The following is a 56528-nucleotide window of genomic DNA, read 5'->3' as shown; positions in this document are numbered from 1 at the left end:
CGGAAACTGGTGTTGCGCCATGCGGTGTGGGGCGAATCGGGCCGGGCGGGCCGGCGCCCGCCAAGTTCGGTCATGGGAACGTATTCGATCCCCGCCGCCGGAAGGCTGACAGCCAACGACTCTGCCGAGAACTGCGGGTTGCGGCGGGAGCCGGGAAACCGGCGTACATCGGCCAGCCGCGTCACTCCGGCCTCGCGCAGCATCGCGACCAGTTCCTCCAGTGGGCGCGTCGAATGGCCAATACTCCACAAAGTCGACACATCCGGCCCTGCATGCTCACGCTCGTCCATTCATCAATGATCGTCCAATGGGGAGTCAACGGAATGTCCAGCCAAGTGAATCCGGAATCGCACCCACCTGCAGGCGGCATTGCCCGCAAGGCCCAGATCCTTGGTTTCCTGCTCAAGTACCGCAATGCCGGCGTGTTCTCCTTCGAGATGGACGAGTCCGCGCTTGAAATGGAACTGCCGAAAGACTCTTCCGACGACCGCCCGGAGCAGTTCGTCAACGACCTGGAGGCGCTGGGGCCGACCTTTGTCAAGATCGGCCAGTGGTTGTCCACGCGCCCGGACATGGTGCCGCCCGAATACCTGGCGGCCCTGGAGCGGATGCAGGACGACGTGGCTCCCGAATCCTGGCAGGCCATCCATGAAGTGATCGAGCAGGAACTGGGCATGCGTCCGGAGCGCGTGTTCGGCAGCATCGACGAGACCCCGCTGGGCTGCGCCTCCCTGGCCCAGGTGCACCGGGCCACGCTGCGCGACGGCCGTGAGGTGGCGCTGAAGGTGCAGCGGCCCAACATCGAAAAGCTCATCCGCGAGGACCTCGCCCTGCTGGCCGGCCTGGCCGAGCGCGTCGACAAGATGACCGATCTGGGCCGCCGCCTGCACCTCGCCGACTGGGTGGGCGAATTCCGCCGCGCGCTGTTCGCGGAACTGGACTATCGGGTGGAGGCGCAGAACCTCGACCGCTTCGACACCCACTTCGAGAAGTATCCGGAAGTGTTCGTGCCCAAGCCGGTCTGGGACCTCACCCGCCCCCGCCTGCTGACCATGGAGCTGGTGCGCGGAACCAAAGCCACCGATATTTCCGGGCTGCGCCGCACCGAGCAGGACCTGGGTGCGCTGGCCGCGGTGCTGATGCGCGCCTACCTGGACCAGGTCTTCGTGCACGGTGAAATCCATGCCGACCCGCACCCCGGCAACCTGCTGGTGACCGACGACGGCCGCCTGGCCCTGTTCGACCTGGGCATGGTGGCGCACGTGCCGCCGCGCCAGCGCGACCGGCTGCTGAAACTGCTGTTCGCCGCCGTGGATGGTCGCGGCGAGGAAGCGGCCGCCGAGGCCATCGCCATGGGCACCCGCCTGGAGGACTTCGACGAGCCGCGCTACGTGCGCGAGGTGTCCCAGCTGGTGGCCCGCTATGCGGCCGGTTCGCAGGCATCGTCCATGTCGGAGGGCAGACTGGTGCTGGATCTGGTGCGCCTGTCCACGGCCTGCGGGCTGCGCACCCAGCCGGAGCTGAGCCTGCTGGGCAAGGCCCTGCTGCATCTGGAGCAGGTCGCCAAGGCGCTGGACCCGGACCTCGACGTGAAGCAGGTGGTGGAAAGCCACCTGCAAAGCGTGATGAGCGCGCGCCTGCGCAAATCCTTCTCGCCCGCCAACCTCGCCAGCGAGGCCATGGAACTGCAGGCGCTGGTGCGCGAGGCGCCGCGCAAGATCGGCGATGTGCTCTCGCTGCTTGCCGACAACCGCATGCAGGTGCGGGTTGCCGGGCTGGAGGAATCGCACCTGCTGGAAAGCCTGCACAAGATCGCCAATCGCATCACCGCCGGCCTGGTGACGGCCGCGTTGATCGTCGGGGCCGCGCTGATGATGGGCGTGGATGGTGGACCGCGTCTGTTCGGCTATCCCGCCATCGCCTTGGCGCTATTTACGGTGGCCGCGGGGATCGGGCTGGCGATCGTGGTGCGGACCTTGGCCAGCGACCGCAAGCCACGCCCCCGTGAGGAAAGTGCCCCACGCTGAGCCGCTGTGGCCACGCTGTTCCACGATTGGGACAGGGTGGCGCAAGGCTCGGGACGGGATGAACAGGTAGAATAGAGGCCCCCACGCGCTATAAACAGAACGAGCATGAGTTCCGCTTTCGGCACCGAGACCGTGCTGGACGTCCGCCACTGGACCGACGACTACTTCAGCTTCACCACCACCCGCGACGATGGCTTCCGCTTCGATAACGGTCAGTTCGTCATGCTCGGCCTACGCCAGGAAGAAGGCGCCAAGCCGCTCATGCGCGCCTACTCCATCGCCAGCGCGAACTGGGAAGAGCAACTGGAGTTCTTCAGCATCAAGGTGGCGGACGGCCCGCTGACTTCCAGGCTCAAGGACATCGAGCCCGGCGATGAGATCGTGATCAGCCGCAAGCCCACCGGCACCCTGCTGATCCACGATCTGCATCCCGGCCGCAACCTGTACCTGATCGGCACCGGCACGGGCCTGGCTCCATATCTGTCGGTGATCAAGGATCCGGAGACCTACGAGCGCTTCGAGCGCGTGATCCTCTGCCACGGCGCGCGCCATGCCGTTGACCTGGCCTACTCCGAATACATCCGCAACGAGCTGCCCCGCCACGAACTTCTCGGCGAGGTGATCGGCGAGAAGCTGCTTTATTTCCCGGCAGTGACCCGGGAAGAATTCCAGCTCGACGGACACGACCACCGTGGTCGCCTGACCGCGCACATGGACAGCGGCCGGATGATGGAGATCCTCGGCCTCGACGCGCTGGACCCGAAGCATGACCGGGCGATGATCTGCGGCAGCCCGCAGGTGCTGGCCGATGTGCGCAGCCTGCTGGACGCGCGCGGCTTCACTCCGGCTCCGCGCATTGGTACGCCGGGCGAGTATGTGTTCGAGCGCGCTTTCGTGGAAAAGTAAGCTGCGCCGCGACCGCCGGCCGCTATAATCCGCGGCATCCGGCGATGCGCCACTGCCTTAGGGGTTCCCTCAATGAAGATCCTGGTTGCCGTTGACGGCAGCGACATCAGCATGCGCGCGGTGAGGTTCGTGGTTGCCCTCAACCGCGAACTGGCCAAGCCCGCACGGGTGACCCTGATGGCCGTGGATCCGCCGCCCTTCCCGGGCGTGGAAACCCGCCTTGGCAGCCAGGCGGTCCGGCAGATGCAGGAGGAAACCCTGGAGTCGATGCTCAAGGACGCCCGCCGTTCGCTGTCGCGAGCGAAGCTGGAACTCACCGAGCGCGCCGAGATCGGCGAGATTGCCGAAACCATCCTCAAGGTGGCGAAGAAAGACCGCGTGGACCTGATCGTGGTCGGTTCGCACGGCCGCGGTGCGGTCAAGGGCATCCTGCTTGGATCGGTGTCGAGCAAGGTCATCGCCCAGACCGAGATCCCGGTCACCATCGTTCGCTGACCCTTTCCGAAGGCCTCAAAATGCCCGTGCCATAGGTCACGGGGCAGCAGTGCGGCGTCTGCGGTAAAATCAAGGGCTTGTCAACGAGCAGGATCCGCAGCACATGAAGAAGACCGGCCTTACCCTGGCGCTTGCCGCCGCACTCGGAATGGGCGTCAGCGCCTGCAGCACCGACAGTCCCGCTGCCGGCGAAGTCGGCGAGACCAGCGAGCAGGTCATGCCCTTCACCCAGGACAATCCTTTCGCCGCGCCGAGCGAGCTGCCCCTGCAGTTCCCGGCCTTTGACCAGATCAAGGACGAGCACTTCGCCCCGGCATTCGAGGCCGGCATGGCCGAAGCCCTGGCCGAGATCGACGCGATCGCCAACAATTCCGAAGAACCCACCTTCGAGAACACCATCCTGGCGATGGAGCGCTCGGGCGAGACCCTGAGCCGCGCCCTGCGCGTGTTCTACAACCTGGTCGGCACCGACACCAACGACACCCGCCGCAAGCTGCAGGCCGACTATTCGGCCAAGTTCGCCGCACACAGCGACGCGATCTCGCTCAACCCGACCCTGTTCGAGCGCATCGACACGCTGTACAACCAGCGCGATTCGCTGGGCCTGGACGCCGAGGGCGTGCGCCTGATCGAGCGTTACCACACCAGCTTCGTCCGCTCCGGTGCCGCCCTGTCGGAAGAGCAGAAGGCGCGGATGAAGGAAATCAACGCCGAAGCCGCCAACCTGGGCACGCAGTTCAGCCAGAACGTGCTGGCCGAGGTCAATGACTCCGCAGTCATCGTCGACACCCGCGAAGAGCTGGAAGGCCTGACCGAAGCCCAGATCACCGCCGCCGCCGACGCCGCCACCGAGCGCGGCCACGAAGGCAAGTACGTCATCACCCTGCTCAACACCACCGGCCAGCCGCCGCTGCCGCAGCTGGTCAACCGCGAGCTGCGCCAGCGCATCCACGAGGCCTCCGTGATCCGCGGTGCCCGTGGCAACGAGTGGGACAACCGCGAAATCATCTCCCGCGTGGTCAACCTGCGTGACGAGCGCGCCAAGATGCTCGGCTTCGACAGTCACGCCAGCTACGTGCTCGCCGACTCCACCGCCGGCACGCCGGAAGCCGTCAACGAGATGCTCGGCCAGCTGGCCCCCGCCGCGGTTGCCAACGCCAAGCGCGAGGCCGACAAGCTGCAGGCCATGATCGACCAGGAGCAGGCCGCCAAGGGCGAGCCGAGCTTCCAGCTCGAGCCGTGGGACTGGGCCTACTACACCGAGAAGGTGCGCCAGGCCGAGTACGACTTCGACGAGTCGCAGCTCAAGCCCTACCTGGAAATGATGAACGTGCTCGAGAACGGCGTGCTCTACGCTGCCACCGAGCTGTACGGCATCACCTTCAAGGAACGCACCGACCTGCCGAAGTACCACCCGGACACTTGGATCTACGACGTGTTCGACAAGGATGGTTCGCAGCTGGCGATCTTCATCTTCGACCCGTATGCGCGTGCTTCCAAGCGCGGCGGAGCGTGGATGAACTCCTACGTGTCGCAGTCGCACATGATGGCCACCAAGCCGGTGGTGGCCAACCACCAGAACATCACCAAGCCGGCGGGCGGTGAGCCGACCCTGCTGACCTGGGACGAAGTGACCACCATGTTCCACGAGTTCGGCCACGCGCTGCACGGCATGTTCTCGGACGTGGAGTACCCGTACTTCAGCGGCACCGCGGTTCCGCGCGACTTCGTGGAGTTCCCGTCGCAGGTGAACGAGATGTGGGCTGACTGGCCGTCGATCCTGGCCAATTACGCCAAGCATCACGAGACCGGCGAGTCGATGCCGCAGGAGCTGCTGGACAAGGTGGTCGCGACCGCCAAGTTCAACCAGGGCTTCGCCACCACCGAGTACCTGGGCGCCGCCATGCTCGACCAGCGCCTGCACCAGGCGGCCACGGACGACATTCCGTCTGCGGACGAGGTGGTCGAGTTCGAAGCTGCCGCACTGGCTGCCGACGGCATCGACTTCGCTGCCGTGCCGCCGCGCTACAAGCTGCCCTACTTCAGCCACATCATGGGCGGTTACTCGGCGGGCTACTACGCCTACATCTGGTCCGAGGTGCTGGACGCCAACACCGTGAACTGGATCGAGGAAAATGGCGGTCTGACCCGCGAGAACGGCGACCGCTTCCGCGCCACCCTGCTATCGCAGGGCGGAAGCAAGCCGGCGCTGGATCTGTTCCACGCATTCTCCGGTGCCGAGCCTGACATCCAGCCGCTGCTGGAGCGTCGCGGTCTGGTTGATCCGGCGAACTGATCCAAGCTGCTTTGCGTGACACGAACCGCCCGGAGTGATCCGGGCGGTTTTTTTATTTGCGCTGGGCTTGGATTGAGTGCAGGGAGATGGTTCCTTCGCCGGGTTACGGCGTGACCTGATGGGCCCCGCCGGGGGACATTCGCATGCAAGGGCATCGGCACCAGGCCACCCGCGCAGTACCAGTCACCTTTTCGTCGCCCGTAAAGCCTGAGTGGATCGAGCCTGCCCAACGCGGCTTGCCCGGCGTTAGCATTGGCCAATGGCCATCACTTCTAGACTCCCCGCCCAGACAGAAGCCGAATCAGCGCAACTCGCCCAATGGCTCGCACAGCACGAAAAAGTATTCGTGCTCACGGGCGCCGGCTGCAGCACCGGGTCGGGCATCCCCGACTACCGCGATGAGAGCGGGCAATGGAAGCGCCCTGCCCCAGTCACCTGGCAAGCGTTCACCGGCGACCCAGCCGTATATCGCCGCTACTGGGCACGCAGCCACGTCGGCTGGCCGAAATTCGGACTGGCAAAGCCGAACCTCGCCCACCATGCGCTTGCAACGCTTGGCCAAGCCGGCGTCGTCCACACCCTTGTGACCCAGAACGTCGATGGCCTGCATCAGCGGGCCGGAAGTCCTGAGGTCATCGACCTGCACGGCAACCTCGACAGCGTGGTGTGCCTCAGCTGTGGAGCGCGCAGCGATCGCAATGCCCTGCAGGCAGATATGGAAGCCGCCAATCCGGGCTGGGACCCCGGCCCCGCCGCGTATGCCCCCGACGGTGATGCGGACATCGCGGCCGGAGCCGAAGCTACCTACCACCCGCCCCTGTGCAGCATCTGCGGTGGCCTGCTCAAGCCGGACGTGGTGTTCTTCGGCGAGAACGTCCCCCGCGAACGGCTTGGTCGCGCACTGGATGCACTCCAGCAGGCCCAGGCCATGCTCGTGGTTGGCTCCTCGCTGATGGTGTATTCCGGCTTCCGTTTTGCGCGGCTGGCCCACGAGGCCGGCAAGCCCCTGGCGATCCTCAACCGGGGCACCACCCGGGCCGATGCATTGGCCACGCTGCGGCTTTCCGGGGAGCTGGGCGCGACGCTGCGGAACGCCGCAGCGGCCTACCGCGGCTGATCAAGCACGCTGGCGCTCTCACCGCGGCGCGATGTATCCGCCGGGCACCCCCTGGGGCGACAGCACGATCTGCCACAGGTTGAGCCGGCGGGCGCGGAAGCAGGCCATCGAACCCGCGAGGTAGAACCGCCACATGCGCCGGAAGCGCTCGTCATAACGCTCCGGCAGACGCTCCCAGGCGGCTTCGATATTGTCCCGCCAGGCCTGCAGGGTGCGATCGTAATCGGCGCCGAAGTTGTGCCAGTCCTCAATCACGAACCTGCGTTCCAGCGCGCGGGTCGTCTGCGCCGCGGAGGGCACCATCGAGTTGGGAAAAATATACTTGGCGATCCACGGATCGGTCCGGTTGCGCGACACATTGCTGCCAATCGTGTGCAGCAGTAACAGCCCGTCTTCCACCAGATTGCGCCGGGCCACGCGGAAGAACGTGCGGTAGTTGCGCACCCCCACGTGCTCGTACATGCCGATCGACACGATCCGGTCAAAGCGCTCATCGAGGCTGCGGTAGTCCTGCAGCCTGATCTCCACGGGAAGGCCCTCGCACAGCTTTCGCGCGTACTCGGCCTGCTCCCGGGAAATGGTCACTCCCACCGCGGTCACACCGTAGCGTTCGGCGGCGAACTTGAGCATCTCGCCCCAGCCACAGCCGATATCCAGCAGTCGCATGCCGGGCTTCAGCCCCAGCTTGCGGCAACACAGGTCGAGCTTGGCCTCCTGGGCGGCGTCCAGGGTGTCGGCATTCCGCCAATAGCCGGCGCTGTACACCATGCGTGACCCGAGCATGGCCTGGTAGAGGTCATTGCCGAGATCGTAGTGGCGCTTCCCCACTTCATAGCTGCGGCGTCCGCGCTGGCGGTTGGTGAGCCACGCCGCCACGCCGTCCGCCACCTCGGCGGCGCCATACACCCGATTGCCCAGGCCAGCCTGTATCAATCTCAGCAGCATTTCATCCAGCGAGCGGGTATCCCACCAGCCGTCCATATAGGACTCGCCCAGACCCATCGAGCCTGACCCCAGCACCCGCGCATGGAAGCGTGGGTCATGGACCTGAAGATCCCACTCGCGCCCATCCCCCAGGCGCACGTCGGCATCCGCCAGCAACGCCTCGATGCGCTGCCGGTAACGATCGTCGTCTCCCATCTCCACCCCCTCAACGAGCTGTGTCCAGGAAAATCGGTCGTCCCGATACTAGCGCGTCGCGGAAAGCCTAGCCGTGGGCGAACAATTCCTGCCAGGGTTCGGCCACGTGCGGAAGCAGGACCTCGGCCGGCACGACCACCGTCTGTACTCCGTCCGAATAGGGGCCGACCTGGTACGGCGGAAACACGAAGCGCAATGCCTGGATACCACCACGTGCGTCCAGCATCGGCTCGAAGTTGGCGAAGTTCTCCGGATCGGGAGCGGAACCCTCGTCGATCATCCGGGTCGAGGAGCCCAGCATCTGGCGGCGCTCATCCGGCTCGAGAACCTCCGCGTCCATGCGCTGGAGCATCTGCGCATGCAACTGTTCGCGCACATAGTCGGAAACCGTTCCCCAGCCGCTGGCATTGGCCATCAGCTCCCTGGCGGTCAACATCCGCTCCTGCCGGGGCAGCCAGACAAAACGCGCGACCAGCGGGTTTCCATGGGCACCGCCGGTATAGCTGCTGCCGTCAGCCGCCACTGCAACCACGTCGGCGGTCTCCGCCAGCAGGGAGAAATCAAGCACCAGGTCATACGGCGCCGTCGGGCGGCCTTCGCCCAGGCTGGCGACCGCCTCGTCCAGGTCGGCACGCGCCGCATCCGCGAACGCGGCGAGTTCCGCGGCCAGCGCCCGATAGCGGCGGGCCTCGGGGGGAAAGCTGATCCCCACCAGGTAACGGGGATCACGCTCCATCACATCTTCAAGCGCGGGTGGCGATGCAGGAAGCTCTGCGGCCTGGGCAGATTCCCGCCCGTCGCGGACGTCCACGACAGCACCGGCAGGCGCCCGCTCCGCTTCATCACGTCCGCAACCTGCAAGCACCAGCGTCATGGCCAGCGCTATGGCCAAATGCGGCGGCCAGCATCCCGTCTTCATCAGTGCCCTCCCCTTTGTTGCCTATACGTCCTCAGCAGGCAGGATAGGACTGCCCATGTGATGGCACGATGCAGCTTCAGCCCGCCGCGCGGATTGCAGGCAAAAGAAAACCCGGCCGAAGCCGGGTTTTCAGGGATACGCAGTTAAGCTGGAATCAAACCGGCTCGACTTCGTCAGCCTGCAGGCCCTTCTGGCCCTGCACGACCTTGAAGGTCACCTGCTGGCCTTCCTGCAGCGACTTGAAGCCGGTGCCCTGGATCGAACGGAAGTGGACGAAAACGTCCTGGCCGTTTTCCGGGGTGATGAAGCCGAAGCCCTTGGCATCGTTGAACCACTTGACGGTGCCGCTCTGACGCTCTGACATGTTGCTACTCCTTGGTACTACAGTTTGTTGATGTATACACGGCCCGCTACATGCGGTGCCGCGACTGTCTAGCAAGGGGTAACGCGAAAGCGATGGAGCGGATCGTCCCGACTGGCCGGAGCCAACCGTATAACTTCTAGATCTACCGCATCGGAGCCACGATGTACCGTGATCCCGGCTGTGAACAGTGAGCGCACAATACCCTACTTTTTCGCGAAAGTGTGAACAGGATGTGCTGCACCGCCGCATGCCCCGCGGGCCCCATCCGGGGCCCTCCCGGCGACCCGATCACTCCCCGGAATCGTGGCTGTCGCGCTTTCCCTGGGTGATCCGCCCGCGGGTCCCGATACTGCCGTGGATCGCCGGGATACGGGCTTCGGCTGCGTGGAGATCCCCGGCCCGACTTGCCGCAGCGCCGCTCTGGTAGCCGTCCGACGCCACCTGACCCGCATGGCTGCCCGCCTCCTGCCAGGGTTTGGGCTGGCGCGCCGCCTCCTGTTTTGCCTCAAGCACCTTGCGGGTACTGCGCAGTGCCTGCTTGGCAGTGACCTTTTTTCCCGTCGCGCCAGCATCCTTCCGGGCAGCCTTGCTGGCCGTCTTGCGGGCGGCGGTCTTTTTGGCGACTTGGGGGACCGCCTTCTTTGCCACTGTCCTGGCCGGGGACTTTGCGGCCGTCTTCGTGGCTTTCTTCACGGCCTTTCGGGTGGACGTGGCGGTGTCCTTCCCTGACGCGCGGGCGTCCTTCTTTGCCTGGGGCAGCTGCGTCTCGAAGCGCTTGAGGATGTCGGCGAGGATTTCCACCTTGTCCGCGCTGCGCTGGTTAGCCGCTCCGCTGGTGCCGCGCTTGCTGCCGGTGTTCTCGCGCGAGGCCAGTTTCTGTCTGCGGACCAGGTCCCGGGCACGATCCCGGATGCTGCGTGCGCGGGTGATCCGGCTGTCCAGCTGGCTGACGCTGAACTTGCGGACCGGATTATGGCGACTGTCGTCGTAGAGCTGCATTTCCCCTTTGTTGAGCAGGGCGACCGCTTTCGCACGGGTGATCTGCATCATTCCTCCAATGGCTTCTGATTCAGGGCCTGCGTGCAGGCACCTTCTGCAATAACACAGCCATTCTGCAGACGCCGTGATCACCGGCTGCGGCCCATGCCTTCATCCTGGTCCGGCCCCTGCGGTCAGGGATTGAACAAGCGGCTCACAAAGCTGGTTGCCACCTGCGGCTCCAGCATCACCGTAAACAGCATGCCGTAGGCGGCGCCCCACAGATGGGCGCTATGGTTCACGTTGCCACCGCCCTGGCGATCCATCCAGATGCTGTAACCGATATAAAACCCACCGAACACGAAAGCCGGGATGCCGATCGGGATCGGCATGATGTAGATCCGGCTCCACGGCTCCAGCAGGATGAACGCGAACAGCACCGCCGACACCGCGCCCGAGGCTCCCAGACTGCGATAGCTGGCGTCCTTCTGGTGCTTGAGATAGGTGGGCATGATCGCCACCACGATTGCCGACAGGTAAAAGACCAGGTAACCCAACGGCCCGATCCGCATGGAGAAAAACATCTCCATCGCCCTGCCGAAGAACAACAGGGTGAACATGTTGAACAGCAGGTGCATCCAGTCGGCATGGATGAAGCCGTGCGTCACCAGGCGCTCGTACTGGTTGTTGCGCGTGATCGCCGGCGGCCACAGGATCAGCCGCGCAAGCAGCTTGTGGTCACTGAAGGCCCGCCATGAGACGAGGGCGGTGACGCCGATGATGATGTAGGTGACGATCGATTCCATTGGGTTGCCTGCAGCTGCCGCGCTCCTGCGCGAGCAGGGATCGTGCATTGGAACATGTCCACAAGTACAGGGCCGCAAGTACAGCCCCCAAGTACGGGGCCGGAAGGCACCAGCGTCGCGCTGGCTGCTGTGGGGCCGGCACGAAGCAGGCATCATTGCCCATCCCCGTTTCCTGCTCCTACGCTGATGTCCAACTCAAAGCGCCCAAAGCGCCCATTTGTGGCCTGTCTTGCCCTGCTGGTTTCCCTCGGCTCCGCACCGGCTTTCACCAGCCCGCAGCCCGCCCCGCTGACCACCCACGCCGAGCGCTCCGGCTACGTTGAAACCGGGCGCTACGACGAAGTCATTTCCCTGTGCGGGGCATTCGCCGCCACCCATCCGGACACGGTGCGCTGCTTCGATTACGGCACCAGTCCGGAGGGTCGCCCGATGAAGGCGCTGGCGGTGACCCGCACCGGCGCGCTCGATCCCCGCCAGGCCCGTGAGCGCGGCCTGCCGGTGGTGCTCATCCAGGGCGGGATCCATCCCGGCGAAGCCGACGGCAAGGACGCCGGTTTCCTGGCCCTGCGCCAAGTGCTGGCCAACGAAGCGGCATCCGGCAGCCTGGACAACCTTGTCCTGCTGTTCATTCCGGTGTTCAACGTCGACGGCCACGAGCGCTTTGAAGCCTGGAATCGCCCCAACCAGCGCGGACCGCGCGAATCGGGCTGGCGCGCCACGGCGCAGAACCTCAACCTCAACCGCGATTACGCCAAGGCCGACTCGCCGGAGATGCAGGCCATGCTGCGCCTGATCCAGGCTTGGGACCCGCTGGTGCAGGTGGACCTGCACGCCACCAACGGCGCGCAGTTCGAACATGACATCGCGATCCAGGTGGAACCGCTCCACGCCGGTAACGACGCCTTGCGCGACATCGGCCGCATGTTCCGCGACGGCGTCATCGATGACCTGGCCGCCCGGGGGTCGCTGCCGCTGCCGTTCTATCCTTCACTGGCCGAGTACGACAATCCCGCCTCGGGCTTCGTCGCCAACGTCTATCCGCCACGCTTTTCAACCGGCTATTTCTGGCTGCGAAATCGCTTCTCGATGCTGGTGGAAACGCACTCGTGGAAGGAGTATCCGGTGCGTGTGGAGCTGACCCGCAACCTCATCGTTTCGGTACTCGAACACGTCGCCCGGAATGGGCAGGACTGGCTGTTGGCAGCCCATGCCGCCGACGCACGCGCGGCGGCGTTGGGAGGCCAGCCGGTGCCGCTGGAGTACGAGGCCACTGGAACGGCGCGGCTCATTGATTTCCGCGGCTATGCCTGGACCCGCGAGCGCTCCGAAATATCCGGAGCGCTGGCCACCCGCTACGACGAAACCACGCCGCAGGTCTGGCGGGTACCGCTGCGCGACGAACTCGTGCCCGCCCGCACCGTGGATGCACCGCGCGGCGGCTACGTGGTTCCCGCTGCCCACGCCGGCTGGGTGAGCGAGCACTTGAAGCTGCACGGACTGGACTTCACCGAGCTGGAGGAGGCAATGCCCCAGGCGCGGCTGGAAACGTTCCGCGCAGACAGCTGGACACAGTCGCCCGGTTCCATGGAAGGCCGCCAGCGCCTGACCCTGCAGGGCCAGTGGCAGCCCGAGTCGCGTGATGTGCCCGCCGGCAGCCTGTTCGTGCCCATTGCCCAGCCCGGCGCGCGCCTGGTGATGGCGCTGCTGGAGCCACAGGCCGCCGATTCCCACGCCGCCTGGGGACGGTTCAACAACCATTTCGAGCGCAAGGAATACATGGAAGCCTACGTGGCCGAGGAGATCGCACAGCAGATGCTCGCCGCCGATCCTGCCCTGCGTGAGGCGTTTGAACAGCAGCTGCGCGATGACCCGGCGTTCGCCGACAGCCCGCGCGCGCGGCTGGATTATTTCTACCGCCGCCACAGCGCCTGGGACGAACGCCTGGGCCTGTATCCGGTGTATCGGGCCGACTGGGCGCCCTGAGCCAGCGGGCAGCGGCACTCCCGGCCCTGCGGCAGTGCCGGGAGATTGGGTCTATGCTGGATTGGCGCGCCCTCTCGCGCAGTCAATCGAAAAACAAAGGAGTGTTGTCCCATGGCCATGCCAGGTCACGCCCCCTTCCACCGACTGTTGGCACCTGCCGCGCTTGCATTGGCGCTGGGCGCCTGCCAGCCACAGGCCCCCGTGCAAGACACCTCAGCGCCTGAAGCAGCCACCGCGCCAATCGCCGGCGTCACGCCCGGTGAGCGGCTCAACTTCCAGTGCGGTGACCTGGTCGTGGGTGCCACCTTTGATGAGTCCGGCCAGAACGTACGCATGTCCTGGTCGGGCCAGCGCCTGGATCTGGCCAATGTGACAGCGGCCTCCGGCGCACGCTACGCCGATGAGGCCGGCAATGAATTCTGGGCCCGCGGCCTGGACGAGGCCCAGCTGACGCTGACCGGCCAGCAACAGCGCAGCTGTGTCCGCGCCGACCGCAGTTCCCCCTGGGATGTTGCCGAGGACAAGGGCGTGCGCCTGCGCGCCGTTGGCCAGGAGCCGGGCTGGCTGGTGGAAGTCAGCGACGGCCTTGATGGCGAGCCCGCACTTACTGCACACCTGGACTATGGCCAGCGGCTGCTGGAAGCCACCGGCCTGGAGGCCACCCCGGATGGCTACACCGGGCAGGCGGCAGACGGCACTCCGGTGAGCCTGGCCGTCGAGGAGCGCGATTGCAGCGACCCGATGAGCGGCGAGCAATTCCGTGCTGCAGTCAGCCTGACCGTTGGCGGCCAGGAGTACCAGGGTTGCGGCGCGTGGCTGGGCGCTGACTGAGCCGGACCCGGCTCAGTCTGAGACGGCGCTCTCCAGCGCTTCCCAGCGGGCATAGGCTTCATCGAGCTCGGCCTGCGCGGCTGCCACAGCCTCGTTGTGGGCGGTGATCGCGTCGCTGTCCTGGCGGAAGAATTCCGGATCCGACATCGCCGCGGTCAGCGTCGCGACCTGTTTTTCCAGCGCTTCGACCCGGGCGGGCAGCTGTTCCAGTTCCCGGGCGTCTCGATAGCTGAGTTGCCTGCGTGGCTGCGGTGCAGGCGATAGCGCCGCACTGGCAGGTGCCTGCTCTGCGGGTGCCTTCTGCGCGGCACGCCCCGCTGAAGGCTGCCAGCGCAACCACGAAGTATCCCCCTGGCCCAGCCAGTCGCTGTAGCCGCCCACGAACTCACCAACCTGGCCGTCGCCTTCCATCGCCAGGATCGAGGTGACCACGTTGTCCAGGAAGTCGCGGTCGTGGCTGACCAGAAGCATGGTCCCGGCGTAATCGGCCAGCAGCTCCTCCAGCAGTTCCAGCGTCTCCACGTCGAGGTCGTTGGTGGGTTCGTCGAGCACCAGCAGGTTGGACGGCTGGGCAAAGAGCTTGGCCAGCAGCAGGCGGTTGCGCTCGCCGCCCGACAGGCGGGTGATGGGCGCCCGGGCGCGCTCGGGCGTGAACAGGAAATCCTGCAGATAGCCGATCGCATGCTTGCGGGCGCCGTTGACCTCGACGAACTCGCGGCCTTCAGCCACGTTTTCCAGGGCGTTCCAGTCCTCGCGCAGGGTGGCCCGGTACTGGTCGAAATAGGCCACCTGCAGGCGGGTGCCGATGTGCACGCTGCCGCGCTGCGGCTCCAGCTCGCCCAGCAGCAGACGCAGCAAGGTGGTCTTGCCGCTCCCGTTGGGGCCGATCAGGCCAATCCGGTCGCCGCGCATGATGGTGGTGGAAAAGTCATGCACCAGGGGACGCTCGCCGTGGGCGAAGTGCACGTTCTTGAGTTCCACGACCTTCTTGCCCGAAGCCTCGCCCTGGGCCGCCTGCATCCGCACGTTGCCCGATTGCTCGCGGCGGGCGGCGCGCTCGTTCCGCATCGCCTCCAGCCGCCGCACCCGGCCTTCGTCACGGGTGCGCCGGGCCTTGATCCCCTGGCGGATCCAGACTTCTTCCTGGGCGAGGAATTTGTCGAAGCGTGCTGCCTGCTGCGCTTCGGCGTGCAGCCGCTCTTCGCGCCTGCGCAGGTAGTTGTCCCAGTCCCCGGGCCAATCAGTCACCTGGCCGCGATCGATCTCGAGGATGCGGGTCGCCAGCGCGCGCAGGAAGCGCCGGTCATGGGTAATGAATACCAGCGAGCCGGACCAGTTGCGCAGGAACTCCTCGAGCCAATGGATGGCGGCGATGTCCAGGTGGTTGGTCGGCTCGTCGAGCAGCAGCACCTCCGGGTCAGAGACCAGCGCCCGGGCCAGCAGGACGCGGCGCTTGAGGCCGCCCGACAGGCGCGCGAATTGTGCGTCCCCATCCAGCCCCATGCGCTCCAGGGTGGCTGCCACGCGCTGGTCCAGGCTCCAGGCGCCGGCAGCCTCGATCCGCGCTTGCACGACGGCGAGCGCATCGGTATCGACGGGATCGGCATGGGCCAGACGGTAGAACTCGGCAAGCACGCCGCCCAGCTCGCCCAGGCCGTCTGCAACAACGTCGAACACGCTGCCGCCGGCATCTCCGGGCACCTCCTGCTCGAGCCGGGCCACGCGCGCCCCGTCCTGCACGCGCACCTTGCCGTCGTCGGGCAGCAGCTCGCCCGACAGCACCCGCAGCAGGGTGGATTTACCGGCACCATTGCGCCCGATCAGGGCGATTCGCTCGCCTGCGGAAATCGACAGGCCAACCTTTTCAAGCAGCAGCGGACCGCCGACGCTGACGTCGACGCCTTCAAGAGTAATCAAGGACATCCGTACATATTAAGGCTTCTCTAGGGCTTTCCCTAGCTGTGCTTCACGGCCGTCTCTGGTCTCATTGCCCCTGGACACCCATCCTCCGGCATGAGCGGAGGCTCCCAGGACAGGAGCACCAGCATGAACATGGCCGTCTCTCCCATCAATCACACGCCGGCCCAGCTGGCGAATGACGCCGGCGCCCGCACCCACACGGTGCAGTACGGCGACATGCTGTCGGCACTCGCGGTGCAATACGGGATCCCGCTGCAGCAGCTCATCCAGGCGAACCCGCAGATCCTGAATCCCGACCTTATCTATCCCGGGGAGCAGATCCAGCTTCCGACCGCGGACAGTGCTCCTGCGCCATCGGGCCAGACCACGCTTGCTTCCAACCACACGCCGGCCCAGCTTGAACTCAACGGCACCGCCGCTGGTGCCGCGAACGGCGTAAGTGCGGCCCAGCTCATGCAGATCGTGCCCACGCTCAGCGCCGACCAGGCCCCGGCCATCGCGCAAAGCCTGAACGTGGCAATGGCCGAGGCCAACATCAATACCCCGCAGCAGCAGGCCATGTTCATCGCCCAGCTGGCCCACGAGAGCGGCGGATTCCATTACATGGAAGAAATCGCCAGCGGCGCTGCCTACGAAGGCCGCTCGGACCTGGGCAACACCCAGGCCGGCGATGGCGTGCGTTATAAGGGTCGCGGCTACATCCAGGTGACCGGGCGCTACAACTACAGCCAGGCAGGCCAGGCGCTGGGCCTGGACCTGGTCAACAACCCGGGACTGGCGGCAAAGCCGGAAAATGCCGCCCGCATCGCTGCCTGGTACTGGACCAGCCGCGATATCAACGAGACTGCCAACACCGGTGACTTCGTCCAGGTCACGCGCCTGATCAACGGCGGGACGAACGGGCTGGCCGACCGCCAGGCCTATTACGCCCGCGCGCAGGCCGCCCTGGCCTGATCAGCGTGAAGCCCGCCGTCGCCTGCGCCATGGCCCTGCTGTTGGCTGCATGCACAGGCACCACGACCGGACCGCCGGCGCAGCAGCTTGCCGAACCCGCAGCTGCCACACCCACAGCCTCCGCGCCGTCCGCAGCGCCGCCCGCCTGCAACGCCGGCGAGACGGTGGTGTTCGGCTGCGCGACCGGAGCGGATTCGGGCATCGCCCTATGCGGTTCGGCCAATCACACACACCTGCAGTACCGGGAATCCGGTGACCAGGCCGAATCCGGCTGGCCCGCCGATGATGTCCACGCCGCGGAGGTCTTCCGCTCGGGCACCCTGATGTATTCCGGTGGCGGCGGCGCATTCCTGCGTTTTGAACGCGACGGCCTGGCCCACACCCTCTACACCGGCATTGGACGCGGCTGGGAAAAAGCCGGGCTAGTGGTGAAGCAAGGCAACCGGACCGTGCGCGAGGCGGAGTGCGAAGGCGAGGTGGTGTCCATCATCGGACCGGAGTTCTTCGAACAGGCGTCGATCCCCGCCGACGAGTCCGGATTCGAAATTCCCTGAGTACCGGCGCGGCTCAGGAGCTGCAGGAAAGCATTGAACACCCCGCCCGCTCGCGCGCCCATTCCGGGCGTCGTACGGCGTATGCATCCCTGCCCGGCTGCACCTCAGACGGCCGCCGCAGCACCTCCATCAGCTCATGGACGCCGCTGTCATCGCCCTGCTCCGCCCGGTCAATGGCCTGCTGCAGCAGCCAGTTGCGCGGCACATACACGGGATTGGCCGCATCCATGCGCTGGCGGCGCTCATCGGGTGACAACGGATCCAGGACCAATCGGACGGCATAGCGCTGCAGCCACTCGTCAAACCCCACCCGGTTGGCCTCGAGCTTGCCGCGATCATAGAACGCATGCTCCAGGCCTTGCAGGGAACACGCATCCGGCTCAAGCGAGGACAGGGCGCGGAAAAACAGGGTCATGTCGACCTCTGCTTCCGCCATCAACGCGTGCAGCTCCGCGAGCAGCTGATCATCCTGCTCGCCCTGCCACTCCGCAAATCCCAGCTTGTGGGCATTCATCCTGCTGTGCGCGGCGGTGAAAGCTTCCGCATAGCGGTCCAGGCCCGCCTGCAGCGGCGCCACCCCTGCAAACAACGGCGACAGCGCCTGGGCCAGGCGCGACAGATTCCAGTGGGCGATGCGGGGCTGCCAGCCGAACCGGTAGCGCCGGCCCCGGGCGTCAGTGGTGTTTGGGGTCCAGTCCGGATCGAAGTCCTCGACCCAGCCGTACGGGCCGTAATCGATCGTCAGCCCCAGGATCGACATGTTGTCGGTGTTCAGCACGCCATGCACAAAGCCGACGCGCATCCAGTGGGCCACGAGGATGGCGGTGCGCTCGCATACGGTTGTGAACCACTCCCCATACAGCGCTTCCCCCTCGCCCTCCAGCTCCGGGAAGTCGCGCCGGATGCAAACGTCCACCAGCCGTCGCAGCAGTCCGGTCTCGCCACGCGAGTACGGCAGTTCGAAGCTGCCGAAGCGCAGGAATGAAGGTGCGGCCCGACACACCACCGCCCCCGGCTCGTCGCGCGGATTGCCGTCGTAGAACATGTCGCGCTCGATCATCTCGCCCGTGGTCACCAGGCTCAGCGCGCGCGTGGTCGGTACGCCCAGATGGTGCATGGCCTCGCTGCACACAAACTCCCGGAGGGACGAACGCAACACCGCACGCCCGTCACCCATGCGCGAATACGGCGTCTTTCCGGCGCCCTTGAGCTGTAGCTCCCATCGAGCGCCTGCCGCGGTGATCGCTTCGCCCAGCGTGATTGCCCGGCCATCGCCCAGCTGCCCGGCCCAGTGGCCGAACTGGTGCCCACCGTAGTTGGAGGCGAACGGATCCATCCCGGGCAACAGCGCGTTGCCGGCAAACACCGCGGCAAATTCCGGGCTGGCCACATCGGCATCGGATAATCCGAGCGCGGCCGTCATTTCCCGCGAATGCGCCAGCAGTCGCGGCGCCCGGACCGGGGTAGGCTCTACCCGGGACCAGGCGGCCCCAGGCACCTGCCGCAGCCGCGGCCCGGTCTCCGGATCGCCCGGCAGCTCACGCAAAAACACATTGTCGAAACGCAGCTCTCGCATCCGGTGAAGCCTACCAGTCGCGACGCAATCGCCCTGCGAGTGCAAAGCCCGCCTCCCGTTCACCGCAACCAGCGTAAAATAGGCGCGGCCCGAACGGCCCCCAACGGCGCCGATGCATCTGACGCCGATGAGCGCTGATTCTCCAAAACCCCTGTTTTCCGATTTTTCGCTGCCCGAACCGCTGCTGCGCGCCCTGACGGACGTCGGCTACGAGTCCCCTTCCCCGATCCAGGCGGCCACCATTCCGCCCCTGCTGGAAGGCCGTGACGTGCTGGGCCAGGCCCAGACCGGTACCGGCAAGACCGCCGCATTCGCCCTGCCGATCCTGGCCCAGGTGGATGCGCGGGCCAAGAAGCCGCAGGCACTGGTGCTGGCCCCCACCCGGGAGCTTGCCATCCAGGTGGCTGAAGCCTTCCAGACCTATGCCCGCCACCTGCCCGGCTTCCAGGTGCTGCCGGTGTACGGCGGCCAGGGTTACGGTCCGCAGCTGGCCGCCCTGCGGCGCGGCGTGCACGTGGTCGTGGGCACTCCCGGACGGGTGATCGACCACCTGGAGCGCGGCACCCTGGACCTGTCCGAGCTGCGCTGCCTGGTGCTCGACGAAGCCGATGAGATGCTGCGCATGGGCTTCATCGACGATGTGGAGACGGTGCTCAAGAAGACCCCGGACAATCGCCAGGTGGCGCTGTTTTCGGCCACCATGCCGCAGCAGATCAGGCGCATCGCCCAGACCTACCTGAAGGATCCGGTCGAGATCGCGATCAAGGCGACCACCTCCACCGCCATCAACATCCGCCAGCGTTACTGGATGGTCAGCGGCGTGCACAAGCTCGATGCGCTGACCCGGATCCTGGAGGCGGAACCGTTCGACGGGATGATCGTGTTTGCCCGCACCAAGGTTGCCACCGAAGAGCTGGCCGGAAAGCTCGCCGCCCGGGGATTGGCCGCCGCGGCGATCAACGGCGACATCGAACAGAAGCAGCGCGAGCGCATCATCGCCCAGCTCAAGGACGGGCGTATTGACGTGCTGGTGGCCACCGACGTGGCCGCGCGCGGGCTGGACGTGGACCGCATCAGCCACGTGCTCAACTACGACATTCCCTACGACACTGAAAGCTACGTGCACCGGATCGGCCGCACCGGCCGCGCCGGGCGCAGCGGTGAGGCGATCCTGTTCGTCACCCCGCGCGAGCGCGGGATGCTGCGCGCGATCGAGCGCGCCACGCGCCAGCCGATCGAGCAGATGGAGCTGCCCAGCGTCGAGGCGGTCAACGAGCGTCGGGTGGAAAAGTTCATGGACCGCATCGGCACGGGGCTGCAGGCCGACGATCTGGGCCAGTTCCGCGAGCTGATCGAGCGCTACGAGCGCGAGCACGACGTGCCGGCGATCGAGATCGCCGCGGCCCTGGCCAAACAGGTGCAGGGCGATACCCCCCTTCTGCTGGATCCGCCGCGCGAGCGGCCGAAGCCGCCCAGACAGATGGACTATCAGGCCAGCGCCCCGGCTTCCGGTGACAGCCGGCCACCGCGCGCGCCTCGACCACGGGAAATCGGTACACGACCGGCTGAAGTCGGCATGGAGTCGTTCCGCCTCGAGGTGGGCCACGCCCACGGCGTGAAGCCGGCCAACATCGTCGGCGCGATTGCCAACGAAGCCGATCTGGAAAGCCGCTATATCGGCCGCATCGACATCCGTGACGACTACAGCCTGGTGGATCTTCCCGAAGGCATGCCGCGCGAAATCATGGATCACCTCAAGCGCGTCCGCGTCGCCGGCCAGCAGCTGCAGATGCGCCGGGCCACGGCGGAAGACCAGAGCGAGGCGCGTCAGCCGGCGCGGCGCGGCTTCGCCCCCCGTCCTCACGGCAAGCCTCCGCACCAGCGCGGCCCCGGAGGCAAACCCCGCGGCTGAGCCAGCCGACCGCACGCCCGTTCACCCATTGCCGACCCGCCCGGGCCACACTGGGCGGCCACCGGCAAGGGAGGCAGCGTGCGGCTTTCCATCATCATTCCCGCCCATGACGAGGCGCCGCTGATCGGCGCCACGCTGGACTCCCTTGCCCGGTCCACTGACTGGCTCGGAGACGGGGTCGAGATCATCGTGGTGGATGATGCTTCAAGCGACGGCACCGGCGCGATCGCGCGGGCACGCGGTGCACGCGTGCTGCGGGTGGAAGCGCGGCAGATTGCAGCCGCCCGCAATGCCGGCGCCGCCGTTGCCCGCGGGGAAAGGCTGCTGTTCGTGGATGCAGACACCCTGGCCAACCCCGAGGTGGTGACCGCGCTGATGGCCGCCATGGACCGCGGCGCGGCCGGCGGTGGAGTGGCCGTGCGGTTCATGCGTCCGCTGCCGCTGCACATGCGGATCTTCGAATCGGTGTCGATCCTGCTGTTCCGCCTGGCCGGGGTGACTCCCGGCTGCTTCCTGTTCTGCACCCGTCGGGCGTTCGACACCGTAGGTGGTTTCGACGAGGGCCTGTACGTGACCGAGGATGTCCGCTTCGGCCGTGCCCTGCGGCGGGCCGGCCGGGTAGTGATCCTGCGCGAGCAGGTCTGCAGTTCGGCGCGCAAGATGCGGACCTACTCCCTCGGCGAGAAGCTCCGCTTCATGCTGGGTTTCATGCTTGCACCAAGGCGGGTGTCACGCGATCGGGAACGGCTGGAACTCTGGTACGGACCTCGGCGTCATGAAGACCCGGAGCCCGGGAAACCGCGCAAGACAGACTGATGCAGCCAGCGCCGGGCAGAATCGGACGGGCCTGTCCCCGGCTTACATTTCGGTCCGGTTGATCGAATCGCGCTCTTCCGGCGCGACCATGGGATCCACTCCGGCTTCGGAAGGAGAGCCTGCGCCTTCTGCCGGCTCACCCGGCAGCGGCTCGGGCAACGGTTCGGGCAGGGGCTGCGGCAGGCTGGTATCGGCGGGCGCCGGATCCTGTCCCTGCAGCCGCTCCATCACGCCTTCCACCACCCCGTCCACCACCCGCTCTCCGAGCACATCGGTCACGCGCGCAGGGGTGAAGACGTCCTCGATACGCTGGCCGCCGAGGTCGGGGCCGAACACGTACACCAGGTCCGACAGCGTCGGCCAGCCCAACAGCGGCGCCGTGAACCAGTACGCGCCCACCAGCACCACCAGCCACATCAGCAGCCGCAGTGCCGCTCCGATCAGCTTGAATGCCAGGTACACGCCCAGTACCACCAGCACCAGGCCGATCCAGTTGAGCTCCACCTCAGCCGCGCCTCATGCCCGCACCGGCGCCGTGTCGGCGGGGACATCCCCCTCCACCCGTGGCTGCAGCGCAGGATCCAGCGCCACCCGGTCGTCGAACACGAAGCACTCCCCTTCGTAACCAAGACCGCCCACGTGCTCGAAATAGCCGAGGATGCCGCCGTCGAGCTGCAGCACGTTGTCCATGCCCTGGGCACGCATCCACAGCACCGCTTTCTCGCAGCGGATGCCGCCAGTACAGAAGCCCACCACCGTGGATTCTTCCAACGCGGGGCGGTGCGGCGCCAATGCATCGGGAAGCTCGGTGAAATTGTCGATGGGCAGGGTCAGCGCGCCGGCGAAGGTGCCGTAGTCCACTTCCTCCCGGTTGCGGGTATCCAGCAGCACCACGGGACGGCCGCTGTCATCGGCCCCCTGCCCGATCCAGCGGGCGAGGTCGGCCGGCGCCACCGCGGGCGCGCGGCCCAGCAGCGGATCCGCCTGCGGCCCCTTGCGGAAGCTGATGATCTCGCGCTTCACCTTGACCTTCAGCCGCCCGAAAGGCTGCGCGGCGCTGCGGCTGTATTTGGCCTGCAGCCCCGCAAGGGCCGGAATGGCACGCAGCTGGCCGAGAAAAGCCTCGATCGCGTCGTCCGCGCCGGCCAGGAAGATGTTCACGCCTTCCGGTGCAACCAGAACCGTGCCGCGCAATGCGCCGGTTTCGGCCCAGTCCCGGATGTGGCCGGCGAGCGTCCCGGGGTCGTCGATGACAGCGAAATGATAGGCGGCGATATTGGTCAGCATGCGCCGATTGTACGACCGGGCGCGCCGCTCTCGCGACGCACCCGGTCAGAAGCAGCCGGCCACAGCCGGCTGGGATCAGTTTGCGGGGGCCTGGTTTTCGTGGTTCTGGCGCACGTATTCATCAAACAGGCGCACGCCGAATGCGGTGGCACCCGCCGGAGAGGTCGGCTTGCCGCCGGACTCGATCCAGGCCATGCCGGCAATATCCAGGTGTGCCCACGGGCGATCCTTGTCCACCCATTCACCGACGAAATGCGCGGCCGTGCCGGCGCCGGGGCCGCCGCCGCCGTTGCGCATGTCGGCGATCGGCGAGCTCAGACGGCTTCCGTATTCGGGCAGCATCGGCATGCGCCACACCCGATCACCCGAGGATTCCCCGGCCGCTTCCAGCTGGGCGGCAAGGTCGTCGTGGCGGCTGAACAGACCCGCGTAGTCAGCACCAAGCGCGCCGACGATGGAACCGGTCAGCGTGGCGATGTCGATGACCACTGCCGGGTCGTCACGGTCCTGCACGTACCAGAGTGCATCCACCAGCACCATGCGCCCTTCCGCGTCGGTGCTCATGATTTCGTACGTCTTGCCGGCGGCGGTACGGATCACGTCGCCCGGGCGCGCCGCGGTGCCGGAAGGCATGTTCTCGGCCAGTGCTGCCACTGCGACCGCATTCACCGGGGCGCGGCGGCCCGCCAGGGCCTTGATCGCGCCCACCGACACCGAGGCGCCGGTCATGTCGTACTTCATGCGCCACATGCCGCTGGATCCCTTGATCGAGATGCCGCCGGTATCAAACGTGATGCCCTTGCCTACGAATGCCACCGGCGCGTCGCCGGCGTTGCCGCCGTTGTAGCGCACCACCATCATGCGCGGCGGGCGCTGGCTGCCCTGGCCGACGGCCAGGATGCTGCCCATGCCCAGGCGCTCCATGGCTTTCTCGTCCAGCACCTCGATGGTCACGTTGGGCAGGCCGTCCAGCGCTTCACGAGCGCGTTCGACAAAGGTCTCGGGCCAGATCACGTTGCCCGGCTCGGTCACCAGGTCGCGCGAGAAGGCGACCGCTTCGGCCACCGGCTTCCACTGCGACTCATAGTCCGCTGCCGCGGCGGCGCCGGCGGGGGTGCGGATGACCAGTTCGCCCTGTCCGGCGCGCGACGAGCCATCACCCTCGTCGGACTTGCTGCGGTACTTGTCGAAACGGTACTGGCCCAGCGCTGCACCAAAGGCGATGCGTGACGCCACGCCGGCTTCCTCGCCCCGCCACAGCACGTCGATACGCGGGGCGGTGCTGCGCGCGCCGTCCTGTCCCAGCAGGCCGCCGAAATCCTCCAGCACCCGCGGGGTCACTTCGTCCTTGCCCACGCCGATCAGCAGCACGCGGTCAAAGTTGCCGATACCCGGCAGATCCAGCTTGCTCTCGCTGCGGCCCTTGAAGCCGGATGCATCCACCGCACGCTGCAGCGCGCCACCGGTGGCGGCGTCCAGATCGGCGAAGGCACCGCTGGCCACGTTGCCTTCGCGCACCGGAATCGCCACGGTGCCGGTTTCCGGCACGGAGTAGGCGTCAAAACGGATGTCGCGCTGGGCCGCCGCAGGCAATGCAACGCTGGCGATCAGGAAAGTGATTGAAGCAACAAAAGCGAAGCGACGTCGGGACATGAAAACTCCGGCAGGCGAAACAGGGCGACCACGGCGCGGATGCCAGCGGTCACCATCGGGGATGATTGGCTTGTTGAAACCTTATAACAACGCGACCCTGGCCGTGCCGTGCCGTTGGTCATGCGGCGACACGGCGCCCTAGCGGGAAAGCAGGTAAGCCGGCAGCCCCATCAGGGCGAGCAGCAGCAGGATGCCAAGGACCCGCGCCAGCACCCAGCCAGGCCGCTCGCGCATCATCGTGGCGAAGGTTTCGGCGGTTCCGTCACGCATGGCGGCCTCGTGCTCAGCACGCATCTTTTCCTGGCGTCCAGTCTGGTAGGTGGCCATCAGCCGCTTGGCCTCCTGGATGTCGGAGTCGTGCTTGACCCAGATCGCACCGAGCGAAATCCCGAACAGTCCGGGCCGGGTCTCGTACCAGGCAATGCGATTGGCATCCAGCATGGCCCGGACCTCATCGGCCTCATCGTCCGGCACGTGGCGCAGGTTGAGCAGCAGCTTGGCCATCAGGATTCCCCCTCGGCCGGCAGCTGGTAGTCAATCCCATACGGTGCCGGCTCACCGCCGGGTCCGTTGAGGTAGTGCTCCATCCAGCGCATCAGGCGCAGTGAGTAGTCCCAACGCGACGCCGCGCGCGCGTTGCCGTGGCCCTCACCCGGATACAGCACCAGCCGCACCGGCGCCTGGCCAGCCAGCTGCAGATAGCGGTACATCATGTACGACTGTCCGACCGGCACCCGCGGGTCGTCCTCACCGTGCAGGATCAGCGTGGGCGTACGCGACTTGTGCGCGTGGGTGATCGGGCTGGCCTGGCGGAACGCCTCCGGATCCTCCCAGGGCCACTTGCCCATGTGCACCAGGTGCTGCTCATAAGGGATATCCCCGCTGGTCACCAGGCTGGCCTGGTCGGAAATGCCCACGAACATCACCGCAGCCGCAAACCGCTCGCTGTAGTACGTCGCGCCCCAGGCGCTGGCATAGCCGCCGTAGGAGCCACCGGTGATCCCCACCCGATCCCCATCCACGAGCCCGGTTGCGATCAGATGATCGACGCCATCCACCAGGTCATCAAACTGCTCCATGCCCGGGCGGCCCCGATCCAGCTTGGAAAACTCCACGCCGCGCCCGGTGCTGGCCCGGTAGTTGGGGAAGAAGCTGGCGAAACCCCGGGCTGCGGCATACTGCGCAGGCTGCGAGTAGCCGGTCAGCCAGCCGTTGGAATAATGCGATTCCGGCCCGCCATGGACCACCAGGATCAACGGCACCCGCTCATTACCGAGCCGATCAAGCGGATGCACCAGTACGCCCGCGATCTCCAGGCCGTCGCGGGCGGCGTAGCGCACCACTTCGTGCCGGGCTAGGCGCACGTCAGCCAGCCAGGGGTTGCTGTCGGTCAGCCGCCGCGCCTGCTGCCCGCCCGTCGCGACCTCGGCCGCCGCAACCTCGCCCGCAGCGATATGGAAGACTTCGGCCGGATGTTCCGGTGATTGCCCCACCAGGGCGAGGTCACCGCCGGCGGATGCGCTCAGCGCACCCCAGATCGGCCCGCCTGCGACCAGTACGGTGCGGTCCCCGCCACCATCCACGCCAATTTCGCCAAGCCGGGTATCCACCCCCTCGTGGCTCACGTAGACCAGCGTTTCCGCATCGCGCCAGGCTACGCTCCATACATGGCCTTCCAGCCCCGGCAGCAGATCACGCTGGGCTCCGCCGGTATTTCCGACCACGGTCAGGCGGCCTTCGCGGGGATCGTTCTCATCGGCAGCGGAAATGATCGCGAGGTGCGAGCCATCCGGGCTCCAGGCCAGCTGGCCGAGCTTGCCGGGATTGTCCACGCGCCCCAGTTCCCTTCCCTGCAGGTCGATAATGCGGACCCGCGCAAATACCAGGGTGTCGTCCGTCAGCTGCCGCGGCGTCACCACCAGCGCCATGCGGTCGCCCGCCGGGCTCCAATGCACCGACTGCACGCTGCCCTCCAATTCGATCAGGCGCGGCTCGGCATCCGGCGCGTCCAGCTCGGCGGTCCACAGTTCGATCGGGCGCCAGTCCTCTTCGTACACCTTCTGGGTGAAACCCTTGCGGCGCAGTGCCTTGAGCTCATCGCTTTCCGGCTGCTGGGCCAGCAATGCTGCGCGACGGCCGTCCGCCGACAAGCTGAAACCGGTGATGTTGCGGTCAAGCTGCGCCACCCGGATCGCCTCGCCGCCCTGCAGCGGGATCCGGTACAGGGCGCGGCCGTCGTCACCATCGCGGCGCGCCAGGAACCCGATGTGCCGTCCGTCCGGGAACCACTCGACCGCACCCACGCTGGATTCGCCGGTGATGAACCCGCGGCTGTTGCCGCTGCGATCCACCACGTGCAGTTGGGTCCAGACGCGACCGTCCACTTCCACGCCGGGGCGACGGGGCACGCTCAGCACGTAGGCAACTTCAGAGCCGTCCGGGCTGATCGCCGCGCGCGTGACCGACCTGGTCTGGGCAATCTGCTCCAGGCTCATGCCGTCGCGGGCCTGCGCCGCCAGGGACAGCGGGATAAAAGCCAGACAAGCCAGCAACAGCAAGCGCCATCGAGCCATGGTGCGGATTCCGTATTCAGGGCCCAGCACTTTGCCACAGCCGCCCTGCGGCGATAAACCGGAGCCCCCTGGAACACCGGTGCGGGTTGCACATCCGCGGCGGGATCTCTAGCCTGCGGGCCGTATTACTTCTTTTGCTGCCGTGTGTTCTCCGGCATATCCCCTTTTTCTTTCCCTTCCATCCAAGGAGCTGCTCCATGGAGATCGCTTCCAATCGCGTCGCCAGCATTCACTACACCCTCACCAATGACGAAGGCCAGGTCATCGACCGCTCGCCCGAAGAACAGCCGCTGAGCTACCTGCACGGTGCCGGCAACATCGTTCCGGGCCTGGAGCGCGCGCTGGAAGGCAAAAGCACGGGCGACACGTTCAAGGTGGATGTCAGCCCCAACGAGGGCTACGGCCAGCGGAATGACGCGCTGGTCCAGACCGTTCCGCGCGAAGCTTTCCAGGGCGTGGAGAGCATTGAGCCGGGCATGCAGTTCCGTGCCCAGACCGACAACGGCCCACTCGTAGTGACCGTGGCCGAAGTGGACGACGAACAGGTGAAGATCGACGGCAACCACCCGCTGGCCGGCCAGACCCTGCACTTTGCAATCGAAGTGGCCAACGTGCGCGAGGCTTCCGAGCAGGAGAAGCAGGTAGGCCACGTTGGTCAGCCTCAGGACGCCGCGGACTGATCCGCAGCTTTTGACCCATCTTCCAGCGGATGCCGGCCCCGCAAGGCCGGCATCCGGGAACGCCTGATCCGCGCCGCCGTCAGTTGGGGGCGACACCCTGCAATACCCGGCGCAGGTTGGCGCGGGCAGCGGAATCGTAACGCTGGTGGAACAGGTCGCTGAGGAAGATCCTCGGCCACTCCAGCAAGGCTTTCAGGAAGCGACGGCGGTTGAGCCGGAACAGCCAGCCCGGCACGTGTCCGCGATACTCCGCGGCAATCGCCAGGTTGTAGGCATCGAACAGGTCCGGCTCCGCGCCGAGGATTGCCATGTCGCAATCGAGGAAATGGCGGACATCATCCGCATCCGCCCCGCTGCCGAAATCCTCCGGCAGGTGCTGTCCGTGGCGGGCGGTCAATTCGATGAGCCACGAAACCCTTGCCGCATCCAGCCCCGCTTCCGGCAGCCAGCGCTGGATGTGCTCTGCCGCCAGCCGCGCGGAACGGACCTCGTTGTCACGGCGCTTCGCCTCATAGATGGCATCGTGGTACAGCACCGCCAGCCAGGTTTCCGCCGGCCTCGCCCAGCCCGGGCCAGCGGTCACATCGGCATAGTGCCCAAGCACTTCGGCCACGTGGTTGAAGTTGTGATAATCCCGCGGCGGGCTGCGGTATGCCGCCTGGATGGCCTCTGTCTGCGCAGCAGGCAGCGCCAGCGGGCCACTCGCAAAAATGTCTCCGTGCATGCTCAGCCCACCTGCCCCGGGCGCAGCACCAGCACGGCACCCGCGGCCACCAACAGCGCGCCTAGCACCCGCCAGGTATCCACGGGACGCACCGGTCCCAATACGCCGAAGTGATCAAAGAGCAGGGAGCCGACCAGCTGGCCGCCCACCACCAGGCAGATCAGCCCCGCGGCGCCCAGCTTGGGCACCAGTACCGTGGCACACAGTACGAACAGCGCGCCGATCAACCCGCCCGCCCAGACCCAGGCCGGCAAAGCCGCCAGGGTCCGCAAGCCGGGCATCGGCGTACGCGTGGCCAGCAGCGCCAACGCCAGAACCATGGTGCCCACGAGGAACGAGGCAAACGACGCAAACAGCGCGCCTTCCGTCGCCTGCCCCAAGCGCGCGTTGATCAGGGCCTGCAGCGGCAACAGCACACCCACGGCCGCCGCCAAAGCGATCCCACCGGCCATCCATCCGTTCATGCACGACTCCCGTTGCAAGCACCTCGACAGTCTAAGGCCCTGCGTGCGGGAGACGGCATGAAGCCGGTGGGCGCCGCGCCCCGCCCGGACTCAGGCGGTAATGCGCTCCAGGCGGAGCGCCGGGTTCTCGGTGCAGTGCAGCTGGAAATTGCGGCCCGCCATGGACACGGTGATCTCGCGCACGTTGTTGACGATGCGCCGGTCACCGCTGCGCATCCGGGTGCCGTCATGGATACGCCAGGCAAACCGTGACATCAGGACTGCAAGGTTGCGCGCGTCGCCACGGGCTTCCGGAGCCGCCTGGTCCAGCAGGTCCACCACGTGTTCCGGCCTGACCCGGTTCCAGGCGCAGACCCCCTCGGTGGAACGCTTGCGGCCGAGCGCGAAGCTGTCGCAGTTGTCGATCGCCTGGTCAACATCCAATCCATAGAAATCCATGCTGTTCTCCTTTGCTTCCTGGTTGCGCCGGGTCGCCTCATGCCACCCGGTATTCGAAACTTCCCTTGTCATCCGCGGTCACGTCGATACGCGTGATACTGCCACCTTCGGCCATGCTGGCCAGCACGTTGCCGGCGATCTCCGGCAGCAAGGTGCCGTTGAGGATGTGATCGACGTTGCGCGCGCCCGAGTCCACCTCGGTGCAGCGCGCCAACACCGCCTCCACCAGCTCGCCGTTCCAGTCGAACACTGCCTTGTGATTGGCCGCCACCCGGTCGCGGATGCGCCCGAGCTTGAGTTCGATGATGCGGGCCAGCACGTCGTCGCTGATGGGGTAGTACGGCACCACTTTCAGCCGGCCGAGGAACGCCGGCTTGAAGTGCTTCATCAGCACCGGCCTCAGGCTCTCGGCCAGGGCGTCCGCATTCGGGATGTCCTGATCCTCCTTGTTCAGGCAGGCCTGCATGATCTGCGCCGAGCCGACGTTGGAGGTGAGGATGATCAGCGTGTTGCGGAAGTCGATCTCACGCCCTTCGGCATCGTCCATCACGCCCTTGTCGAACACCTGGAAGAACGTTTCCAGCACGTCCGGATGGGCCTTCTCCACCTCGTCCAGCAACACCACGCTGTAGGGGTTGCGGCGCACCGCCTCGGTCAGGACGCCACCTTCGCCGTAACCGACGTAGCCCGGAGGAGAGCCCTTCAGGCCGGACACGCTGTGGGCCTCCTGGTACTCACTCATGTTGATGGTGATGAGCTTGCGCTCGCCACCATAGAGAATGTCGGCCAGGGCCAGCGCGGTTTCGGTCTTGCCGACGCCCGATGGGCCGACGAACATGAAGACTCCCCGCGGCTTGTTCGGGTCCTCCAGCTTGGCGGTGGCCGTGCGCACGCGCTGGGCGATGGCCTCCAGCGCATGGTCCTGGCCGATCACCCGCTCGGCCAGCAACCCGCCGAGGTTGCGCACGGTGCGGATCTCGTCCTTGACCATGCGCCCGAGCGGGATGCCGGTCCAGGCCGAAACAATCTCCGCCACCACGGTCCCATCCACCTGCAGGGGGACCATGGGGCTTTCGCCCTGGAGTTCGCGCAGTTCGGCCATCAGGGCGTCGAGTTCGGCCTGCTCGGGCGACACCGCCGCTTCCACGTTGGCTGCCTTCTTCGCTGCCTTACGCGTCTTTTTCTTTGCGGGAGCGGGCGCGGGCTGTGGTTCACCAGCGCCGGCGCCATCGGCGACATCCCCGGCAGCTGCAGGCTGCTCACCCGTCAGGGGCTCCTCCATCCGGGTCCGCAGTTCGCGGACCTTTCCGGCGAGGGCCGTCTCCTGCTCCAGCCGGGCCTGGCTTTCCGCCAGCACCTTGCGTGACTCCTCTTGTTGTCCGCGCAGCTCGACCAGGCGCTCTCCGTGTTCTCGCGCTCCACCGGCGACCTCGCGCTCCAGGGCGGTAATTTCCGCCTCAAGCCGCTCCAGGTGCCTGGTGGTGTCCTCGATGATCGCGGGCGTGGCGCTCTGCCCCAGCGCCACTTTGGCGCAAGCGGTATCAAGCACGCCGACCGCCTTGTCCGGCAGCTGGCGCCTGCTGATGTAGCGGTGTGAAAGCCGGACTGCCTCGGTGATGGCTTCATCCAGCACGCGGATGCCGAAGTGCTTTTCCATCAGCGGCACGATGCCGCGAAGCATCGCGGCGGCCAGCGGCTCGGAGGGCTCCTCCACCTTCACCACCTGGAAGCGACGGGCCAGCGCGGCATCCTTCTCGAAGTACTTTTTGTATTCGGCCCAGGTGGTGGCCGCGATGGTCCGCAGCTCTCCGCGCGCCAGGGCCGGCTTGAGCAGGTTGGCGGCGTCGTTCTGGCCGGCAGCTCCGCCGGCGCCAATCATGGTGTGGGCTTCGTCGATGAACAGGATGATCGGGTGCGGGCTTCTCTTGACTTCGTCGATCACGCCCTTGAGCCGGTTCTCGAATTCACCCTTCACACTGGCCCCGGCCTGCAGCAACCCCATATCCAGCACCTGCAACTCCACTCCCTGCAGCACCTGGGGTACGTCCTGGCCGGCGATGCGAAGGGCCAGGCCTTCCACCACCGCCGTCTTGCCCACGCCGGCCTCGCCGGTGAGGATCGGGTTGTTCTGGCGGCGACGCAGCAGGATGTCCACCAGCTGGCGAATCTCCGGATCACGACCGATCACCGGATCGATGTGCCCATCACGCGCCCGCTGGGTAAGGTTGGTGGTGAACTGGTCCAGTGCCGGCGTTTTTGAAAGTCCGCCCTCCCCGGGCTGCTGCACTTCTGCGCCCCCACCTTCAACCCCACCTTCAGTCCCTGAAGCGGCATCGGCGAACCCCACCGCCTGCCCGCCTTCCTGGGAGCCTTCGGTCAGCGCGCTGAAGTTGTGCTTGAGCTCCTCGCGCTTGATCCGGGCGAACTGCTTTGATCCCCGGTAGGCCAGCTGCGACAGGTCCGGCTGGGTCAGCAGTGCCAGCAGCAGGTGGCCGCTGCGGATGCGGGTCGTGCCTGAATCCAGCGATGCCAGCAGCCAGGCGTGTTCAAACAGGGTGGGCAGGTGCGGCGAGAACACCGGGGTGCGCGTATTGCCATTGCGGAATTTCGCGATCTCGGCCGCCAGATCCTTTTCCAGGGCGCCCGCGGGAATCCCGCTCCGCCGCGCGATCAGGGAGAAGTCGCACTGCGGCTGCTCCAGCAGCGCGAGGAACAGGTGCTCAAGATCCACCTCGTAGTTGCCGCGCGCCATGCACAGGCTGGCGGCCCGCTCGGCCGCTTGGCGGCAGCTGTCGTTGAGCTTGCCAATCAGTGTCTTGAGATTGATGTTCATGCTTGAAAACAACGCTCCATGTCATTCATTGCAGGGTGTGGATTCCATATCCGGCATCAGCCCTGGCCTGCTGCGAGGGCCGCGTGCACACATAACTATCCCAGCCCAGCCGCGCACCGTGGCCACCACCGATGCCCGCGCCGCGGACATCCTCGGCCCTGAGCAGCAACCGGATTTCGTACTCCAGGCACGACCCCGTGAGCAACGTCAGCCACTTTTCCAGCGCGGCGGCAGCGGTGCCTCCAGGCAGGAAGTCGTCGAAGCGCTCGCGCTGCAAGGGGCCGATCACCAACCGCATCCGCAGGTCCCGCTGCCACACCCGGTTACCGGCAAGCGCGGTAGTCCCCAACCCCGCGTTGGCCACGCCCAGCCTGGTGGCCTGATGCTCCGGCACCTGGTACCAGGCACCCACGAACTGTTCGACCTCGACGCCCGCCTGGAAATAATCGGCGAGCACCTGCTGCAGCAGGCGTGCCGATACAGGGCGCTGGCGCACCGCGCCGGCGTAATGGGCAATGGCCTGGTCGAATACCCCACCCTCGCCCTCGGCCAGGCGGTCGCGCAGTCCGGTCATCCCCACGCCGGCCAGCGACAGCACAAGCGGCAGGAATTTCTCCTTGCGGTCCAGCTCGTACTGCATTGCCAGGCGATACTTCTTCCACGCGGCGTAATGCAGCGCCACCGCGCGGTTGGTAAACATATCCAGGAAGGCCCGCGCCGCGCGATCACGCTGGTAGGTTTCGCGCTCCTGCAGGAACTCGGTGTAATGCGTCGGCAAGGCTCCGACCGTGCCCAGCAGCCCCATGAAGGCGGGCGTGAGCGTGATGTCGCCGATGTTCCCGCTTGCTGCGGCTTCCTCGATTTCCTCCGGCAGCGCAAGCGGCCCGCCTTCCGTCGTCCGGGCCTGGGCGCTTTCAATCTCGGCGGCGGGAAACGCCAGCGACAACGTGTTGCGAAAGCGCACGCGCAGCGCCACCGCATCCTTGCCACCCCCGCCCTGGCGCAAGTACAGCTGTTCGATCAGCCGCATCGCCTGGAAGAAACCGAAGCGGTGCGGCTGATCGAGCAGCTGCTGGATCAGGCCAGGATCGATTCGCCGCTTCGCGGGTCGCATCGGACCAGCTCCTCGCCGTTGCGGGCAGACAAAAGGACGAATCGGGTAAAGCTGTTGGCATGGACGTAAAGGGCGAAGAAGCGGTCCATCACGTGCACGAACGCTGCGATGCCCGTGCCCACGAAGCCGGCCTCGTCGATCGTCATCCGGATCTCGATCCCCCGCACTACCGAGCCGAAGTGCTCGCCTGCCAGCCAGGTGGTGCTGGAACTGTGCTCCAGCCCGACGATGCCCTCGATCTGGCGGCTGGACACGCTGCTGGACGACAGGTCGTAAAGGCGAAGCATCTCCTTCACCGCCGGCAGCCCGCTCTGGGTCAGCGACAGGTGATTCAGCGACAGGTGCGAGATCAGCCGCCAATGCGCGCTGTGTCCGCGCGCGAAGCGCAGCGGCGATGTGGGCTTGCGCAGCAGCTCGATGCTGCGGGCCGGGCTGCCGCCCTCGATGACCAGATCGCCACCGGGCACGCCGTAGGCCAGCCGGGTTGGCAGGTCACGGTTGCTGCAGGTCAATTCCACCCCGACCACGTCGGTCCTGGGCACGACCGGATTGAAATCCAGGTCCACGAACGAGAGCTCGGTTTCATAGCCCGGGCTCTGGCGGGCCACCATTTCGTCCCGTCGCGACAGCCAGTAGTGTCCGCTGCGGTCCGGATCCTCACCATGGTGCAGCGAATAGAACGGCCGGAACTCCTGCACCTGCTCACCCTGCGGCGTCTGCCGGATCCGGCGCACCGCATCGATTGAGTGGACCTCATAGGCGAACGCGCGGCGAGCATCGGCCACCACGGGATAAGTGGCGGCCCGGTGGGTGACCCGGATCGGCTCCCCGCGCTGCTGGAACAGGTTGACCACCGGGGTGCAACCGAGCAGCACGTTGTCGGCACCCATCCCTTCCAGCAGGCGGCTGCCTGCGTCCTCACCGCGATTTCCGCGCAGGACCAGGTGCACGCTGAAGCGGCGACTGGCACCGGCCACCACCGGCGCCAGATCAAGATCAAAGAAGCCGAATTTCTCCGGGAAGGCGAAGAGCTCCGTGAGCAGCCGGTAAGCCGGATGCGAGCGCGCCGGGAAATCGACCAGCGCTTCGTCTTCGGTAAAACCGACCGGCGCAAGCGGGGATTTTTCCAGCCTGCGCCAGCGCCCGTCCCCGTCCGCTTCCACGTAGGCGGCCATCACCTGCAGCGCGAGTGCATCCCGCAGCGCAGCGCAGAACGACGGCTCGCCATTGACGAACAGGCGCAGTGCGTGCACCCCCAGGCCGGCGAAGGACACCTGGTCGGAGAGCAGCTCGAATTCGAGGGTGATCCTGCCGCCCGCTCCGGGTGGCACCGTGGTGGCCATCGGCGCATCGGCAACCGCCCGGTATCCGGCTTTCACCAGTGCCAGTGGCAGCAGGTCAACGTTGTAGGCGGTGCGGAACCGGCATTGCACGCCCTTGACCGGGCGCGATTGCAGCTGGGTTCCACGCGCGACCCGAACCGGCGCGCCCAGCTTGGCTGCCGCCGGACCCATGTCAAAGCGCGCAATCGAGCAGGACGGGAACGGCCGCAGATAATGCGGGTACATCACCTCCAGCAATGCGTCGGTGAACTCGGGGTAATCGTCTTCCAGCTTCTTCGATACTCGGGCGCTGAGCAGCGCGAAGGACTCGATCAGCCGCTCGACGTGCGGATCCTGGCTGCCGTCGGCGGACACCAGCAGGCGGCCGGCGATCTTCGGATAGCGCTCGGCAAACTCGCGCCCGTAGCGGCGCAGGAATGCCAGTTCCCTTTCGTAATGCGGAAGGAGGTCCTGCATCGGTCAGGCCGCCTGCCGGCGCATCCGGCTGACCGAGTATTGCAGCGTGTTCGCCTGCAGCAGCGCATCAAAGCTGACCGGCTCGCGTGCCGGCTGCAGGTCCAGCAGGGCCTGGATGGTGAAGTGCAGGCCCCCACCGAGGCGCGGGCTGGCATCCAGGCTCACCTGCACGTTGGTCAGGCGCGGCTCATGGCGGGCAACCGCCTGCTCCAGCGAACGGCAGATTTCCGCGCGGTCATAGGCGTTGGCCAGGCTCATGGAGGAGAAGTCGCACAGCCCGTAGGTCATCAGCGACTGTCGGCAATTGGGATAGTCGGCCAGGTCCAGTTCGGAGAAGGCGGAACGGCTGTTGAGCAGCCCTTCCAGGTCACGCGCCACCGATTCCTTGTACTGCTCAACAGAAATCGATTTGAATACGCCGCCCCCGGTACTTCCAGGCGCGTCATCAAGAAGTTTTTCAATCAGGCTCGGCTCGAATCCATTCATTGACCGTCGTCCCAGGTTGTTCGGCGGCGGCCGCAACAGCGGTGGCGCCGAAGCGCCACCGCCAAGGTGGATCAGGTCAGGTAGTTCGGGACGTTCTTGGTATTGCTCCACTGGGCAACCGTCTTGCCGCCCACGCCGCCTTCCGGCTTCTGCTGGTTGTAGGTCCAGCGGATGGCGCCGAAGCTCAGCTGCACCACTTCCTGCGGCATGCCCTCGTCATCCACCGTAGTGGTTACGCGGTGCACGAGCACATTGAGCAGTTCAATGGAGTAGTAGTTGATGGCATTGCCGTCCTTGTCGGCGCGCATGAACTCGATGCGGGCCTTGGGGAACGTGGTGCCGTTGGCCGTCGCCTGGTTCAGCGCGGTGGTGGCCAGGTCGATCTCCTTGACGATCTCGACCGGCGACATGTTGACGCGTGCCGCGGTCTGGCCGCCCGAGGTCGAAGCAGTTGCCGAGCGCGGCTGCAGGAGGTCCTGCGAGAACGACTTGATCTCGATCCAGTCCCGGTGCTTGTCGTCGCGGGACTCACCCTTGATGGTGTCGATGCTGAGGAATGCGTGCTGCATGATCTGGTTTCCTTTGTTCCGTTCTTCCGTGAGATAGGCGGGCTGGACATGCATCCAGCCCTGTTTGCCACCGTCCGCTCAGGACGGCCGCGTCAGTACTACCCAGGGGTCTCCGCCCCTTGACGCTGCAAAAACGCTACGACTTCTTGGCACCGGCCGGCAGTTCGGCCACCAGTCGCAACGAAACAGACAGCTCATCGAGCTGGAAATGCGGCCTGATGAAGGCCACCGCGCGGTAGACGCCGGGCTTGCCCGGCACCTCCGAAACCTGGACGGATGCCTCGCGCAACGGGTACTGCGCCTTGGCTTCCTGGGTTGCGTTGTCGTCAAGCAACACGTACTGGGCGATCCAGCGGTTGAGGAAATCCTCCACGTTGCCCACCGAGGCAAAGCTGCCGATCTTCTCGCGCATCATTGCCTTCAGGTAATGCGCGATCCGCGACACCGCGAAGATGTACTGCAGCTGCGCCGAGAGAATGGCGTTGGCATTGGCCGCGTCGGAGTTGTACTTCTTCGGCTTCTGCGCCGATTGGGCGCCGAAGAACGCTGCGTAATCGGTGTTCTTGCAGTGCACCAGCGGGATGAAGCCCAGATCACTCAGCTCCTTCTCGCGGCGGTCGGTGATGGCAAGCTCGGTCGGGCACTTGAGCGCCACTTCGCCATCATCGGTGCGGAAGGTATGGGTAGGCAGATCTTCCACCAGGCCACCGCCCTCCACGCCGCGGATCGCCGCGCACCAGCCGTACTCCTCGAACGCCTTGGTCAGGCGCGCGCCCATGGCGTAGGCGGTGTTGCACCACAGGTACTTGTCGTGATTGCTCGCTTCCACTTCCTCCACGAAGTTGAAGCCTTCCACGGTGATGCCGTCCTTGGGGTTGTAAGGCAGGCGGCCGAGGAAGCGCGGCAGGGTCAGGCCCACGTAGCGGCTGTCCTCGCCATCGCGGAACGACTTCCACTTCGCGTACTCGACCGTGTCGAACACCTTGGCCAGATCACGCGGCTTGCCCAGGTCGGCAAAACTCTCCAGCCCGAACATGTCCTCGGACGCGGCGCTGATGAACGGGGCATGCGCGGCGGCGGCCACGTGCGACATCTGCTCGATGAAGTACATGTCCTCCGGCTGGCGGCCGATGTAGTAATCGCCGATCAGGGCGCCAAACGGCGCACCACCGAAGGTGCCGAACTCTTCTTCGTACACCTTCTTGAACAGCGCGCTCTGGTCGAAATCGATCGCCGACTTGAAGTCACGCACCAGGTCCTTCTTTGGCGCGTTCAGCACCTTGACCTTGAGCAGCTGCCCGGTCGAGGTCTGCTGGCACAGGTAGTGAAGTCCGCGCCAGCTGCTTTCCAGCTGCTGGAACTCGGGCGCATGCATGACCGCGCTGACCTGTTCGGAAATGATCCTGTCCAGTTCCGCGACGCGCGCGTCCAGGGTCAGGCTCAGGTTGTCGGACACAACCACCGTGCCATCGAGAACTTCCCTGGCCAGCTCCGAAATAATGTCCTTGGCGCGGCGGTGCTCGGCATCCGACCTGGCAACCTTGCTCTGCTCGACAATCTGGTCGAGCAGCCCGGCTTCGGCGACGGTGGCGACGGCTTCGTTGGCGGTCGTGGCTTGTGCGGACATGCGTTACTCCTGGTTCCCGTCGCCGCCCAGCTGCTTGAGCTGCTCGGTGTTGTTGAGGACGTCGTTGAGCAGGTCCTCGAGCTTCTCGTTGCCGGCGAGCTTGTTGCGCAGGTCGGCGAGTTTCGCGCGTGACTCCATGAGCCTGCGCAGCGGCTCCACCTGCTGGACCACCGACTCCGGGCGGAAGTCGTCGATCGAATTGAATTTCAGCTCGACCCCGAACTCGCCGCCTTCATCGCTGATCCTGTTTTCCACGCGGTAGGTCGCGCGCGGCGTCATGCCTTCCATCACTTCATCGAAGTTGTCGAGATCGACGTTGACGAACTTGCGGTCCTTGACCCGCGGCAGCGGCTGCTCGGGATTGCCGCTGAAATCGCCCATCACGCCCATCACGAAAGGCAGCTCCTTTTCCTCGATCGCGTCGCCCTTCTCCACGTCGTACGTCAACTGCACGCGCGGCGGACGCACCTTCTGCAGGCGCTTCTGCACGCTATCCTTCTTGGACATCCTGTCGTCTCCTTGACGATGTGTGTTGTGGCCGTCAGCTCAGTTGCCGCCGATCCTCTCGAACGGATTGGAAGAAGCAGGGGCGCTGGGTTGCGCGGCTGGCGCCGCCGTATCGGCGGGCTGGGCCGGCGTGGCAGCCGCCGATTGAGCGCGACGGGCCGGTGCGCGGCGGCGCGGAGTTGGCGCCGGCGCCGACTGATCGGCAAAGATTTCCGCGCCCATGGTGTTGCGCAACGTGCCGGCCAACACCTCGGCTTCACGACGGGCGGTGGCCGAAGCCAGCGCGCCACGCCCCTGCAGCCGCTGCAGCGAACCGGTCGCAATGCGGAAGCCGCTCACCGTGAGGATGCCGTCGGCCACCAGGTCGTCGGGGTCGCGCTGCAGCACTTCCTCGGCGGCAACGATCGCGTGGGCGTAGTTGGTACGGTCGAATTCGAGCTGCGCCGTGCGCACCCAGGGTTCCTTGCGGATGGGATCGGCGCGGGCGGCGTTTGAGAGTGCGCCCACGGCATGATCGACCTGCCCGGCCTCGATGGCCGCTTCGGCCTGGGCCATCAGCCCGGCATAGTCGGGCGTACCTGTCTGTGAGGTGGTGGCGCAGGCGCCCAGCATGGACAGCAGCGCCAATCCGGCCAGGAGGCGAACGCTCCCGTCGATACGACCACGCAATCCCTGCATCTTCCCTGTCAAACGCATCCCTGTTGCACTCCCTTCGGTCATCAATGACCCCTTCAATCAATCCTGATTGGTTCCTTTACACGCAGCATGTCCCCGCTGCGCACGCTTGGGATCCGCAGCGCCAAAGCGCGTTGAATCCCGTTCCCTGCTGTATTCCGGTCTGGGTATAGTAGCCTTTCTCCGTCACGTCAAGACCGACGTTTCACGAAGACGCAAGCGACTCTGGATTGTGTCGTTTGCCCCCGTTGTCCAGAAGCCAGCCGAATCCGGCCGGCGCGGACATTAAAAACCAGCGCACCAGGCGATTCAAGTATGGACACTCATTTCGCACGCTATTCCTGCGTTTTCCTGCTGTTTACCGCGCTGTTGCTGTCTGGCTGCGCGAGCAGCGGTGGCGTTGGCAAAGCCGTCAATCGCACCCTGGAATCAGTGGGCCTGCGCGAAGCCGATGCCGATGCAGCGGCCGGGATCAGGACCATCCCGCTGCGGCTGTACGCCGGGGACAACCTCAACGCCGGCAATGGCCCGCGCGGCCTGGCCACCGTGGTCCGGATCTATTACCTGCGCGGCATCCAGCGCTTCGAACAGGTGCCCTTCGACGCACTGATGGACGAGGGCCGCGAGCGCGCCGAACTCGGCAACGACCTGATCGAAGTGCGCGAGCTGGTGCTGACCCCGGGCATCCGTCGCGAGTTGGAGGAGCGGCTGCCGGCGGAAGCCACGCACCTGGGCGTGGTGGCGCTGTTCCGCGCGCCAGCCAATGGCCGCTGGCGCTACGCCTTTGATGCACGCCACCGTGATGTCCAGTCCCAGGGGATCACTATCGGCCTGCATGCCTGCGCCTTGACCACCAGCAGCGAAGCCCTGGCATCGGCCGTCCCGGGCGATCCGGGCAGTCTGGTCTCGGCACGCTGCGGCCCCTGATCCGGAAAATCAGCCCCATGCCCGTTGCCTGATCCAACCATGCATGGGTAAGCTGCACTCCCGCGCCAAGGCAGGCCCGGCAACAAGCAAAAGGATTGCAATGTGTCGCATGTAAGTCGGATGTCGAAGGTGTTCTGGGGCGAAGGACTGTTCCTTCGACCACAGCATTTCCAGCGCCAGGACGCCTATCACGAAGCCCGCCTGCACGACCTGGCCCGAAGCATGCATCCCTGTGCCTGGGGGATAAGACGCCTTCGCGTTGATACCCAGAGCCTGGCAACCGGGACCCTGCGCCTGCTGGAAGCCTCCGCGATATTCCCCGACGGGGAGAGCTACGACGCGCCCTCACACGATGCGCTTCCAGACGCTCTTGCTCTGTCTTCCCTGCCCGAGGGCGTGCAGTCCAGCACGGTTTATCTCGCATTCCCGCTGCTGCGCGAGCACGGCGGCAACTGCGGCAAAGGCGCCGAAGAGGGCCGGGCCGCGCGCTTCACCCAGCGCAACCTGCCCACGCCCGACCTGTTCAGCGATGCCGCCGAAGCAGACCTCGCTTACCTGAGCAAGACCGTGCGCCTGCTGACGGAGGACAAGCCGCGCGACGCCTATGTCAGCATTCCCGTTGCCAGGGTGCGCCGCACCTCCACCGGCGGGTTTGAGCTGGATGACAGTTTCATCGCGCCAGTCCTCCATATCGATGGCAGTGCCCGGCTGCATAACCAGCTGCGGGCGCTGCTGGATGCGTTGCAGGCCAAGGTGGATGCGCTCTACGGCGTGCACCGCCAACCTTCCGAGCACATCATCGAATTCCGCTCCGGGGACATCGCCTCCTTCTGGCTGCTGCACACCGCCACGTCGTCGTTCGCCACGCTCTCGCACCTGTTCCACCAGGCCGGGCTGCACCCCGAACGGCTGCATCAGGAGCTGCTGCGCCTGGCCGGCAGCCTGCTCACCTTCTCCCGCAGCTATGCGCTTGCGGACCTGCCGCGCTATGACCATGAGGCGCCGGAGGCCGGCTTCGAGCAGCTGTTCACGATGATCCGCGAGTTGCTGGACACGGTGATCTCGGCCCGCTATTTCCAGATCACGCTGCAGGAAGCCAAGCCCTCGTTCCATGTCGGCCGGATCGATTCGCAGCGCATCGACGACAACTCCGTCTTCTACCTGGGCGTTGCCGCCGACATGCCCGCCCAGGAGCTGATCCAGACCGTGCCGATCCGCTTCAAGGTCGGCGCACCGGACGACGTGGAGAAGTGCGTGCTCTCCGCCCTGCCCGGGGTGAAGCTGGTGCACGCCGCGCAGGTACCGGCGGCGATCCCCGTGCGTCCCGGCAGCCACTACTTCTCGGTCGAGCCGCGCGGACCGCTGTACGAGCGCATGCTCAAGGCGCAGTCGCTGATGATCTACGTGCCCGGCGGAGTGCGCGAACTCAAACTTGAACTGATCGCGGTAGCGCCATGAACACCAACCTGCCTCCCGTCCCGGGCTCGATGCCCTCGTTGACCCCCCAGCTGGCGGCATCGCCGGTGGCCGGCGCGCCGACACCGCGCACGCTGGCCGACCTGATGTCCGACGGCTTCTACCTGCTGCTGCTGGTCAAGCGCGGCCAGCTGCCCAGCGACGGGGAAGCTTTCGTCCAGTCGGTGCAGCAGTTCCTGGACCGGGTGGAGCGCGGGGCGATCAAGATGGGCATCGCCTCTGAAGACGTATACGCCGCCAAGTACGCGTTCTGTGCGGCGATGGACGAAGCCATCCTGACCCAGCCTTCTTCGCTGCGCGATACGTGGGAACTGCAGCCGCTGCAGCTGCGCCTGTTCGGCGACCACCTGGCCGGTGAGAACTTCTTCGAACGTCTGGAAGAACTGCGCGCGCAGGGGGCGCCGCGCCTGCCCTCACTGGAGGTCTACCACTATTGCCTGCTGCTCGGCTTCGAAGGCAAATACCGTCTGGAAGGGCCTGAGAAGCTTGGCTATCTCACCGCGCGCCTGGGCGATGAGATCGTCTACCTCAAGGGCAAGCGCACCGGCTTCGCCCCGCACTGGCCGCCGCCGGACAACGTGAAGCACACCCTGCGCCGCGTGCTGCCGCTGTGGCTCCCCGCCGTGCTGGTGGCCGGATTTGGGCTGCTCGGCTACCTGGGCCTCAATGCCTGGTTTGGGCACCAGACAGACCAGACCCTGGCCGCCTACAACAACGTGGTGCAGATGCCCGAGCGCACGGCGCACATCACCATTACCCTGCCGTGAGACGAGGGGGTCTACCCCCTTGACGGTTAGCGCTCCGCTGGCCACGCTTCCGCGGATGACCACCACCCTCCTCCGCAACGCGGACGTTTTTGCACCCGAACCCCTCGGCCGCCAGGATTTGCTCCTGGGCGGCGGGAAGATCCTGTGGATGGGTCGCGATGCGCCCGGGCTTGCGGACGTGTTCGGCACGCAAACCATTGACCTGCAAGGCCGGCGGCTGGTGCCGGGGCTGATCGACGGCCACGTGCATGTCACCGGCGGCGGCGGCGAAGCCGGATTCGCCAGCCGGGTGCCGGCGCCGATGCTCTCGCGATATACCCGCAGTGGGGTCACCACGGTGGTCGGGCTGCTGGGTACGGACGATGTGGCGCGCGGCACCCGCGAGCTGGTGGCGCACGTCAATGCGCTGCGCGAGGAGGGTCTGTCCGCTTACGGACTGGTGGGCGGCTATCACCTGCCGCCGGCCACGCTGACCGGCAGCGTGCGCGCGGACCTGGCTTTCATCGACTGCCTGATCGGCGTGGGCGAGCTGGCGATCAGCGACCATCGCTCCAGCCAGCCGACGCTTGAAGAACTGCTGCGGATCGCCTCGGAGGCGCACGTGGCCGGGCTGATGACCGGCAAAGCCGGGATCGTGCATCTGCACCTGGGCGACGGGGCGCGCGGGCTGGACCTGGTGCGGCGTGCGTTGGACGCGTCGGAACTGCCGCCGCGGGTGTTCAACCCCACCCACGTGAACCGCCGCAAGGCGCTGTTCGACGAGGCCATCGAACTGGCCCGGCGCGGCTGCACGATCGATATCACAGCCTTTCCGGTGGCCGAGGACGAGGATGCCTGGAGCGCGGCCGATGCCCTGATCCGCTATCTGGACAGCGGCGCGCCGCGTGACCGGGTCACGATCAGCTCCGACGCCGGCGGCTGCCTGCCCTGCTTCGACGCCGAAGGCCGCGTGAGCAGCATGGATGTCGGCCACTCCGGCGCACTGGTCGAAACCCTGGCCGAGCTGCTGGCGCGCGGCGTCGCGCTGGAGGAGGCGCTGCCGGCCTTCACCAGCAACGTCGCGGCGCTGCTGCGCCTGCCTGGCAAGGGGCGGATCGGGGCGGGCGCAGACGCGGACCTGGTCACGCTCGACGACAACGGCGCCGTCGCCGATGTGTTCGCCTGCGGCCGCCAGCATGTCAGTGCAGGCGACGTCATACTGCGTGGTATGTTCGAAAAATCGGGCGGCTAGATGCCCGCGACAGGGGGCGGTGCCGGCGGTATCCGGCGCGGGCTGAGGCCGGCGCCGTGCGGACCCAGGCGCCGGCCAGGACAATCAACAGGAGCAATTGATGCCTAGCAAACCCCTCAACGGGGAGAAACGCGGCTGGATCATCCCGATCGGCGGTGCAGAAGACAAAGACACCAACCCGCGCATCCTGGAGCGGTTCGTCGAACTCAGCGGCGGCGACCAGGCCGATATCGTGGTCATTCCGACCGCCAGCCGCCTGAAGGAAACCGGCACGCGCTACGAAGAACTGTTCAAGGCGATGGGCGTGGCCAGCGTCGAAGTGATGGATTTCGACACCCGCCGAGACTGCCAGGAGCCGGGCCGGATCGAACGGCTGGCCCGGGCAAGCGGCATCTTCTTCACCGGTGGCAACCAGCTGCGCCTGTCGACGATCCTCGGCGGCACCGACGTGGCGCGTACCGTCCGGCAGCGCAACGCCCAGGGCGTGACCGTCGCCGGCACCAGCGCCGGCGCGGGTTTCTTGAGCGAGCACATGGTGGCGTTCGGAAAAGAAGGATCCTCGCCGCGCGCCAGCAGCGTGCGGCTTGCCCCCGGACTGGGGCTGACCAACCGCTTCATCATCGATCAGCACTTCCGCGAACGCGACCGGCTCGGCCGGCTCAGCGCGGCGCTGGCCTACAACCCGTTCGCGATCGGGATCGGGCTGGATGAGGACACTGCGGCCTTCCTGGCTCCGGATGACACCTTGGAAGTCGAAGGCAGCGGCAGTGTCACCGTGATCGACGCGCACGACCTGCAATTCTCATCCATCGCCCATGCCGATGAAGATGACCCGGTATGCATGTTGGGCCTGGGCGTGCATATATTGATCGCTGGCGCCACCTTCAACCTGCACACGCGACGGGCCTCGGCCGGACGCCTGGCCACCCGCAAAACCTGACTGGAAAACCACCATGCGCATCCTTGAACGCTCCGTTTACGTTGGTCCGTCCCTGCATGCGCATTTCCCCGTCATCCGGCTGCTCATGGACCTGGGCGAGCTGGAGCAGTGGCCCACCGTCCGTCTGGGGCCGGAGTTCATCGAGGGCCTGATAGCCGCCGTGCCGGACCTGGCCGAACACGGCTGCTCCTACCGCGAGCCCGGCGGCTTCCTGCGCCGCATGCGCGAGGATGAAGGCACCTGGCTGGGGCACGTGTTCGAACACGTGGCGATCGAACTGCAAAACGTCGCCGGCGGCGACGTCACCTTTGGCAAGACCCGCAGCGTCGACGGGCGTCCCGGGGTGTATACGGTCATCTACGAATATGGCCAGCGCGAGGAAGGCATCGCCGCCGGCGAGCTGGCAATGCGCCTGATCTGCTCGCTGCTGCCTGAAAACCTGCACCCGGAGCGCAGCGTGCCGGAAGACTGGAACTGGGAAGCAGCCCGCGACGACTTCATCCGCTACGCCCAGCGGCGCGCACTCGGGCCTTCTACCGCCTCTCTGGTACGCGCGGCCGAGGAGCGCGGCATTCCCTGGCTGCGTCTCAACGAACATTCACTGGTGCAGTTCGGACACGGCCGCTACCAGCAGCGCATCCAGGCCACCATCACCGGACGCACGCCCTATATCGCGGTGGGGATGGCCGGCGACAAGGAAGAAACCAACAATATCCTCGCCGCGCTCGGGCTGCCGGTGCCCCGGCAGATGCTCGTTTCGAGCCAGACCGATGCGCTCAAGGCCGCCCGCAGGCTGGGCGGTCCCGTGGTGCTCAAGCCGTACAACGGCAACCACGGCCGCGGTATCACCATCAACATCACCGACGACGACGAGATCCGCGCCGCCTTCGTGGCAGCGCAGGAACACTCGCGTTCGGTGATCGTGGAAACCTTCCAGCCCGGCGACGACCACCGCCTGCTGGTGATCAATGGCGAACTGGTCGCGGCCACCCGGCGTACCCCGGGGCATGTCGTGGGCGACGGCCGCAGCACGATCGCGGAGCTGGTGGACCAGGTGAACCACGACCCCCGCCGCGGCGTCGGGCACGAGAAGGTATTGACGCGGCTTGAACTGGACCGCGAAGCGCAGCTGATGATGGAGCGCGCCGGCTACGGCGCCGACTCGGTGCCCAAGGCCGATGAAGTCGTGTTCCTGCGCTCCACCGCCAACCTGTCCACCGGCGGCACCGCCACCGATGTCACCGACATCATCCATCCGGACAACCGCGAAATGGCGGTGCGCGCGGTGCGTGCGATCGGTCTGGATGTTGGCGGCGTGGACTTCATCAGCACCAATATCAGCGAAAGCCATCGCGGCATCGGCGGCGCGATCTGCGAGGTCAACGCCGCGCCCGGATTCCGCATGCACGTGGCGCCCAGCGAAGGCTCGCCACGCGACGCCGCCGGCCCGGTGATCGACATGCTGTTCCCGCCGGGTTCGCCCTCACGCGTACCGATCGCCGCGGTCACCGGCACCAACGGCAAGACCACCACGGCGCGCATGCTGTCCCATATCGCCAAGATGGCCGGACACACGCCCGGCCTGACCACCACGGAGGGTGTGTACATCGACGGCCAGCGCACGGTGGAGGGCGACATGACCGGACCGGTCTCCGCACGCATGGTGCTGCGCGACCCCACCATCGACCTGGCGGTGCTGGAGACCGCGCGCGGCGGGCTGCTGCGCGCCGGCATGGGCGTGCCGTCGGTGGACGTGGGCGCGGTGATCAACGTGCAGGCCGACCACCTGGGAATCAAGGGCATCGACACCGTCGAGCAGCTCGCCGAGGTCAAGCGCATCGTGGTGGAGGTGGCCACGGAGTGCGCGGTGCTCAACGCCGACGATCCCAACGTGCTGCGCATGTCCGGCTACACCAGTGCCCGCACCATCTGCTACGTGACCATGAACCCCGGCCACCGCCTGGTGCGCGAACACGTGCGCGCCGGCGGCCGCGCCTGCGCGCTGGAAGAAGGGGTGAACGGCCACATGATCACCCTGTACGACAAGGGCAGCCACATCCCGCTGCTGTGGACCCACCTGGTTCCGGCCACGCTGGAGGGCCGCGCCCTGCACAACGTGCAGAATGCGATGTTCGCCGCGGCCATGGCGTTCGCGCTCGGGTTCAAGCTCGATGACATCCGCCACGGCCTGCGCACCTTCGACACCACTTTCTTCCAGGCGCCCGGCCGGACGAACGTATTCAACGAACACCCGTTCAAGGTGCTGTTCGATTACGCCCACAATGCCCACGCGGTCGGGATGATGGCCGACCTGGCCCAGCGGCTTGAGGTGGAGGGACGGCGCATCGTGGTGGTCGCCGGGCCCGGTGACCGCCGCGACGAGGACCTGGTGGCGATCGCGCAGTCAGTCGCGGGACGCTTCGACCACTACATCTGTCGCCGCGACGACAACCTGCGCGGGCGCGGCAGCGACGAGGTGCCCGACATCATTGCCCACGCCCTGCGAGAGGCGGGCGTGGCCGAGGACGCCATCTCGATCATTCCCGACGAGCAGCAGGCCGTCGACGCCGCGCTGCGCATGGGCCAGCCCGGTGACCTGCTGTTGGTGTTTGCCGACGCGCTGGCCCGCTCCTGGAAGCAGATCACCAAGTTCGGTCCCGGCGGCGCCGAAGCGGCGGCTCCGGCCAAAGCGGTCGATCCGCCGCGGCTGCCCACAGGAAGCACCGGCGAATCCGACTTCGATCTGGAGGGCCTGGTGCGCGAAGAGCGTGGCCTGGTATTCGTGCCAGACGAGGACAGTGACTGACCGCGCCATGAGCCCTGACGCCTTGCCGCTGTTCGACGACTCGCGCCGGCTGACCGGCCCCAACCTGTATTTCTCCCAGGCCGGCGCGGTGCTGGAAACCGGGGTGGGCGCGCCGGTGCCGGAAACGCTGCTCGAAGGCTGGAAGCAGCGGATCCAGCGCGCGCGCGCCGCCCTGCACTGGCCCGATGGGCCGATCGTTATCCGCAAGCACGCCAGCGGCGCCAGCCTCGCCTTCTCCGCGCCGTCCGACCAGCTCTACACCGCCACCGAAATCAACGAGTGGGCCTGGCTGGCCACCCTCGCGAAAGCGGGCATCAGCGCCGGCGAGCCCATGCACCAGCCCGGCCACGCTCCCGTCGCGGACGAGGCGCAGGCCATGCGCCTGCTGCGCGCCGCCGCCGTGGCCGAAAGCCTGCCCCGCCTGACCGCCCTGCGCGCCGCCGCTCAGGCGCATGGCCTGCCGCTGCTGCTCGACGACGAACAGCTCTCGATCGGCACCGGCACCGGCAGCCTCACCTGGGACAACCACGCGCTGCCCCGGCCCGACGAGGTGCCGTGGACGGAGCTGCACGCCATCCCCGTGGCCCTGGTCACCGGCTCCAACGGCAAGACCACCACCGTGCGCCTGCTCACAGCGATCGCCATCGCCCACGGCTGGCACACCGCCAACAGCTGCACCGACGGGCTGTATCTGGACGGCACGCTGATCGAGGACGGGGACTGGTCCGGCCCGGGAGGCGCCCGCAGCCTGCTGCGCAACCGCCAGGCGCAGGCGGCGATCCTGGAAACCGCGCGCGGCGGGCTGTTGCGCCGCGGCCTTGGCGTGGAGCGCGCCGACGTGGCCGTGGTGACCAATGTCAGCCCGGACCATTTCGGCGAATACGGCATCCACGACCTGGACGGCCTGGCGCAGGTAAAGCTGACCGTGGCACGTGCCGTCGACAGCCACGGCACGCTGGTGCTCAACGCAGACAACGAGCTCCTGCGACGCGGCGCCGCCGGCCTCGACGCGCCGCTGGCCTGGTTCTCCGTTGACGACGGACACCCCTTGTTGCAGCAGGCACGCGCCGACGGTCGTCGCAGCTGCGGCGTGCGCGATGGTCGGCTGCTGCTGTTCGACGGTGCGCGTACACATGACCTGGGCGCGATCGCCGGGATGCCGCTCACCCTCGGCGGGCTGGCCGCGCACAACGTGCAGAACGCCGCCGCCGCCGCGCTCGCTGCCGCCTGCCTGGGGATCGGGCCGGACACCATCCGCGCCGTGCTTGGCCACTTTGGCAGCGCCCACGACGACAATCCCGGTCGGCTGCAGCGGTGGACGCTTGGCGGCCCGGTACAGGTCTACGTGGACTATGCGCACAACCCGGACGGCCTGGGCCACCTGCTCACCCTCGTCCGCCAGGCACACCATCCCGGCGGGCGCCTGCACCTGTTGCTGGGCCAGGCCGGCAACCGCAGCGACGAGGCCATCGCCGACCTGGCCGCCACCGCCGCCGCGCACGCTCCCGACCGGGTCGTGCTCAAGGATATGGACGGCTACCTGCGCGGCCGCGAAAGCGGGGCCGTGGCCCGCCTGCTGCGCGACGCCCTGACCCGGCACGGCGTGGCCGATGAAGCCATCCTCGAATGCCTGGACGAAACCGAAGCTGCGCGCATGATCCTGGCCAGCGCCCGTCCCGGCGACAGTCTGGTGCTGCCCGTGCACGGCGCTGCCGGCCGCGCCAGGGTCACGGCCCTGCTGGACGGACTGCAGCTGCAGGGATGGACTGCGGGCAGCCCGGTCCCTTCGACACGGGACGAGCGCCAGGACGCCGGATAGCATCGACCGGCCATGGTGGGCCAGGCCCGCCCTACCCCGTCACGATTCCCCGGAGGATTCCTTGTCCAGGCACCGCATACTTCCCGCCGCCCTGCTCACCGCAGCCGCCATGCTCGGCGCATGCGCGCCCGCACCGTCCGGCCAGGCGGACCCGACCGCGCAGTCCCAGACCACCGCAGATTCGCCCGCCGCCGACAGCGTCAGCGCCTTCTTCGAGGCCTTCACCGACGAGTGGATGCTGCGCCAGCCGTCTTCCGCCACCGGCAGCCGCTACTTCAACGATGAGCGGCAGCAGGAGATGGACCGGAAGCTGACGCCGATGACGGAGGAGTTCCGCAGGGAAACGGTGGAACTTGCGCGTCGCGGGCTGGAGCAGCTGGGGCGGTTCGATCTGGAGGCGATGTCCGATACCGAACGCGTCTCCGCCGAGCTGATGGCCTGGCAACTGGAGACGATCGTTGGCGGCGAAGAGTTCAGCCACCTGCAGTTTCCCCTGAACCAGTTCAGCGGAGCGAACGTGGGGTTGCCCAACCTGATGACGGTGGTGCACCCGGTTTCCAGCGCCCAGGATGCAGACAACTACCTGGCCAGGCTGCGGCTGATCGAAGCGCGCATGGGCGAAGCGCGCGGGCGCGCGGCGGAGCTGGCCGAACGCGGGATCCTGCCGCCCAGCTTCATTCTTCAGGCCACCATCAACCAGATGCGGCAGTTCATCTCGCCCGCTTCCGCGGACAATCCGCTGGTCACTTCGCTGCAGACGCGCCTGGAAAGCGTGGATGACCTTGATGCCGCCCAGCGCCGCTCGCTGGTCGGTGAGGCGGCCGCCATCGTCGCCGACAGCGTCTATCCGGCCTGGCGCGAAACCATTGCCGTGCTGGAGTCACAGCTGCCGCACGCCACCGCTGATGCCGGCCTGTGGCGCTTCGAGGGCGGCGCGGAAGCTTACGCCTATCAGCTGCGCCGCTTCACCTCCACCGGTCTGGATGCGGAACAGATCCACGTCCTGGGGCTGTCGGAAGTGGAGCGCATCGAAGGCGAAATGGACACCATCCTGCACTCGCTGGGGCGCACCGAAGGCAGCGTCAACGGGCGCGTGGCCCAGCTGCGCCAGGACCTGGCCTATCCAGACGATGACGATGGCCGCGCGCAGCTCATGTCCGATATCGACACCATGATGCGCGACGCGGAGCGACGCGCGGATGGACTGTTCGACATCCGCCCCGGCACTCCGGTGATCGCCCAGCCGTATCCCGAGTACCGCTGGGAGAGCGCCGCGGCCAGCTACACCGCGCCGCCGCTGGATGGTTCGCGTCCCGGGGTTTTCCAGATGCCGCTGCGCACCAACCGGCTGACCAATTTCGGCCTGCGCACCCTGACTTACCACGAGGCCGTTCCCGGCCACCACTTCCAGATCGCGCTGTCGGTGGAGAACAGCGAATTGCCGAAGTTCCGCCAGACCCGTGCCCTGGGCGGAATTTCCGCCTTCAGCGAAGGCTGGGCCCTGTACGCCGAACGCCTGGCCGCCGAGGAAGGCTGGTACGAAGGCGATGCCGAGGGCCTGCTGGGCCAGCTGGATGCCGAGCTGTTCCGCGCCCGCCGCCTGGTGGTCGACACCGGCCTGCACGCCAAGGGCTGGACCCGCCAGCAGGCGGTCGACTACGGCATCGCCCCCTCGGAAGTGGACCGCTATGTGGTCATGCCCGGCCAGGCCACCTCCTACAAGGTCGGCCAGCTGGAGATGATCCGCCTGCGCGACAAGGCCCGCGACGCGCTGGGTGAAGCCTTCGATCCACGCGGGTTCCACAACCGCGTGCTGCTCACCGGCACCGTGCCGCTGAACCTGCTCGAGCGCGAAGTGGACGGGTACATCCGCGAAGCGAGGTAGGTCGGCCCTACGCGGCCGACGCCGGGGGGCTTGAACCCTCGAAACAGAAAGGGCGGCCACTGGCCGCCCTTTCCTTTTCAGCGAATGGTGCGAGGGATCACCAGATCCGCACGCGATCCTCCGGTGCGATGTACAGCGCATCGCCTTCGGTGACGTTGAAAGCGTCGTACCACGCATCGATGTTGCGCAGCGGCGCGAACGCACGGATGTGGCCCGGCGAGTGGGTGCCGTTGACCAGCTGCTGGCGCAGCGCATCGTCACGCCACAGGATCCGCCACACCTGGGACCAGCCCATGAAGAAGCGCTGTTCGCCGGTGAAGCCGTCGAGCACCGGGGCTTCCTGGCCATCCAGCGAACGGCGGTAGGCTTCCAGCGCGATCGTCAGACCGCCCAGGTCGCCGATGTTCTCGCCCATCGCGGTGCGGCTGTTGATGTGCATGCCAGGCAGCTGCGGGAACTCGTACGACTCGTACTGGGCGCCCAGCTTGGCGGCCTGTGCTTCGAACTCGGCTGCGTCCTCTGCGGTCCACCAGTCACGCAGCAGGCCCTCGCCGTCGGACTTGCGGCCCTGGTCATCAAAGCCGTGGATGATCTCGTGCCCGATCACGCCGCCGATGGCGCCGTAGTTCACCGCCGGGTCTGCTTCCGGATCGAAGAACGGCGGCTGCAGGATCGCGGCCGGGAACACGATCTCGTTCTTGACCGAGTTGTAGTAGGCGTTCACGGTCTGCGGGGTCATGCCCCACTCGGCCTTGTCCACCGGCTGGCCGATGCGTGCGCGACGGTAGTCCCACTCGAACCGGGCCGCACGCGCAGCGTTGCCGAAGGTGTCGCCGTTCACCACTTCCAGGCCGCTGTAATCGCGCCACTCGTCGGGATGGCCGATCTTCAGGCCGAAGTTCTGCAGCTTGGCATGGGCCTCTGCCTTGGTGTCCTCGCCCATCCACTCCAGCGCATCCAGGCGCGCGCCCATGGCCGCCTTCACGTTGGCGACCAGCTCATCCATCTTGGCCTTGGCGTCGGCCGGGAAGTACAGCTGCACGTAGTCACGGCCGATGGCTTCGCCCATCACCGATTCGGCAAACGACACGCCGCGCTTCCAGCGCTCACGCAGCTCCGGCTGGCCGGACAGGAACTTCTCGCGGAACTCGAACTGGGCGTTGACGAAGTCACTGGAAAGCAGCGACGCAGCGCGATCTACGGTGTGGAATGCCTGCCACGCCTTGAGGGTGTCCAGATCGGTGTCGGCGAAGATCGCCGCCATCTTCGGGATTGCGGTGTTCTGGCGCACCACCGCCTGCGGGGCGTGGCTGACACCGGCCGCGGTGAAGAAGCGCTGCCACGGGAAACCCGGAGCCTGTGCTTCGAATTCGCCCAGCGCCACCGGGTTGTAGGTCTTGTCGCGATCGCGGCTCTCGGCACGGGTCCAGTGCGCCTCGGCGATGCGGGTCTCCATCTCCATGATGGCATCAGCGCTTGCCCGTGCATTGTCCCAACCGGCCAGCTCCAGCAGCTGGGCGATATAGGCCACGTAACGCTCGCGCTGCGGCTCGAAGTTGTCGCGCAGGTACATCTCGCGATCACCCAGGCCCAGCCCGGACTGGCTCATGTACAGGGTGTAGTAATCGGGGTTCAGCTGGTCATCCGACACGCCCACGCTGAAAAAACTGCGGGTGAAGCCGCCGTTCTGCGCGCCCATCAGGTGCGCCATCTCTTCCTTGTCGGACACGCTGCGGACCGCATCCAGGTACGGCTGCAGCGGCTGCACGCCAAGCGCCTCAATCGACGCTTCGTCCATGAAACCGTGATACAGGGCGGCAACCTTGGCAGCGTCACCGTCGGTGGCCGGATCACCCAGCTCGTAGCTCTCCACCAGCTGGTGCACCCGCGACTCGGACAGGTCACGCAAGGCCAGGAACGAACCATAGCTGGAGCGGTCAGACGGGATTTCGGTGTTTTCCGCCCACTTGCCACTCACATAGGCGAAGAAGTCCTCGCCGGGTGACACGCTGGTGTCCATGCCGTCGGTATCGATGCCCCAGGTGCCCATGCGCGGCGCGGCAATCGACTCGGCAGCATTTGCTGCGCCCTGCTCGCCGTCGTCCAGGAACCGGACTTGTACGTGGCAGGACTCGTCCAGGCAGGAGTGCGCATCATGCGCAGCAACCGGCGCGGCCAGCGACAGCGCCAGGGTAGTGGCGGCAAACAGCAGGGTCTTCTTCAAAGTTGATTCTCCGGATGGATAACTGGGTCCCCCACAGACTCGGCGGGGCGACAGCCGCCAAGAATACCTGCTGCCCGCCCGGGAAACAGCGCGCCATTGGTCATGGATTCACCTTTCCCGTCGGGCGGTACCGGGACACTGTGGGATCAGCGGCACTCTTCGCGCCGTGATTCCCAGACCACGGGTTCCCACCAGTCGTTATTGCGGACGCTGTCCCGGTCCAACCGATCGGGCAGCAGCTGGGCACCAATCGAATAGCGGGTATCCGGCTCCACATCGATCACCAGCGTCTTGTAGATACGCCCCTGTTTCCTGCGCTGCATGCGTTCGATCCTCAGAAGGTCGGCGCTCGGGATCCTGTGGCGGTCAATCTCCTCACGCACTACCAGTACCTGTCGGCCGACGGGAACTTCGTGCCGATTCTGCGCAACCAGCGGCGTGCTGCGCCCGTTGATCTGGGTGATCTCCGCACTGTAAATATTCCTGGTCACACGCGGTGGCGCCCCCAACGTGCTCACGTAGCCACACCCTTCCATCAAAACGCTGGCCGTGCCGATGGCATCGCCGGCCTTGCCCGAAAGCGCCAGGCGTTCGCCGTCACGCACCAGGTCCAGCCTCACCTCACCCCCGTCCGTCAGGACTTCACCGATCAGGGCATTTGGCGCCATCACCCCTACCAGTGTCCGGCCATTGATCGACAGCAGCCTGTCGCCCGGCATGAGCCCCATCTGTTCGCCGGCCCCGCCGGGCGAGACCGCCAACACCTGGACGCCTTCTTCGCCCGTCCGTCGGCCGTCCACCACGATGCCAAGTCCGGCGTGCGCCGCAGACGCCAGCGCGGGCACGGTGCTCACCGCCGAAGCCGGCAGCGAGGGCGCTGCATGCGCCACGGGTGAACACAGTGCAGCCAGTGCAGCCAGGACAAACGTGCCTGTCATCGTCTTCATGGTCATCTCCTAGCCATTCTTGCGTACCGCGGCTGCGGCCTGCATCAGGTCCTGGCGCGCCTCCCACAGGGGCGCCACCTCTTCATCCGTGGCCTGGCGGTCGTAGGCCACCTGCAGGGCTCGGTCGATCGCCTGCACGGAGCGATAGATCTCTTTTTCATCGACAATCGCTGCCGGCGATACGTCGGCCGGGGCCTCAACAGCAAGCCCGGGGGACAGCGTTTCCTGCCGAAGCATGCCTTCGGGCTGCACCAGGGCGAACGCGAATGCAGCCACCGCAACACTGCAGGAAGCTGCCACTCCGAGCCGCGCGGCCAGCCGCCGCCTGCGGGCAGCTGCAACGCGCACCCAGAGATCATCCGGAAGCGGCGCGTCTTCGAGCCCTGCCAGATAGTCTTTCATCCGCCGCCCTGTCTCATCCATCACTCGTCCACCTCGATCATTTCCCGCATTCGCGCCAGCGTGCGGGCCACTACGGACTTCGACCAGCTCTCGCTGCGCCCGAACCGTTTACCCAGCTCGCGGTGGGTCCAGCCTTCCACCACCTGCAGCCACACCACGGTACGTACCAGCGGGGGGAACCGTTGCAGCAACCCCAGTGATTCATGATCCTGGCCCGGTCCGGCACCGGGCTCTGCCAGCGCGATTTCCACATCGCCCAGATCGACCAGGCGTTGCTCCCGCCGCAGCCGGTCGATGGCGGCATTGGCTGCCACCCGCTTGAGCCAGGGCCGCAGCGGCCGGTCAGGCGCCATCCGCCCCAGGAACCGGAGCAGCTGCATGAAGGTGTCCTGGGTAACGTCTTGCGCAGATGCCGCGTTGCCGGTCAGGCGCAGGGCAAGTGCGTGGATCGCGCCCGCATGGCGGTGGTACAGGGTTTCAAATGCCTTGCGGTCGCCCCAGCGCGCCCGGCGCACCAGGCGTGCTTCCTCGGCAATATCCACGCGTTGCAGGTCGTCCATGGCATCGGTACGGATGGGACCTGCGGATCGTTGCACATACCGGACGACTGCGGGAAACCTGCAGAACCAGTGGTTTTCAGTGGAACCCACCGCAAAACCAAACATAATTTGCGGGAAAATGCTAGGATAGCGGGCTGGCAGCGGCAGAAAGGACTCCGCCGTCCAGTCAGACCCCCGTCGGCCGGTGGATTTACCCGGACGACTGATCCAAGCAACCCGGCCCCGCTGCCGCACCTATGCGACGGCGGCACGCTGCGCACGCAATACGCGTGGTGCCAGCCCGGCCTCACCGAACCATGCGTTCGCGCATGTTCCGACAGGAGACGCAATGTCCACAGATGCCAAGCCCCAGACCCAAAAGCCCGCCGCCAGGACCCGCACGCGCACCTCGGGCAGGAAAAACGACCGTGGGTCTTCGCTGACCAGCGAACGCATTGCAGATGATCTCGCCGCCTTCCGCAAGGACGGGGGCAAGATCGAAGTGCTCGGCACCACCACCAATTTCAAGAACACCAGCCCGATGCGCTCCGCCTCCAAGACCGCACGGACCAAGAAGGCTCCTGCCAAGGCCGCCAAGAAACGCGCCTGAGTCAGCCGCCGCAGCCTCCACAACACACGGAAGCCTGCTGAACGACACGACCGGGCCGAACTTCCCAGCCGGCCCGGTTCAATACCTCCACCAGCTGTCCCGCTTCAATCCAGGTTGCCAGGCGGAGTACCTCCCCGCCCGCGTCAATATCCACCATTGCCGCCGGATCCAGATCCTGCAGCGCAGCCTCGATCAGTCCGACATCCGGCATGCCCGGGTCACGGGTGATATGGAATTCCATGCAGCCCTCGCTCTTTTCCGTTTCTGGCGGCCCTGGGCCGGGCGTTCGCCTTGCCAGCTCCATCCTCGCCCTGTCACGGCCGACGCGCCCTGACCTGGGTCAACCGCCCCATCTGTCCGCTACCTGATCCAGGTCAGTGTCCGCTGCCCGCGGCCGGAGCACACTGAACGTCCACCCGGCGACAGATGCAGGAGCAATGCCCAATCCCATGATCGAAATCAGCGGCGCGCTGGTTGCCGGCGAGCTCGGCCTGGAGCTGGAGGAGTTCCGTCGGCTGATGGAAATCCGCAAGATCAAGATGCTCTGCGAGCGCGGCACGGGCGAAGACGAAGGGCTTTACCGCGCCACCTTCTATCACGGCGACCGCCGCGCCCGCTTCATCGTGGATCGCCACGGTCGCCCGGTGGAGTGAAATCACTCCGCAGAGCCGTGCTCCATCAGGCGCCCCAGGTCCACGTCCTTTTCCTCCCACAGGCCGTTCAGCCACTGCTGGAAACGGGCACGGAAGGCGCGGTCCTGCTGATAATTGCCGACCATGAAGGCTTCGGGGATGGGCCGCTCGCGGACCAGCACGCGCACCTCGGGCACGCGCCCGGCCATCAGGTCGACCATGGTGGGTCGGCCACCGGGGTAGGCAATTGAGACGTCCAGGATCGCGTGCAGCCCCTCGCCCATCGCATCGAGCACGAAA

52 protein-coding genes (2 of these 52 cut by a window edge) are annotated in these 56528 nt (G+C 66.5%); 22 read left to right on the top strand and 30 right to left on the bottom strand.

Annotated features, from left to right (window positions below):
- Positions 1-290: the 5' portion of a DUF488 domain-containing protein gene (locus ACW7G2_RS01330; RefSeq protein ID WP_456971932.1), read on the bottom strand. It extends 286 nt beyond the left edge of the window; only the first 290 of its 576 coding nucleotides appear in the window; its start codon is at positions 288-290; the stop codon falls past the left edge of the window.
- Between the two features lie 33 nt (positions 291-323).
- Between ACW7G2_RS01330 and ACW7G2_RS01325 the strand changes: the two genes are divergently transcribed.
- The 5 genes from ACW7G2_RS01325 to ACW7G2_RS01305 all read left to right on the top strand — a co-directional run bounded on the left by ACW7G2_RS01325 (position 324) and on the right by ACW7G2_RS01305 (position 6841).
- Positions 324-2027 (top strand): ABC1 kinase family protein, encoded by a 1704-nt coding sequence (locus ACW7G2_RS01325; protein WP_456971930.1) that lies wholly within the window; start codon positions 324-326, stop codon positions 2025-2027.
- A 105-nt stretch (positions 2028-2132) separates the two neighbouring features.
- The gene (locus ACW7G2_RS01320; protein WP_456971928.1) at positions 2133-2933 is read left to right on the top strand and encodes a ferredoxin--NADP reductase; all 801 of its coding nucleotides are present in this window, start codon (positions 2133-2135) and stop codon (positions 2931-2933) included.
- Positions 2934-3005: 72 nt separating this feature from the next.
- The gene (locus tag ACW7G2_RS01315) at positions 3006-3428 is read left to right on the top strand and encodes a universal stress protein (protein WP_456971926.1); all 423 of its coding nucleotides are present in this window, start codon (positions 3006-3008) and stop codon (positions 3426-3428) included.
- Positions 3429-3531: 103 nt separating this feature from the next.
- A complete protein-coding gene (locus ACW7G2_RS01310) occupies positions 3532-5724 on the top strand; it encodes a M3 family metallopeptidase (protein WP_456971924.1) in 2193 nt (730 codons plus the stop codon).
- Between the two features lie 259 nt (positions 5725-5983).
- Positions 5984-6841: an NAD-dependent protein deacetylase gene (locus tag ACW7G2_RS01305; RefSeq protein ID WP_456971922.1), complete on the top strand. Its 858-nt coding sequence runs from the start codon at positions 5984-5986 to the stop codon at positions 6839-6841.
- A gap of 18 nt (positions 6842-6859) precedes the next feature.
- Here ACW7G2_RS01305 and cfa read toward each other — a convergent pair whose 3' ends face one another.
- The 5 genes from cfa to ACW7G2_RS01280 form a co-directional block, all read right to left on the bottom strand.
- Entirely contained in the window at positions 6860-7981 is a 1122-nt protein-coding gene (gene cfa, locus ACW7G2_RS01300) for a cyclopropane fatty acyl phospholipid synthase (protein WP_456971920.1), read from the bottom strand.
- A gap of 67 nt (positions 7982-8048) precedes the next feature.
- Complete coding sequence (locus tag ACW7G2_RS01295; RefSeq protein ID WP_456971918.1) at positions 8049-8900, bottom strand: DUF3298 domain-containing protein; 852 nt, start codon at positions 8898-8900, stop codon at positions 8049-8051.
- A 154-nt stretch (positions 8901-9054) separates the two neighbouring features.
- Positions 9055-9264: a cold-shock protein gene (locus tag ACW7G2_RS01290; protein WP_343258790.1), complete on the bottom strand. Its 210-nt coding sequence runs from the start codon at positions 9262-9264 to the stop codon at positions 9055-9057.
- Positions 9265-9552: 288 nt separating this feature from the next.
- Positions 9553-10314 carry a hypothetical protein gene (locus ACW7G2_RS01285; RefSeq protein ID WP_456971915.1) on the bottom strand — a complete coding sequence of 254 codons (762 nt, stop codon included), beginning with the start codon at positions 10312-10314 and terminating at the stop codon, positions 9553-9555.
- 122 nt (positions 10315-10436) lie between these two features.
- Positions 10437-11048, bottom strand: a complete 612-nt coding sequence (locus ACW7G2_RS01280) for a rhomboid family intramembrane serine protease (protein ID WP_456971913.1) — start codon at positions 11046-11048, stop codon at positions 10437-10439.
- Positions 11049-11234: 186 nt separating this feature from the next.
- Between ACW7G2_RS01280 and ACW7G2_RS01275 the strand changes: the two genes are divergently transcribed.
- Positions 11235-13031 carry a M14 family metallopeptidase gene (locus tag ACW7G2_RS01275; protein ID WP_456971911.1) on the top strand — a complete coding sequence of 599 codons (1797 nt, stop codon included), beginning with the start codon at positions 11235-11237 and terminating at the stop codon, positions 13029-13031.
- A 111-nt stretch (positions 13032-13142) separates the two neighbouring features.
- The gene (locus ACW7G2_RS01270; RefSeq protein WP_456971909.1) at positions 13143-13862 is read left to right on the top strand and encodes an MliC family protein; all 720 of its coding nucleotides are present in this window, start codon (positions 13143-13145) and stop codon (positions 13860-13862) included.
- 12 nt (positions 13863-13874) lie between these two features.
- Here the strand turns inward: ACW7G2_RS01270 and ACW7G2_RS01265 are convergent, their stop codons facing one another.
- Positions 13875-15785 carry an ATP-binding cassette domain-containing protein gene (locus tag ACW7G2_RS01265; protein ID WP_456971907.1) on the bottom strand — a complete coding sequence of 637 codons (1911 nt, stop codon included), beginning with the start codon at positions 15783-15785 and terminating at the stop codon, positions 13875-13877.
- A gap of 123 nt (positions 15786-15908) precedes the next feature.
- Between ACW7G2_RS01265 and ACW7G2_RS01260 the strand changes: the two genes are divergently transcribed.
- Positions 15909-16736, top strand: coding sequence for a glycoside hydrolase family 19 protein (locus tag ACW7G2_RS01260; protein ID WP_456971905.1), 828 nt, complete (start codon positions 15909-15911; stop codon positions 16734-16736).
- Positions 16737-16741: 5 nt separating this feature from the next.
- Positions 16742-17290 (top strand): hypothetical protein, encoded by a 549-nt coding sequence (locus tag ACW7G2_RS01255; RefSeq protein WP_456971903.1) that lies wholly within the window; start codon positions 16742-16744, stop codon positions 17288-17290.
- Positions 17291-17303: 13 nt separating this feature from the next.
- Here ACW7G2_RS01255 and ACW7G2_RS01250 read toward each other — a convergent pair whose 3' ends face one another.
- The gene (locus ACW7G2_RS01250) at positions 17304-18866 is read right to left on the bottom strand and encodes a protein adenylyltransferase SelO (RefSeq protein ID WP_456971901.1); all 1563 of its coding nucleotides are present in this window, start codon (positions 18864-18866) and stop codon (positions 17304-17306) included.
- Between the two features lie 127 nt (positions 18867-18993).
- Here ACW7G2_RS01250 and ACW7G2_RS01245 point away from each other — a divergent pair, with 127 nt between their 5' ends.
- Positions 18994-20778 carry a DEAD/DEAH box helicase gene (locus ACW7G2_RS01245; protein ID WP_456971899.1) on the top strand — a complete coding sequence of 595 codons (1785 nt, stop codon included), beginning with the start codon at positions 18994-18996 and terminating at the stop codon, positions 20776-20778.
- A gap of 78 nt (positions 20779-20856) precedes the next feature.
- A complete protein-coding gene (locus ACW7G2_RS01240) occupies positions 20857-21594 on the top strand; it encodes a glycosyltransferase (RefSeq protein WP_456971897.1) in 738 nt (245 codons plus the stop codon).
- A gap of 42 nt (positions 21595-21636) precedes the next feature.
- On the opposite strand, the gene ACW7G2_RS01235 is transcribed toward ACW7G2_RS01240, so the two are convergent.
- The 5 genes from ACW7G2_RS01235 to ACW7G2_RS01215 form a co-directional block, all read right to left on the bottom strand.
- Complete coding sequence (locus ACW7G2_RS01235) at positions 21637-22098, bottom strand: hypothetical protein (RefSeq protein WP_456971895.1); 462 nt, start codon at positions 22096-22098, stop codon at positions 21637-21639.
- Between the two features lie 12 nt (positions 22099-22110).
- The gene (locus ACW7G2_RS01230) at positions 22111-22881 is read right to left on the bottom strand and encodes a sulfurtransferase (protein ID WP_456971893.1); all 771 of its coding nucleotides are present in this window, start codon (positions 22879-22881) and stop codon (positions 22111-22113) included.
- Between the two features lie 75 nt (positions 22882-22956).
- Positions 22957-24534: a leucyl aminopeptidase gene (locus ACW7G2_RS01225; protein WP_456971891.1), complete on the bottom strand. Its 1578-nt coding sequence runs from the start codon at positions 24532-24534 to the stop codon at positions 22957-22959.
- A 138-nt stretch (positions 24535-24672) separates the two neighbouring features.
- Positions 24673-25038 (bottom strand): DUF6164 family protein, encoded by a 366-nt coding sequence (locus ACW7G2_RS01220; protein WP_456971889.1) that lies wholly within the window; start codon positions 25036-25038, stop codon positions 24673-24675.
- Positions 25038-27107, bottom strand: coding sequence for a prolyl oligopeptidase family serine peptidase (locus ACW7G2_RS01215; RefSeq protein ID WP_456971887.1), 2070 nt, complete (start codon positions 27105-27107; stop codon positions 25038-25040). The genes ACW7G2_RS01220 and ACW7G2_RS01215 overlap by 1 nt, the downstream gene beginning before the upstream one ends.
- A gap of 197 nt (positions 27108-27304) precedes the next feature.
- Between ACW7G2_RS01215 and ACW7G2_RS01210 the strand changes: the two genes are divergently transcribed.
- A complete protein-coding gene (locus ACW7G2_RS01210; RefSeq protein WP_456971885.1) occupies positions 27305-27787 on the top strand; it encodes an FKBP-type peptidyl-prolyl cis-trans isomerase in 483 nt (160 codons plus the stop codon).
- 79 nt (positions 27788-27866) lie between these two features.
- Here the strand turns inward: ACW7G2_RS01210 and ACW7G2_RS01205 are convergent, their stop codons facing one another.
- The 11 genes from ACW7G2_RS01205 to ACW7G2_RS01155 form a co-directional block, all read right to left on the bottom strand.
- The gene (locus ACW7G2_RS01205) at positions 27867-28511 is read right to left on the bottom strand and encodes an HD domain-containing protein (RefSeq protein WP_456971883.1); all 645 of its coding nucleotides are present in this window, start codon (positions 28509-28511) and stop codon (positions 27867-27869) included.
- Between the two features lie 2 nt (positions 28512-28513).
- Positions 28514-28975 carry a DMT family transporter gene (locus ACW7G2_RS01200; protein ID WP_456971881.1) on the bottom strand — a complete coding sequence of 154 codons (462 nt, stop codon included), beginning with the start codon at positions 28973-28975 and terminating at the stop codon, positions 28514-28516.
- 90 nt (positions 28976-29065) lie between these two features.
- Complete coding sequence (locus ACW7G2_RS01195) at positions 29066-29413, bottom strand: hypothetical protein (protein WP_456971879.1); 348 nt, start codon at positions 29411-29413, stop codon at positions 29066-29068.
- A gap of 37 nt (positions 29414-29450) precedes the next feature.
- Complete coding sequence (tssH, locus tag ACW7G2_RS01190) at positions 29451-32246, bottom strand: type VI secretion system ATPase TssH (protein WP_456971877.1); 2796 nt, start codon at positions 32244-32246, stop codon at positions 29451-29453.
- A gap of 25 nt (positions 32247-32271) precedes the next feature.
- Positions 32272-33360, bottom strand: coding sequence for a type VI secretion system baseplate subunit TssG (tssG, locus tag ACW7G2_RS01185; RefSeq protein WP_456971875.1), 1089 nt, complete (start codon positions 33358-33360; stop codon positions 32272-32274).
- The gene (gene tssF / locus ACW7G2_RS01180; protein WP_456971873.1) at positions 33324-35159 is read right to left on the bottom strand and encodes a type VI secretion system baseplate subunit TssF; all 1836 of its coding nucleotides are present in this window, start codon (positions 35157-35159) and stop codon (positions 33324-33326) included. The genes tssG and tssF overlap by 37 nt, the downstream gene beginning before the upstream one ends.
- A 3-nt stretch (positions 35160-35162) precedes the next feature.
- Positions 35163-35645 (bottom strand): type VI secretion system baseplate subunit TssE, encoded by a 483-nt coding sequence (gene tssE / locus ACW7G2_RS01175; protein WP_456971871.1) that lies wholly within the window; start codon positions 35643-35645, stop codon positions 35163-35165.
- Positions 35646-35716: 71 nt separating this feature from the next.
- Complete coding sequence (locus ACW7G2_RS01170) at positions 35717-36268, bottom strand: Hcp family type VI secretion system effector (RefSeq protein ID WP_456971869.1); 552 nt, start codon at positions 36266-36268, stop codon at positions 35717-35719.
- Between the two features lie 82 nt (positions 36269-36350).
- Entirely contained in the window at positions 36351-37841 is a 1491-nt protein-coding gene (gene tssC / locus ACW7G2_RS01165) for a type VI secretion system contractile sheath large subunit (protein WP_456971867.1), read from the bottom strand.
- 3 nt (positions 37842-37844) lie between these two features.
- Positions 37845-38348: a type VI secretion system contractile sheath small subunit gene (gene tssB, locus ACW7G2_RS01160; protein ID WP_456971865.1), complete on the bottom strand. Its 504-nt coding sequence runs from the start codon at positions 38346-38348 to the stop codon at positions 37845-37847.
- 39 nt (positions 38349-38387) lie between these two features.
- The gene (locus ACW7G2_RS01155; protein ID WP_456971863.1) at positions 38388-39044 is read right to left on the bottom strand and encodes a hypothetical protein; all 657 of its coding nucleotides are present in this window, start codon (positions 39042-39044) and stop codon (positions 38388-38390) included.
- Between the two features lie 294 nt (positions 39045-39338).
- Between ACW7G2_RS01155 and tssJ the strand changes: the two genes are divergently transcribed.
- From tssJ to ACW7G2_RS01115, 8 genes are all read left to right on the top strand, one after another.
- On the top strand, positions 39339-39950 hold the full coding sequence (gene tssJ / locus ACW7G2_RS01150) for a type VI secretion system lipoprotein TssJ (RefSeq protein WP_456971861.1): 612 nt from the start codon (positions 39339-39341) through the stop codon (positions 39948-39950).
- Between the two features lie 120 nt (positions 39951-40070).
- Complete coding sequence (tssK, locus tag ACW7G2_RS01145) at positions 40071-41408, top strand: type VI secretion system baseplate subunit TssK (protein WP_456971859.1); 1338 nt, start codon at positions 40071-40073, stop codon at positions 41406-41408.
- On the top strand, positions 41405-42193 hold the full coding sequence (locus ACW7G2_RS01140; RefSeq protein ID WP_456971857.1) for a DotU family type IV/VI secretion system protein: 789 nt from the start codon (positions 41405-41407) through the stop codon (positions 42191-42193). The genes tssK and ACW7G2_RS01140 overlap by 4 nt, the downstream gene beginning before the upstream one ends.
- A 55-nt stretch (positions 42194-42248) precedes the next feature.
- A complete protein-coding gene (gene iadA, locus ACW7G2_RS01135; protein WP_456971855.1) occupies positions 42249-43424 on the top strand; it encodes a beta-aspartyl-peptidase in 1176 nt (391 codons plus the stop codon).
- Between the two features lie 100 nt (positions 43425-43524).
- On the top strand, positions 43525-44364 hold the full coding sequence (locus ACW7G2_RS01130) for a cyanophycinase (RefSeq protein WP_456971853.1): 840 nt from the start codon (positions 43525-43527) through the stop codon (positions 44362-44364).
- 13 nt (positions 44365-44377) lie between these two features.
- Positions 44378-47170: a cyanophycin synthetase gene (cphA, locus tag ACW7G2_RS01125; RefSeq protein ID WP_456971851.1), complete on the top strand. Its 2793-nt coding sequence runs from the start codon at positions 44378-44380 to the stop codon at positions 47168-47170.
- A 7-nt stretch (positions 47171-47177) separates the two neighbouring features.
- Complete coding sequence (locus ACW7G2_RS01120) at positions 47178-48989, top strand: Mur ligase family protein (protein ID WP_456971849.1); 1812 nt, start codon at positions 47178-47180, stop codon at positions 48987-48989.
- 61 nt (positions 48990-49050) lie between these two features.
- Positions 49051-50874, top strand: a complete 1824-nt coding sequence (locus ACW7G2_RS01115) for a DUF885 domain-containing protein (RefSeq protein ID WP_456971847.1) — start codon at positions 49051-49053, stop codon at positions 50872-50874.
- Between the two features lie 97 nt (positions 50875-50971).
- Here ACW7G2_RS01115 and ACW7G2_RS01110 read toward each other — a convergent pair whose 3' ends face one another.
- From ACW7G2_RS01110 to ACW7G2_RS01095, 4 genes are all read right to left on the bottom strand, one after another.
- Positions 50972-53098 carry a M13 family metallopeptidase gene (locus tag ACW7G2_RS01110; RefSeq protein ID WP_456971845.1) on the bottom strand — a complete coding sequence of 709 codons (2127 nt, stop codon included), beginning with the start codon at positions 53096-53098 and terminating at the stop codon, positions 50972-50974.
- Positions 53099-53244: 146 nt separating this feature from the next.
- Entirely contained in the window at positions 53245-54045 is an 801-nt protein-coding gene (locus ACW7G2_RS01105; protein WP_456971843.1) for a PDZ domain-containing protein, read from the bottom strand.
- 9 nt (positions 54046-54054) lie between these two features.
- Positions 54055-54447 (bottom strand): hypothetical protein, encoded by a 393-nt coding sequence (locus tag ACW7G2_RS01100; protein WP_456971841.1) that lies wholly within the window; start codon positions 54445-54447, stop codon positions 54055-54057.
- Between the two features lie 20 nt (positions 54448-54467).
- Positions 54468-55043 carry an RNA polymerase sigma factor gene (locus ACW7G2_RS01095; protein ID WP_456971839.1) on the bottom strand — a complete coding sequence of 192 codons (576 nt, stop codon included), beginning with the start codon at positions 55041-55043 and terminating at the stop codon, positions 54468-54470.
- A gap of 292 nt (positions 55044-55335) precedes the next feature.
- On the opposite strand from ACW7G2_RS01095, the gene ACW7G2_RS01090 reads away from it, so the two are divergent.
- Positions 55336-55596, top strand: coding sequence for a hypothetical protein (locus ACW7G2_RS01090; protein ID WP_456971837.1), 261 nt, complete (start codon positions 55336-55338; stop codon positions 55594-55596).
- Between the two features lies 1 nt (position 55597).
- Here the strand turns inward: ACW7G2_RS01090 and ACW7G2_RS01085 are convergent, their stop codons facing one another.
- On the bottom strand, positions 55598-55837 hold the full coding sequence (locus ACW7G2_RS01085) for a hypothetical protein (RefSeq protein ID WP_456971835.1): 240 nt from the start codon (positions 55835-55837) through the stop codon (positions 55598-55600).
- A 196-nt stretch (positions 55838-56033) separates the two neighbouring features.
- On the opposite strand from ACW7G2_RS01085, the gene ACW7G2_RS01080 reads away from it, so the two are divergent.
- Complete coding sequence (locus ACW7G2_RS01080) at positions 56034-56249, top strand: DUF6522 family protein (RefSeq protein WP_456971833.1); 216 nt, start codon at positions 56034-56036, stop codon at positions 56247-56249.
- 2 nt (positions 56250-56251) lie between these two features.
- Here ACW7G2_RS01080 and ACW7G2_RS01075 read toward each other — a convergent pair whose 3' ends face one another.
- A protein-coding gene (locus tag ACW7G2_RS01075; protein WP_456971831.1) for an acyltransferase crosses the window boundary here: on the bottom strand, positions 56252-56528 show its 3' portion. 623 nt of this gene lie beyond the right edge of the window; the window shows 277 of its 900 coding nt (coding positions 624-900); its start codon lies off the right edge, out of view; its stop codon occupies positions 56252-56254.

It is taken from the genome of Luteimonas sp. A277, assembly GCF_054052045.1.
This window is presented reverse-complemented; position numbering and strand designations above follow the sequence as displayed.

What these genes read in the sequence shown, in the direction of transcription:
- ACW7G2_RS01325 (WP_456971930.1), top strand. Translation starts at nt 324, where the DNA reads ATGTCCAGCCAAGTGAATCCGGAATCGCACCCACCTGCAGGCGGCATT.
- ACW7G2_RS01320 (WP_456971928.1), top strand. Translation starts at nt 2,133, where the DNA reads ATGAGTTCCGCTTTCGGCACCGAGACCGTGCTGGACGTCCGCCACTGG.
- ACW7G2_RS01315 (WP_456971926.1), top strand. Translation starts at nt 3,006, where the DNA reads ATGAAGATCCTGGTTGCCGTTGACGGCAGCGACATCAGCATGCGCGCG.
- ACW7G2_RS01310 (WP_456971924.1), top strand. Translation starts at nt 3,532, where the DNA reads ATGAAGAAGACCGGCCTTACCCTGGCGCTTGCCGCCGCACTCGGAATG.
- ACW7G2_RS01305 (WP_456971922.1), top strand. Translation starts at nt 5,984, where the DNA reads ATGGCCATCACTTCTAGACTCCCCGCCCAGACAGAAGCCGAATCAGCG.
- cfa (WP_456971920.1), bottom strand. Translation starts at nt 7,981, where the DNA reads ATGGGAGACGACGATCGTTACCGGCAGCGCATCGAGGCGTTGCTGGCG.
- ACW7G2_RS01295 (WP_456971918.1), bottom strand. Translation starts at nt 8,900, where the DNA reads ATGAAGACGGGATGCTGGCCGCCGCATTTGGCCATAGCGCTGGCCATG.
- ACW7G2_RS01290 (WP_343258790.1), bottom strand. Translation starts at nt 9,264, where the DNA reads ATGTCAGAGCGTCAGAGCGGCACCGTCAAGTGGTTCAACGATGCCAAG.
- ACW7G2_RS01285 (WP_456971915.1), bottom strand. Translation starts at nt 10,314, where the DNA reads ATGATGCAGATCACCCGTGCGAAAGCGGTCGCCCTGCTCAACAAAGGG.
- ACW7G2_RS01280 (WP_456971913.1), bottom strand. Translation starts at nt 11,048, where the DNA reads ATGGAATCGATCGTCACCTACATCATCATCGGCGTCACCGCCCTCGTC.
- ACW7G2_RS01275 (WP_456971911.1), top strand. Translation starts at nt 11,235, where the DNA reads ATGTCCAACTCAAAGCGCCCAAAGCGCCCATTTGTGGCCTGTCTTGCC.
- ACW7G2_RS01270 (WP_456971909.1), top strand. Translation starts at nt 13,143, where the DNA reads ATGGCCATGCCAGGTCACGCCCCCTTCCACCGACTGTTGGCACCTGCC.
- ACW7G2_RS01265 (WP_456971907.1), bottom strand. Translation starts at nt 15,785, where the DNA reads ATGTCCTTGATTACTCTTGAAGGCGTCGACGTCAGCGTCGGCGGTCCG.
- ACW7G2_RS01260 (WP_456971905.1), top strand. Translation starts at nt 15,909, where the DNA reads ATGAACATGGCCGTCTCTCCCATCAATCACACGCCGGCCCAGCTGGCG.
- ACW7G2_RS01250 (WP_456971901.1), bottom strand. Translation starts at nt 18,866, where the DNA reads ATGCGAGAGCTGCGTTTCGACAATGTGTTTTTGCGTGAGCTGCCGGGC.
- ACW7G2_RS01245 (WP_456971899.1), top strand. Translation starts at nt 18,994, where the DNA reads ATGAGCGCTGATTCTCCAAAACCCCTGTTTTCCGATTTTTCGCTGCCC.
- ACW7G2_RS01230 (WP_456971893.1), bottom strand. Translation starts at nt 22,881, where the DNA reads ATGCTGACCAATATCGCCGCCTATCATTTCGCTGTCATCGACGACCCC.
- ACW7G2_RS01225 (WP_456971891.1), bottom strand. Translation starts at nt 24,534, where the DNA reads ATGTCCCGACGTCGCTTCGCTTTTGTTGCTTCAATCACTTTCCTGATC.
- ACW7G2_RS01220 (WP_456971889.1), bottom strand. Translation starts at nt 25,038, where the DNA reads ATGGCCAAGCTGCTGCTCAACCTGCGCCACGTGCCGGACGATGAGGCC.
- ACW7G2_RS01215 (WP_456971887.1), bottom strand. Translation starts at nt 27,107, where the DNA reads ATGGCTCGATGGCGCTTGCTGTTGCTGGCTTGTCTGGCTTTTATCCCG.
- ACW7G2_RS01210 (WP_456971885.1), top strand. Translation starts at nt 27,305, where the DNA reads ATGGAGATCGCTTCCAATCGCGTCGCCAGCATTCACTACACCCTCACC.
- ACW7G2_RS01205 (WP_456971883.1), bottom strand. Translation starts at nt 28,511, where the DNA reads ATGCACGGAGACATTTTTGCGAGTGGCCCGCTGGCGCTGCCTGCTGCG.
- ACW7G2_RS01200 (WP_456971881.1), bottom strand. Translation starts at nt 28,975, where the DNA reads ATGAACGGATGGATGGCCGGTGGGATCGCTTTGGCGGCGGCCGTGGGT.
- ACW7G2_RS01195 (WP_456971879.1), bottom strand. Translation starts at nt 29,413, where the DNA reads ATGGATTTCTATGGATTGGATGTTGACCAGGCGATCGACAACTGCGAC.
- tssH (WP_456971877.1), bottom strand. Translation starts at nt 32,246, where the DNA reads ATGAACATCAATCTCAAGACACTGATTGGCAAGCTCAACGACAGCTGC.
- tssG (WP_456971875.1), bottom strand. Translation starts at nt 33,360, where the DNA reads ATGCGACCCGCGAAGCGGCGAATCGATCCTGGCCTGATCCAGCAGCTG.
- tssF (WP_456971873.1), bottom strand. Translation starts at nt 35,159, where the DNA reads ATGCAGGACCTCCTTCCGCATTACGAAAGGGAACTGGCATTCCTGCGC.
- tssE (WP_456971871.1), bottom strand. Translation starts at nt 35,645, where the DNA reads ATGAATGGATTCGAGCCGAGCCTGATTGAAAAACTTCTTGATGACGCG.
- ACW7G2_RS01170 (WP_456971869.1), bottom strand. Translation starts at nt 36,268, where the DNA reads ATGCATGTCCAGCCCGCCTATCTCACGGAAGAACGGAACAAAGGAAAC.
- tssC (WP_456971867.1), bottom strand. Translation starts at nt 37,841, where the DNA reads ATGTCCGCACAAGCCACGACCGCCAACGAAGCCGTCGCCACCGTCGCC.
- tssB (WP_456971865.1), bottom strand. Translation starts at nt 38,348, where the DNA reads ATGTCCAAGAAGGATAGCGTGCAGAAGCGCCTGCAGAAGGTGCGTCCG.
- ACW7G2_RS01155 (WP_456971863.1), bottom strand. Translation starts at nt 39,044, where the DNA reads ATGCGTTTGACAGGGAAGATGCAGGGATTGCGTGGTCGTATCGACGGG.
- tssJ (WP_456971861.1), top strand. Translation starts at nt 39,339, where the DNA reads ATGGACACTCATTTCGCACGCTATTCCTGCGTTTTCCTGCTGTTTACC.
- tssK (WP_456971859.1), top strand. Translation starts at nt 40,071, where the DNA reads ATGTCGAAGGTGTTCTGGGGCGAAGGACTGTTCCTTCGACCACAGCAT.
- ACW7G2_RS01140 (WP_456971857.1), top strand. Translation starts at nt 41,405, where the DNA reads ATGAACACCAACCTGCCTCCCGTCCCGGGCTCGATGCCCTCGTTGACC.
- iadA (WP_456971855.1), top strand. Translation starts at nt 42,249, where the DNA reads ATGACCACCACCCTCCTCCGCAACGCGGACGTTTTTGCACCCGAACCC.
- ACW7G2_RS01130 (WP_456971853.1), top strand. Translation starts at nt 43,525, where the DNA reads ATGCCTAGCAAACCCCTCAACGGGGAGAAACGCGGCTGGATCATCCCG.
- cphA (WP_456971851.1), top strand. Translation starts at nt 44,378, where the DNA reads ATGCGCATCCTTGAACGCTCCGTTTACGTTGGTCCGTCCCTGCATGCG.
- ACW7G2_RS01120 (WP_456971849.1), top strand. Translation starts at nt 47,178, where the DNA reads ATGAGCCCTGACGCCTTGCCGCTGTTCGACGACTCGCGCCGGCTGACC.
- ACW7G2_RS01105 (WP_456971843.1), bottom strand. Translation starts at nt 54,045, where the DNA reads ATGAAGACGATGACAGGCACGTTTGTCCTGGCTGCACTGGCTGCACTG.
- ACW7G2_RS01100 (WP_456971841.1), bottom strand. Translation starts at nt 54,447, where the DNA reads ATGAAAGACTATCTGGCAGGGCTCGAAGACGCGCCGCTTCCGGATGAT.
- ACW7G2_RS01090 (WP_456971837.1), top strand. Translation starts at nt 55,336, where the DNA reads ATGTCCACAGATGCCAAGCCCCAGACCCAAAAGCCCGCCGCCAGGACC.
- ACW7G2_RS01085 (WP_456971835.1), bottom strand. Translation starts at nt 55,837, where the DNA reads ATGGAATTCCATATCACCCGTGACCCGGGCATGCCGGATGTCGGACTG.
- ACW7G2_RS01080 (WP_456971833.1), top strand. Translation starts at nt 56,034, where the DNA reads ATGCCCAATCCCATGATCGAAATCAGCGGCGCGCTGGTTGCCGGCGAG.